Raw genomic sequence first — 57,671 nt, 5'->3', positions numbered from 1 at the left:
TCGCCGATCGCCTGCGCCCGGTCGCCGATTTCGATCGCGCCGGGTGCCGCCGCCATGATCTCAGCGCGGATCACTTCCGGCACCTCGGAACGCGGATTGTCGTCGGTGACGATGACGACATCGGCAAGCCGCGTCGCCACCTCGCCCATGATCGGCCGCTTGCCCTTGTCGCGATCGCCGCCGCAGCCGAAGACAACGATCACGCGCCCCGTCGTGAAGGGGCGGACGGAGGTCAGGACGTTTTCCAGCGCATCCGGCTTGTGGGCATAGTCGACATAGGCAGGCGCGCCGTCCTTCGTCTGGCCGACGAGTTCGAGGCGGCCGGAGGCGCCTGTGAGCCTTTCGAGCGCGGCCATCGCGACCGAAGCCGGCACGCCGGTCGACATGGCAAGGCCGGCCGCGACGAGAGCGTTGGCCACCTGGAAATCGCCGGCGAGCGGAATGTCGACCTCGAATATCTCGTCGCCGAAATGCACCTCGGCCATCTGCCGGTGGCGGAAATGCTCGACGCGCTTGAGAGAAAGATAATCGCCGCGCCGCCCGACGGTGCGCACATCGAGAGCCGCCGCGGTCGCCGCACGGATCGCCTCGTCGGACCAGGCATCGTCGGCGAAGATCACGGCCGGCGCGCTCTTCGGCAGCAGCGTATCGAAAAGCCGCATCTTGGCGGCCATGTAGCTCTCGACCGTCGGATGGTAGTCCATATGGTCGCGGCCGAGATTGGTGAAACCGGCGGCCGACAGCCGCACGCCGTCGAGCCGGCTCTGGTCGAGACCGTGGCTTGAGGCTTCCATCGCCGCATGGGTGACGCCTTCCGCGGCCAGTTCCGCAAGAAGTTTCTGAAGCTCCACCGGATCGGGCGTCGTCAGCGAGCCGTAATCGTTGCGGGTCGGCGAAACGACGCCGGTGGTGCCGATCTGCGCCGCGGCATGACCGGCATGCGCCCATATCTGGCGGGTGAAGGAGGCGACGGAGGTCTTGCCCGCCGTTCCCGTCACCGCAACCATGGTTTCCGGCTGGGCGCCGTAGAACCGGGCGGCGGCGAGCGCGAGAAGCCGGCGCGGATTGGAAACCGCGAGAACCGGAATGCCGGTTTCGGCAGAATGGGCGGCGATAGCCGCGACCGCACCGCGCGCGGCGGCATCGCCGATATAGGCCGAGCCGTCGGCCTTCGAGCCTGCAAGCGCGGCAAACAGCATGCCGGGCTTCACCTTGCGGCTGTCGGAGGAGAGGCCTGTCACATCGAGATCGCCCGCCGGCCCCGCCATCAGCTCGGCTATTTCCGGAAAGTCCTGACCGGCAAGGTCTCGCAATTTCATCGACTGATTGTCCATTCTGAGCGTCGTCCCGTCGTCCCCACGAATCGTCCGCTCAAGTTGTTATCGCTCAATAAGACACGAGCAGGGCAGAGCCGTCATTGCCGAATTTCGGCTTTACACCGAGAATAGGCGCTGCGCGGCTGATGATTTCCTTCACCATCGGCGCGGCGGAGGTGGCCGCGAGCGCCGCGCCGTTGCCCTTGTCGGTCTTCGGCTCATCCGAGAACGTCAGGACGACATATTGCGGATTGTCCATCGGAAAGGCCGCCAGGAACGCGTTGAAGTTCTTGTCGTGCGCGTAGCGCCCGTTGACCACCTTGTCGGCCGTGCCCGTCTTGCCGCCGACATCGAAACCGGCAACGCGCGCATTCCTGCCGGACCCGTTGATGCCGTTCCAGTCGAACAGGAAGCGCATGTCCTTGCTGGTCGAAGGCTTGAGCACCTGGGCCGCCACCTTGTCGGCCTCTTCACGCGTGCGCGGCAGGAAAGTCGGCTCGATCAGCTTGCCGCCGTTGACGAGGGCCGCACCCGCGACCGCGGTCTGCAGCGGCGTCGTCGAGACGCCATGGCCGAAGGAGATGGTGATCGAGTTGATCTTCTTCCACTCGCGGGGCTGGCTCGGCTGCGCCACTTCCGGAAGCTCGGTCTGCATCTTCGTCAGGAGACCGAGCTTGGTGAGGAAATCCTTGTGGCCTTCGATACCGACGGTATCGGCGATCTTCGCGGTGCCGATATTGGAGGAATACTGGAAGATTTCGGGAACGCTGAGCACGCGTCCCTTGCCGTGGAAATCCTTGATGGTGAAGCCGCCGATGCGGATCGGGTAACGCGCGTCGAACGTGCTCTGCAGGTTCATCTTGCCGGAATCGAGCCCCATGGCGATGGTGAAGGACTTGAAGGTCGAGCCCATTTCGAACGTGCCGTTCGACATGCGGTTGAACCACCCCTCCTCGCCGCCGGCGACCGGATTGTTGGGATCGAAATCCGGTGCGGACGCCATGCCCAGTATCTCGCCGGTGTGGACGTCGAGCACGACGGCGCCGGCTCCGATGGAGCGATACTTGATCATCGATTCGGCCACCACGTCGCGGACAATCGACTGGACGCGCAGATCGATCGACAGCTTGACCGGCTCCAGCGGCTGGCTCGACGTCATGCCGACGGCCGCGAGGTCCGCAAGACCCTGGCTGTCGACGTAACGCTCCATGCCGGCGACGCCGCGATTGTCGATATTGACGTAGCCGACGACATGCGCCGCGGTCGGACCGCCCGGATAGAAACGGCGCTTTTCAGGCCGGAAACCGATGCCCGGAATGCCGAGCGCGAGAATCTGGCTCTGCTGCTTCGGCGTGAGCTGGCGGCGCAGCCACTGGAAACGGGAGTTGGACTTGAGCTTCGAATAGGTCGATCTCACGTCGAGATCGTGAAGCACGGTCGAGAGCTTCTCGATGACTTCGTCCGCGTCGACGATCTTGTGCGGCTCCGCGAAGAGCGAAACCGTGCTGATATCGGTCGCCAGCAATTCCCCGTTGCGGTCGACGAGATCGGGCCGCGAAGCCATCAGCCGGTCGGCCGGCAGGATGCTCGACGTCGTCAGCGGCTGCGCCACGCCGTATTGCACGAGGCGGCCGCCGATGACGCAGTAGAAGATGGCGAAACCGGCGATCAGCAGACCGACGCGGTTCCTGGCCTGCGCCGACTTGCGCTTGCGGGTGCCTTCGAAAGACGCCGCTTCCGAGACGCGGCCGCGGCTGCCGGAGGAGAAATGCGCCCGGCTCTTCAAGACCATGATGCGGGACAGAAAAGACATCAGCGGTTCACCGATCCTGTGGAGATAGCTTCAATGGAACCGCGCGGCAGCGGGACCGGGATTTTGGGGGCGGGCTTCGCCTTGGCGGCGGCAACGCCCTTCAGAGCCGCCGCAACCTCGCTGTCCTTGCCGGCGATGATATCCTCGATCGTCGTCTCCGGCTGCGGCAGCGCCGACCTCATCATCGGCAGTTCCTTCGGCATGGCGAGCTGGGTGGGCTCGGTCGGCGCGAGAGACAGTTCGGAATTGTAGACATTGACGAGCCGGTGCAGGCGGTTCGGCTGGGTCAACAGGGCCCAGTCCGCCCTCAGGAGCTCGATCGTGTCCTTTTCCAGCTTGATTTCCGACTCCAGCCGCCGGACTTCCGCGAGCTTCTCGTCGGCGCGATGCTTGATCGTGTAGGTGACGACGGCGGCTGCCGTCATGATGCCGATCAGGACGAGATCGAAGCTTCTGAGCATTCCTTACGCTCCCATCTTTGCGAGGCTGGCGAGGTCGGGCAGATCGAAAATGGACATGTCGGCGGCCCGCGGCGGTGCGGCGGTGCGGATGCCTGCCCGCAGCTTCGCGGAACGGGCGCGCGGATTGGCTTCCGCCTCCTCGTCGCTCGCCGCGATCATCGGCTTGCCGAGCGCCTCGAAGATCACGGGCTTGGCCTCGACCATCGGCAGGTGGCGAGAACCGGAAACCTTGCCGGAGCGATCGGCGAAGAACTGCTTGACGATCCGGTCTTCGAGCGAATGGAAGGTGACGACGACCAGCCGTCCGCCGGGCTTCAGAACCCGTTCGGCCGCAAACAGCGCCTCGGCGAGTTCGCCGAGCTCGTCGTTGACGAAGATGCGCAACGCCTGGAAGACGCGCGTCGCCGGATGGATCTTGTCCTTGGCCTTGCGGGGATTGACCGTCTCGATGAGGTTCGCGAGGTCCCGCGTGGTGGCGAAAGGCTGGGAGGCGCGGCGCTTCTCGATGGCGCGGGCGATGCGGCCCGCCTGCTTTTCCTCTCCGAGGAACCCGAAGATACGGGTGAGATCGCTCGCCTTGGCGCGATTGACGACATCGGCGGCCGAAACGCCGTCCTTCGACATGCGCATGTCGAGCGGTCCGTTCTTCTGGAAGGAGAAGCCCCGCTCCGCCTCGTCGATTTGCATGGAGGAAACGCCGATATCGAATACGACGCCGTCGAGCCCGCCCTCAGGCGCATGGTCGGCAAGCCGCGAGAACTGCGAATGGATGAGTTTGAGCCGCCCCGAGGAAGCATCGGCCAGAGCCCGGCCAGCCGCGATCGCCGTCGGATCGCGATCGAGCGCGATCACGTCGGCGCCGGCAGCAAGAAGAGCGGACGTATAGCCGCCCGCACCGAACGTGCCGTCGAGGATGAGCCTGCCGGGCCGGGGTTCCAGCGCCCGGACGACCTCTTCGAGGAGAACCGGGATGTGGCGAACCGGTCCGCCTTCGGGCTCGGTTGTTCCGTCGCCTGGATTCGCCACCATCCCTCTCCTCTGTTTCATGAAGGGCGCAAACCCGAACGCCCCTCTCTCGCCGCCGCCTGCGCCTCGTGAAACGCCTGCGGCTGCCACAACTGAAAATGATCCGAGCGCCCGACGAAGGTCACTTCCGAGCCGATTCCCGTGAAGTCGCGAATGAAATCCGTGACCATCAGCCGGCCCTCCGCATCGAGCCTCATGAAGACGCCGCCGCCATGCACGAGCAGCGACATCCGGTTCGCCTCCGGCGAAAAAGGATCCACGGAAGCGATCTGCCGCTCGTAGCGATCGAGCAGATCCGGCCCTCCGACGCTGATCGCCGGATAGATGAAATCCTGGAGACAGTATAGCTCCTGGATTCCCCGCTCCGAAAGAACCGAACGGAAGCTCGCCGGCACGGAAACCCGTCCCTTCGCATCGATCCTGTTCGTCGCATTCGACAGGAAGCGGCTCATCACGCCAAACATCCGCCCCGTTGCAGTTCAAGACGAGACCCAGCCCGCCTACGCACGCCGCACCGAATACGGCTTCGCCTTCCGGATGGACGAAAACCCACCCGGCCCTGCGACCGATACTCGGGGATTGGAGGGCGCTTATTCGCCCTTGTGCAGTGCAGTTTTGGGATACCATGGGACCATATGGGCGTCAATGGGAGAAGCCCCGCCTGCCGCTCCCAAACCGGATTTATTTATAAGCCGTTAAGTTTAACAAAGGGTTATTGGCGCAAGCGGAGAAACCGGCTCCGCAGACCGCCGCAAGTGAATCGCGCGGGCCTCTCAAGACGCTGCAATAAAAGGAATTTCAGGACTAAGGCAAGGAAGGAGCGACCGGAAACGGCGCCCCGAAATGCGCCATTCGCGCAGCCGGAGAGATTTAGGCCTAGCCCCTCCCTGGGGCCGATATAGAGAAACGCCAGTTGGCCTGTAAGCCGGGTTCTGTATGGCTCCGGTGCAGGCACCGGAACGTGGCAGCCATTCATCTGGGACGATGCTTGCGCATCGCCTCACGCAACCCACCCGGATGACTGGCCCGGAAACCGGCTGTAGCCCGCGCTTTCGCTTGGGCCCGCGTCATCCCTATTCGGTCTTGCTCCCGGTGGGGTTTACCCTGCCGCCCCTGTTGCCAGCGGCGCGGTGGGCTCTTACCCCACCCTTTCACCCTTACCCCGCCATTTCAGCCGCTTGAGGTTTCCAAGCGGTAGAAAAAGCGGGGCGGTTTCCTTTCTGTGGCACTTTCCCTGGGGTCGCCCCCGCCGGATGTTATCCGGCACCGTGTTTCCGTGGAGCCCGGACTTTCCTCACCTCACCGCCTTTCGGCACTGGTGAAGCGCGGCTGCCCGGCCAACTGGCATGCGGTCCATAACCGACATGGGCGTTGAAGGCCAGAGTCTACAGGTAATTTGCCGAAAAATCCGCAGAATAGGCGTCGTCCACGATCCGGCCGTGGAAAATCAGTTCCGCACCCAGCCTGCCGATCTCGTCGGAACTCTTGGCCGCCGCGCCGCAGCCGCCGCTCAAGACGCCGATACGGTCCGCCTCGGTCATGGCGATCGCCGGGTAGCCTGTCGGCGTGAACGAGGTGACGCAGGCCGCCATGGACGAACGGGAAAGATCGAGCGTCGGCATCAACCGGGTCATAATCTCGGTGAGCCGCCGTTTCGTGCTTTCGCGCCCGCCGGAACGGAACGACGCACGCACCTCCGGCTCCGTCGGCAGCAGCAGATCGTCCGGATCCCCGCCGATCTTGAGATAGACCCTGCCGTCGGGGTAGCGCACGGGCGGCAGAAGGTAGATGCCGTCCTCGCCTTCACGCCACTTCCAGATCAGCGACGGCACCCTGCCCCAGACATCCATCGCAGCCTCGTCCACCTCGAAGAAGGCCACGGTGCGGGCATAAACCTTGAGATCAAGACGCCGCGGCAAGAGATTCTCGTTGATGGAAAAACCGCCGGCGGCGACCAGGACCTTCTCGCCCGAATAGATGTTGCCTTCGGCGGTCGTGACCGTGACGGCATCGCCTTCCTGGCGCACGGAAGAAACGGTCTCCGGAATGATCGCCGCGCCTTGCCGCCGGGCAAGCTGCGCCTGCGCCTTCACCAGCCGGCGCGGGTTGATATGGCCGGCATCCTTCGGCTCCCACACCCCCTCGCTGCCGTCAGGGAAGGAGAAGAAGGGAAACCGGTCTGTCAGGTCGGCGTCCGCCAGCGTCTCGGTCGCGACCCCGAGCCTGCCCGCCGCATCGAGAACGTTGCCGACATAGGACGGAGCGCCGCCCGTCCGTCTCGGCCCCACCAGCAGGCAGCCGGATTCGGAGTAGAAATCGATGCCGCTTTCGGCGGCGATCTCGCCGTATCGCGCAATGGACCGGTTGGCGAGGCGTGCCCAGACGGGATCGGGATCGATCGTCCTGGTGATGCGCGCCTCGTCGTAATGGCTGGCGAAGACGCCCTCATGCCGCGTGTAATCCGCCGGCTCGCCGGGACCGATCAGCGCCACGCCTTCGGTCCATTTGGAGAGGTGGCGGGCCGCGGCCGCACCCATCATGCCCCTGCCGATAACGATATATCTGAACCGTGCCGTCATGCCTGCCCTCTTGATTCCGTCGGCTCGAAAATGCCCGTTTCCACGAAGCACTTCCAGCCGTTTTCCGGAATCAGGATGCCGCAGGCGAAAGCGACGCGGTCTGCTCCGCGGGCTGTTCGGCGGGACGTTGCGTATCCTTCAGGATCGCCTCCACCCGATTGCAATAGCGCCTGGAGATCGGGTTCATCCGCGTCGCGCCGTGGCCGGCATTGTATCGCAATATGGTGCCGCAGGTCTTGCCGCCGCCCCGTTCGTGGGCGCCTGCCAGATATTTCATCCCGTAGCGGATATTCGTTTCCGGATCGTAGAGACCGTAATCCGGCCCTTCATATCCCATCAGGCGGGCCGTTGCGGGCTTGATCTGCATGAGGCCGATCTCACCGGCCTTGCCTTTCACCGTCGGGCGGAAATTGCTCTCGATCTGGACCACCGCATTGGCGAGCTCGACCGGCACGCCGTATTGATCGGCATATTTCTCGATCAGATCCGCATAATGAACCTGGCGAAGCAGGCGCTTGGCGGCATCCGTGGGTGCGGCAAAACTGGTCTCGCGCGTTTCCCATGGCGTGATCAGTGGTTTGGTATAAGTTCTGACGGTATCGTCCTGAGCGCGCACGCGTTCGGTATTCGCGGCGAGCAAGGCAAGACCCGCCGTGACAGCAACAGCCAATTTTTTCATTGAATAGGAATGTCTCCGGACTAGCAGGTCCGCGGACATTCACACGCAAACATCCTCTCACCGCACCGCCGGATGGACGGCGCGGTGTTCACCGAACCTGATCGTTTATCTCTGCAACCCCCGTCCACACTGGCGGCTGCGTTAACCAAGTTCTTTAGAACGAGATAATAAGGACAGGATGTGGCACGGAAAAATTTTCTGATTTTATGGCGAAATCCAGGGGCGAAGAGGTACGTTCGACCTAGCTGTATTTCGGCATCGCCTTCAGCAGCCGGTGCAATGTGTCGATGGTCGAGAAGTCGGCGATCCCGTCGACCAGTTGCGGCCGGAAATGGCGCTGGAACGCCTCCACCACGCCTTTCGTTCGCTCGCAGAAAATCCCTGTTATCTCAATGTTATAACCATAGAGAGACAGCATCGACTGCAGCGCTTCGATGGGCTGGCCGCTCTCACCGAGCTGGAAGAAGCGGCCGCCGCTGATCGGGGTCGGATCGATCCAATGACCGACCCCGCCGGCATGCAGTTTTTCCCAGGGGAAATTCTCCCCCGGATCGACCTTGCGGATCGGCGCCACATCGGAGTGCCCGAGCACTCTCTCCGGCGGGATATTCCACCTTGCGCCGCAATCGCGACACAATTCGGCGACCGCCTCGATCTGCTTGTCGGGAAAGTCCGGCAGGCCTCCGGGATGGCCGGGATTGGCGATCTCGATGCCGATGGAACAGGAATTGATGTCCGTCTCGCCTGCCCAGGAGCTCTTGCCCGCATGCCAGGCGCGGCGCCCCTCCGGCACGAGCTGCACCACGCGCCCATCCTCATGGACGAAATAATGGCTGGAAACCTGGCTTTCCTCGCGACAGAGCCAGGAGAGCGCGCCGTCCGCGGTTCCCATGCCCGTATAATGCAGGATGATCATGTCCGGCTTTAGCCCGCCGGCACGTTCGCCATGATTGGGGGAAGGTCTTACCGATGCGCCGGCATAGTCGGCGGCAAAGACTGTCATGCGGCGCGGCGCTCTTTCGCAATCGCCGCATAAGCGGCGTTGAGGGCCGCCATGCGTTCATTGGCGGCGGCATGCAGCGCGACCGGCACGCCGCGGGCGATCAGCCTGTCGGGATGATGCTCGGAGACCAGCAGCCGGTATTGCTTGCGGATCTTTGCAAAATCGTCTTCGGGCGACACGCCGAGCACAAGATAGGGATCCGCTCCGTCGAGATGCACGTGACGCGCCATGATGCGGCGGAAATGCGCCTCGTCGATCCGGAAGATCTCTGCGATGCGGGCGAGGAAGCCGAGCTCCTTCTCGTGCACCAGCCCGTCCGCCTTGGCGATGTGGAACAGGCCGTCGACCACGTTTTCCAGCATCGGGCAGTTTTGGGAAGCGCCGGAACCGCAGAGGCCCGCGAGCTTCATCGCATAGGCCTCGTAACCCGCGACGTCCTGGCGCGCGAGGTTGTAAAGCCGCGCCACGTTGCGCGCCTCCTCGTCCGGAAAATCGAAGATCTGCTGGAAAGCCCGGACTTCGGCTTCCGTCACGATGCCGTCGGCCTTCGCCATCTTGGCGGAAAGGGCGATGATCGCCACCGAAAAGGATACTTTCCGGCGCGTTTCCGGATCGCCTTCGAACAGCGTGCGGATCGCCTCCACCACGCGGCCGAGCGTGTTTCCAGCCGCGTCGCCGATCGCGCCGAGCAGTCGTTCCCAGAGGGAGGAAAATTGGAGACAGGCGAAGTCGAAAATCATCACCGCAATGGACCAGATTATCCGGGGGATTGCAAGGTGGCGGACGGTCCATCTCGGATTAAACTATGTTCATGTTTTCCGAACAATCACCGCCGTTCACCAACGAGTTACCTCCCTATCCGGCACAATCCGCCCTGCCCGCCATCCTCGTCTTTCCACAGGCCGGGCACGGCCGTCGCCCGGTTGAATCGATTATATTCCCCCGTCTGGAGGCTCCGAGGCGAAGTTCCGGTTTTTCTTGAGAAATTCACTTTACAGGCGGTCATCTCTGTCGCATCCATTCCCTCGGTTTTGAACTGCACGCGTATGCGTCAAGGAGGATCGATGGCCAAACAGAAAGTAGCAATGCTCACCGCCGGAGGCCTTGCGCCCTGCCTGTCGTCCGCCGTCGGCGGCCTGATCGAGCGCTATAACGACATCGCGCCGGAGATCGAGATGGTCGCCTACCGTTCCGGCTACCAGGGCGTTTTGCTCGGCGACCGCATCGAGATCACGCAAGACATGCGTGAGAAGGCCTATCTCCTGCATCGTTACGGCGGCTCGCCGATCGGCAACAGCCGCGTCAAGCTCACCAATGCCGCCGACTGCGTGAAACGCGGCCTCGTCAAGGAAGGCGAAAACCCGCTCCGGATTGCGGCCGAACGCCTTGCGGCCGACGGAATCACCATTCTCCACACGATCGGCGGCGACGACACCAACACGACCGCCGCCGACCTTGCCGCCTATCTCGGTGCCAATGGCTACGACCTGACGGTCGTCGGCCTGCCGAAGACGGTCGACAACGACGTCGTGCCGATCCGCCAGTCGCTCGGCGCGTGGACCGCGGCGGAAGTCGGGGCCTATTTCTTCGACAACGTCTCGAACGAGCAGAGTGCCGCACCTCGCACACTTGTGATTCACGAAGTGATGGGACGTCACTGCGGCTGGCTTACCGCCGCGACCGCGCGTGCCTATATCCAGAAGACCAGGAACAACGAATATGTCGAAGGCTTCATGATGAACACGGCGATGAAGAACATCGACGGCCTTTATCTGCCGGAGATGGCCTTCGATCTCGACAGGGAGGCCGCCCGCCTCAAGGATGTGATGGACAAGCGCGGCTTCGTGACGCTCTTCGTCTCGGAAGGGGCCTGCCTCGACGCGATCGTCGCCGAGCGGGAAGCCGCGGGCGAGACGATCAAGCGCGACGCTTTCGGGCACGTGAAGATCGACACGATCAATGTCGGCAACTGGTTTCAGAAGCAGTTCGCCGCCCTTCTCGGCGCCGAACGCTCCATGGTCCAGAAATCCGGCTACTTCGCCCGTTCCGCCCCGGCCAACGTCGACGACCTGCGCCTGATCCACAGCATGGTCGACCTTGCCGTCGAGAGCGCCCTGAACAAGGTTTCGGGCGTGACAGGTCATGACGAAGACCAGAACGGAAAACTGCGCACGATCGAATTTCCGAGAATCAAGGGTGGAAAACATTTCGATCTGACGGCAAGATGGTTCGGCGAGGTGATGGACCATATCGGCCAGACCTTCGAAACAGCGTAAGACGGGAAAATGACGGACGCGCCGGCGGCGTTCGGGAGGAAATGGGATGACGGCTGAAATCTGGCTCGCTTTTGCCGCGACCGCGTTCGTTCTCGTCCTTCTACCCAGTCCGCTTGCCTGCCTGACCGCCAGCTTCTCGCTTCAGCGCGGCCGCCGCACGGCGGTCGCCACGGTTCCGGGGCTTGCCGCCGGATTGTCCGTCGCCTTGATCGCGGCACTCATCCCGCTTGCGCTGGCGGCCCTCTATCTGCCCGGACTGCTGGAAACCATATCCTGGGCGGGTATCGCCTATCTGATGCTCTACGTGCTGTGGTCCTATCAGGATCCGCGCATTTCCGGCCCGATCGCCGACAACGACAATCTCCCCGAATGTCGGACGGCACGGATTTTCGGATGTCTCTTCGGCAAATCCGCCTTCGGTACGCGCTATCCGGTCGTGCTTGCCGCCGTAGCGGCTCAATTCATCGACCCCGGGCTTCCGCTTCTGCCGCAGCTTCTTGAAATGCAGGCCACATTCCTGGTCTGCACGGTGCTCGCCGCGGGTGTTCACGTCTTCTTCCCCCGCCGCGTGCTCGGCCGCAAACGCCGCGCCGCCGCCCTCAACCCAGCCTCGCGCAAGCCTCAAACGCGATTCATCTCGCGGCGCGCGGTCACGGCCGGTTATCGCCGGATCGCCGCCTGACCTTTCGGCAGGCCCGCACCGTCTTGCCGGACGTTGCCCAATGGGTTAATGAAAATTCTCTTTCGGTGGCGTTTGGGCGGACTGGGGTAACCATTTTTCATGAAAGCGACCCAATGGCGATAATCCGACTCCTCGGCCGCGGGACCGCGGTAGCCTGTGCCGTTTCCTCCGCTCTCGTCGGATGTTCGAGTGTCGATCCCGAGCAGAAGCTTGCGGCGACGCAGACCGCGGCTCCGGCGGGGCAAGCGGCGCCCACCCAGACAGCATCCGCCGATGGGCAGCTGATCATCCAGTACAATTCCAATCTTCCGGGCAACCAGGCTCAGCCGGCACCTGCCGCGGGCCAGATCGCGGGAACTCAGCCGGCTTCCGGCACGCAGCCGACGGTCGCGCTTGCAAAAACCGCACGGCTTCCGGTCCCCGTTCCGCCGGCCGCGGAAGCCGCTTCGATCCAGACGGCCGCGATGGCATCTCCGACCATGGCGCCGCTCGTCGCCTTCGCGCCCGCACCGGCTTCGGCGGCCTTCCCCGCTCCGCCGGCGGCACCCGCGACATCCACCAACGTGGCACCGCCCTCGCCTGCCCCTGCGACATCCACGATTCTTGCCGCCTCCAAGGACGGCCGTCTCACCTCTCCGGTGGTCGCGCCTGCCGTGACGGCAGGCAGGATCCAGCCGGATGCAGCCCAGGCGATCGCGCTCGACGAACCGGAGCTGACGCCCGACATGGTGGCGCTGCAGTCGGTCGTCCCGACGCCACGGCCGGACACTTCGACGCTTGCCTATGCCGCCCAGCCGAAGGCGGTCGCCGCCGTCTCGGCGATCGACAGCCGCATGGATTTCCCGCCGGCACCCGGCGATCCGCTGCCGGCCACAGCAGCCGATGCGCCGCCGGAATTGAAGAAGCTGATCCATCGCTACGCGGGCTTGTACGGCGTGCCGGAATCCCTCGTCCATCGCGTCGTGCACCGCGAGAGCCGCTACGATCCCAAGGCCTATCACAAGGACGGCTATTGGGGCCTCATGCAGATCAAGTATGCGACCGCCAAGTCGATGGGCTACGAAGGCCCGCCGAAGGGTCTGCTCGACGCCGAAACCAATCTCAAATACGCGATCAAATATCTGCGCGGCGCCTGGCTCGTCGCGGACAACAAGAACGACAACGCCATCAAGCTCTACGCGCGCGGCTATTATTACGACGCCAAGCGCAAGGACATGCTGCACGTCCTTGAAAAATAAGGAAGCTCGACAACGGTACCTCAGGGTGCCGCTGTTGCTTTGGCGATTTCCGCAACAAGCTGCAGGGGGCTGTAGCGCTCCCAGCCAGGCGTCAGCCCGAGTCGCACCACGACGAGATCGAGCGACGGCACGACGATGACGTTCTGGCCGTCATGCCCGTCGAGGAAAAACGCGTCGGCGGGAATCTCGCCGCTGCGGACCGGCAGCCAAGTCTGCATCTTCGAATAACGCCCGCTCGACGTTCGGTTCGGCTCGTGCATCTCGGCGACGAAGCCTCCCGGAAGGATGCGGTTGCCGTTCCACACGCCGTCATGCGCCAAAAACAGGCCGAGCCGCGCCCAGTCGCGCGCCGTGGCATACATGTAGGAGCTGCCGACGAACGTGCCGACGGCATCCGTCTCCATCACCGCGCTCGTCATGCCGAGGGGCCCGAACAGCGCGTTGCCCGGGTAGGCGAGCGCGGCCGCCTTGCCGCCGATCCTGTCCATCCAGATCTTCGACAGCATCACGCCGACACCGGAGGAATAGTTGAAGCGCGTACCGGGATCGGCTTCGAGGGGCTGGTCCGCGGCGAAATTCGCCATGTCCGGCTCGAGATAGAGCATGCGGGTGACATCCGCGACCGTGCCGTAATTTTCGTTGAAGGCAAGCCCGCTTTCCATCGCAAGCAGGTCGGCAAGCCGGATATCGTTGCGCTGGTCGTTCCGCCATTGCGGGAACAGCCCCTTGTCTTCGAGAGACACCTTTCCGTCACGAACCAGCGTGCCGATGATCATCGCAGTCACCGTCTTGGTCATCGACCAGCCGAGAAGCGGCGTATCCTTCGAAAAGCCCCCTCCATAGGTCTCGCCGACGATCCGCCCGCCCTTGACGGCGACGACCGCCCGCATGCCGGGACCGGTAAGGGCAGCGCCTGAAAGAAGAGCCGCAACCTTCGGATCGGACTCGATTTTTCCGCCTTCGGGCCAGAGGACGGCTTCATCGATCGCGACCGGGGCGGAACGCGCCACATTCAACGGAGCCGGCGCGTTGCCGTCCGGCGTCACGGAGCAGCCCAGACCCTCATGGTAGACCGCGTCATTGCCGGCGATGAAACCAAGCAGCGCCGCATGTACCCGCTTTTCCGGCTCGTTCACGGAGACATCCATCAGACGCAGAAGCGGATGACCCGGCGCCTGGACGTCGACCGCCAGCACCTCCTCGCTATCGCGCCCCGCGATGAAGACGTTGGAGCAGACGATCTTGGCGGCATAGCCGCTGCCGACCCGGAGCAATTCCGGGGGGGATGTGTAGAGCCAGATGAAAAGCCCGATCAGGCCAATGGCAATGACGCCGAAAACGATCCTCACAATCCGCATCAACAGCCGCATGCCCGTCTCCCGTTTCGCGGCCGCATGCAATCAGGATTCTCTGCCCGGCGGAAGGGGGCTTCGGTGATCTGCGGCGCAATCTACGGACCGGCCACAGGCTGCGTCATCAATCTGTAGCACGAGGGGTTTACACGCCCTGAAACTCTGGACAGGCGGGATTCGACCATGGCGGATATTGCACAGGAAGCCGGTTTTCGGAAAAACCAGAAGCTGAAGGATGCGCTTCTGCAGCATAAAGCACTATCGCGGCAAGGTTTTTCGGAAAGGCTTTTCGGCCTCCTGTTCTCCGGCCTCGTCTATCCGCAGATCTGGGAGGACCCGGATGTCGATATGGCGGCGATGGAGCTCACAGGCGGTCACTCGATCGTGACGATCGGCTCCGGCGGCTGCAATATGCTCGCCTATCTCTCCCGCTCGCCGAAGAGGATCGACGTCGTCGATCTCAATCCGCATCACGTGGCGCTGAACCGCCTCAAGCTGGCCGCCTTCCGCCATTTGCCGGGCCATGGCGATGTCGTGCGCCACTTCGGAATGGACGGGATAGGCTCCAACAGCAGGAGCTACGACACGTTCATCGCGCCGAACCTCGATGCCGCGACGCGCGCTTACTGGGAAAGGCGCTCGCTCTCCGGCCGCCGCCGGATCGAGGTCTTCGACCGCAACATCTACAAGACCGGCCTGCTCGGCCGCTTCATCGGCGCCGGGCATCTGATCGCCCGGCTGCACGGCCTCGACCTCACCGAAATGGCGAATGCCCGTTCGCTGCGCGAACAGCGCCAGTTCTTCGACGACCGCGTCGCACCGCTCTTCGACAAGCCGCTGATCCGCTGGGTCACCAGCCGCAAGAGCTCGCTCTTCGGTCTCGGCATCCCGCCGCAGCAATATGACGAGCTGGCAAGCCTCGCTTCCGACGGCTCGATCGCGCCGGTCCTGCGGCAGCGACTTGAAAAACTCGCCTGCCACTTCCCGCTGCGCGACAACTATTTCGCCTGGCAGGCTTTCGTACGCCGCTATCCGAAGCCGGAGGAAGGCACGCTGCCGACCTATCTGAAGGCGGAGAACTACCGCGCCATCCGCGACAATGCCGAACGCGTCACGGTCCATCATGCAAGCTTCACCGAGCTTCTGGCGCAGAAACCGGCCGCGGCCGTGGACCGCTATGTGCTGCTCGACGCGCAGGACTGGATGACGGACCAGCAGCTCAACGACCTCTGGTCGGAAATCACACGGACGGCCGCTCCGGGTGCGCGCGTGATCTTCCGCACCGCTGCCGAAAAGAGCGTGCTCGACGGCCGCCTTTCGCCGGCCCTGCTCGATCAGTGGACCTATCTCGAAGAGCGTTCCAGCGAGCTCAATCTTCAGGACCGCTCGGCGATCTACGGCGGCTTCCACATCTATGTGAGAAAAGCCTGATGGCGGCGGATATGGCCAGCGCTTCCCTCCCCGGCGATCACGCCGAACGCATGGACCGGATGTACCGGTACCAGCGCCATATCTACGACATCACCCGCAAATATTACCTCTTCGGCCGCGACCGGACGATTTCAGGGCTGCATGTGCCGCCCGGCGGGACGCTGCTCGAAGTCGGCTGCGGCACGGGCCGCAATCTGCTCCTTGCCCACCGGCACTATCCGACGGCAAAGCTCTTCGGCCTCGATATCTCCGCCGAGATGCTGGAAAGCGCCCGCGCGAATTTCCGTGCCAAGCCGGTCACGCCGGATTTCCAGGTGGCCGATGCCACCGACTTCAAGGCTGAGGATTTCGGCGTCGCGGGCTTCGACCGCATCCTGATCTCCTATGCGCTGTCGATGATTCCCAATTGGGAAAAGGCGGTGGATGCCGCGCTTGCGGCACTCGCACCGAACGGTTCGCTGCACATCGTCGATTTCGGTCAGCAGGAACGGTTGCCCCGCTGGTTCGGACGGTTGCTGAAGGCATGGCTCACGCGCTTCCATGTCACACCCCGACCCGACCTGCATGAAGTGCTGGAGGGCAAACTTGCGGCGGCGGACGCCGACATGATCTTCGAGGAGATCGGTCGGGGTTATGCCTGGCATGCGGTCATCCGCCGGCGCGGCTGAACCGGCCGGCCTTCGCATTCCGAGCATGAACCCTCTTGCCCTAACCGATTTTTTACGACGTTATGGTGAACATGGAGTTCGTGCCTCCGTCGTTCAGCGTCCGCGGGCAAGAGGCTTCCTGTATCGGCATCAACACGGGACATCCATGCCTCGGCTCCTTCTAGCCCTCCTTGCGACCGCCATGCTCGCCACGGGCTGCACGTCCACCGATTACGACCTGATGGAGACGGCCTCGGTCAAGGGGATGCGTTTCAAGGATACCGATCCGCAGGATTTCGGCAGGAACCATCCGGGCCGCCATGAGGTCCACGGCATCGACGTTTCCAAATGGAACGGCGACGGTATCGACTGGGCGACCGTGAAGAAGTCCGGCATCGCCTTCGTCTTCATCAAGGGGACCGAAGGCAAGGACCGCATCGACCCGGCCTTCGAAAAGCACTGGCGCAATGCCGCAGCCGCCGGCATCCCTCACTCCGCCTACCATTTCTACTATTTCTGCTCGACGCCGGAAGACCAGGCGGACTGGTTCATCGCCAACGTGCCCAAGGAAGCGAACATGCTGCCGCCGGTGCTGGACATGGAATGGAACCATGCCTCCCCGACCTGCAAGCTGCGGCCTGATCCTGCAACGGTGCGTGCCCTCATGCAGCGCTTCATGGATCGCATCGAAGCCCATTACGGCAGGCGGCCGATCATCTATACGTCTGTCGACTTCCACCGGGACAATCTGGTCGGCGCCTTCGACGGCTATCATTTCTGGCTGCGCTCGGTTGCCGCCCATCCGGGCGAAATCTATGCCGGCCGCCGCTGGGCCTTCTGGCAATATACGTCGACCGGCGTGGTGCCGGGCATCAGGGGCGAGACCGACATCAATGTCTTCGCGGGCACCGCCAAGGCCTGGAAGAGCTGGCTCGCGGCCGCCAGCGACAATAAGACCGTCGCCTCTGCCGAGTAGCTATCTGGCGCCGCGTTGCGGGTTGCGATAAAAACTGCGCCAGCCGCATCATCGCCCACGTTTCGGTCACAAATCTTTCGGACATGGGCGACGCTTTTATTCACACTGGAACCGTCGAATGTCCGCTGCTCTTGCCCGTCGCCTTGCCCTTGCCTCCGTCATCACCGGCTGCCTCGCCTCCACCGCACTCGCCCAGACGCCCGCGCCAAGCTGCGGCGGCGATCTGGGTGCCTTTCTCGAAGGCGTGAAGGCCGAAGCCGTTGCCAAGGGCATTCCCGCAAGCGCCGCCGACGAAGCGCTGGCCGGCGCTGAGATCGACCAGAAGGTCCTTTCCCGCGACCGCGCCCAGGGCGTCTTCCGCCAGACCTTCCTAGAGTTCTCGCAGCGTACCGTCAGCCAGGCGCGCCTCGATATCGGCCGCCAGAAGCTGAAGCAATTTGCCGAAGTCTTCGACCGCGCCGAGCGCGAATTCGGCGTGGCACCCGGCGTGATTACCGCCTTCTGGGCGATGGAGACGGATTTTGGCGCCATCCAGGGCGATTTCAACACGCGCAACGCCCTGGTGACGCTCTCCCACGATTGCCGCCGTCCGGAACTCTTCCGCCCGCAGCTCATCGCGCTGATCGAGATGGTCCAGCACGGGGACCTGAACCCCTCGACGAATACGGGGGCCTGGGCCGGCGAGATCGGTCAGGTACAGATGCTACCGGAAGACATCATCGCCTATGGGGTGGACGGTGACGGCGATGGTCACATCAACGTCAAGAGCAGCGCGCCGGACGCCATTCTGACGGCGGCGAAATTCATCCAGAGCCTGGGCTTCAAGGCCGGCCAGCCCTGGATTCAGGAAGTGACGCTGCCGGATAACCTGCCGTGGGAGAGGTCCGGCCTCGGCAACGAGATGCCCGCCGGCGAATGGTTCAAGCTGGGCGTCACCCCGCGCGACGGCAACACGAATTTCGGCGACCTGCCGGCCGCCCTCATCATGCCTCAGGGCCGCAAGGGGCCCACCTTCCTCACCTACCCGAATTTCGGCATCTATCTCGAGTGGAACCAGTCCTTCATCTACACGACGTCGGCAGCCTATTTCGCCACCCGGCTTTCCGGCGCTCCGCCCTATCTGAAGGGCACGCCGGAGGCAGGCCTCGACGACGGCGGCATGAAGGCGCTGCAGGCCAAGCTCGAGGCCCTCGGCCACAATGTCGGAAAGATCGACGGCATTCTCGGCTCCGGCACGCGCCAGGCTGTCCAGAAGGAACAGGCACGCCTTGGCCTGCCGGCGGACGGCTGGCCGACCCAGGCGCTTCTCTCCGCCCTCTGAGCAGGTCCACCGCCTCCACAAGTTTCGGGTGGCGACTCGCCTCCTTTGCGGATACCCGTTTCCGATGTGAGGGAGAATCCGCATGACGGCCGCCATCAATCCGAAACCCAGCGCCACGGCCTGGGCGCTCATTCTGCTGCTTGGGCTGATCTGGGGCGGATCGTTCTTCTTCGCACGCATAGCCGTGCTGGAAGTGCCGCCCTTCACGCTGGTTTTCCTGCGCCTCTTCCTCGCAGCACTTGCCCTGCACATCTATCTTCACGGGCGCCAGGGACTTTATGATTCGCTTGCCGCACATTGGCGGCCCTTCATGGTCATGGGCTTCGTCAACAACGCCCTGCCCCACACGCTGATCTTCTTCGGCCAGACGGAAATCGGCGCCGGCCTGGCCTCGATCCTCAATGCAACGACGCCGGTCTGGACCGTGCTCATCGCCAATCGCTGGACGGCGGACGAAAAGCTGTCGGCCGCCAAGCTCGCCGGCTGCTTGTTCGGACTGGCAGGCACGGCTGTGCTGATCGGGCCAAGCGTTACGTCGGCCGCATCCGCACCGCTCTGGGCGCTCGTCCTGCCAGTGCTTGCGGCCGTCTCCTACGGCATTGCCGGAACCTATGGAAAACGCTTCCGCCACCTGCCGGCGCCGGTGTCGGCAACCGGACAGCTGACCGCCTCGACCCTGATGATGCTGCCCGTCTCGCTGATCGCCGATCAGCCCTGGACGCTGCCTGTGCCGTCCACCCATGCGGTGCTGGCGATCCTGGCACTGGCGCTGCTATCGACCGCCTTCGCCTATCTGCTCTTCTTCCGCATCCTGGGCATGGCGGGCGCCACCAATGCCTCTCTCGTGACGCTCGTCGTTCCTCCGAGCGCCATTCTTCTGGGCGCGCTCTTCCTCGGCGAGCGGCTGGAATCGACCGATCTGGCAGGCATGCTGCTCATCGGTCTCGGGCTCGTCCTGCTCGACGGAAGGCTCCTTCGCACCCGCAGCAATCGGCCCGAAAAAGTCTCATAGATGAACAGCACCCTCACGAAATATGACTGAAATTAACAATCATACATCACTTTTTAACGCTTCGAGCCTTATCATTAACGATAGAATTATTTCGTATAATCAATATCTTATAAAAAGATGAAGCGAAGTTGACGTCGTGTTGGACGGCGCTGCAGCATAAAATCCGCTTTCCAATCGACACAAAAGCGACATACACTTTAACGGTCAACGCAAGGAGGCAGACATGGGACGTACATACTCTCTCAATGTCCTGATAGTCGGTGCGGCGTTCGTGTTCGTGGTGTCAATGCTCTTCATCTGAGCACCGCGCTTTCCCTTACTACAGGTCGTGATCTGGCATCCGTGACCGTTTGATAATCAGCACTTCCAATAAGACGCATGCTCACTTTTGAGCATGCGTTTTTTAATGCCTCGAGGCATCTCAGGCAGCGGCCGTCCGCGCGCCGCGGAACTCGCCGCGTCCAAGACGCTGCAGCACGGCCGAGACGAGCGTTGCGCGGTTCATCGTATAGATATGGAAATCGTGGATGCCGCGCCGGATCAGGTCCTCGATCTGTTCGGCAGCGATATCCGCAGCCACTTCGGCACGCTCCTCGGGCTTTTCGTCCAGTCCATCGAGGCGCGCATCCAGGAATGCCGGGACGGATGCCCCGCAGCGCCGCGCGAAACGCTTCAGCTGGGCGAGGTTCTGGATCGGCATGATGCCCGGCACGATCGGGATGGTGATTCCGGCTGCCCGCACCTTTTCCAGGTACCGTTCGAAGACGTCGTTGTCGAAGAAGAACTGCGTGAGCGCCCGGTGCGCCCCGGCATCGGCCTTGCTCTTCAAGGTTTCGATATCGGCTGCGATGTCCGGGCTTTCCGGGTGCTTTTCGGGATAGGCCGAGACCGAGATATCGAAATCACCGTATTCGACGAGGCCGCGCACCAGATCGGCGGTGCGGGAATATCCCTGCGGATGCGGCGCATAGGCCGTGCCGACGCCGGTCGTCGGGTCGCCGCGCAGCGCGACGATGCGGCGGACGCCGGCGGCACGGAAATCCTCGATGACCGCGCGGACCTCCTCACGGGAGGCGTCGACGCAGGTGAGGTGCGCCGCGGTCGGCAGATCCATCTCGCCGATCATCCGCTTGACGGCGGCAAGTGTCGGCTCCTTGGTGGAACCGCCCGCGCCGTAGGTCATGGTGATGAAGTCCGGTTCCCAGACCGAAAGCTGTTCGACGGTCTCCCAGAGCTGCCGTTCCATCTCGTCCGACTTCGGCGGAAAATATTCGAAGGAAACGCTGAAAGGTTCGCGGAGGGCGGTCATTGGTCCAGCTCCCTTAGAGGACGGTTTGGAATTCTGCGGAGGTCGGATTGGCGATGAGCAGCCGGCGGTCGCGGGCAAGCCAGACGGTGGCCGTCAGTGCGCCCTCCTTGCCGGAGCCGAGATCGATCGCCTGCTCGACTTCGAGACCGACCTTCTCAAGCCATTCCGCCATCACCTGGTGGGAAAAGCCAAGGCGCACATGGGCGTGTTCGTCGCGCAGGTATTCGAGCGTATGCGGCGCCAGATCGACGATCAGCAGGCGGCCGCCCGGACGCAGCACGCGCGCGGCCTCCGCGATCGCCAGTTCCGGCTGATCCAGGAAGTGCAGCACCTGGTGAATGGTGACGAGGTCGAAATCCTGACCTTCGAGCGGCAGGTTGAGGATATCGCCATGGCGGACCGAGGCCTTGACGATGCCCGATTTGTCGAGATTGGCGCGTGCGACCGCCAACATATCGCGGCTCGCATCGATGCCGATGGCGTGCCGGTAATGGTTGGAGAGAAGCTGAAGAATCCAGCCCGTGCCCGTACCGAGGTCGAGAAGCGTGTCGATCGGCGTCGTGCCGACCAGCTTGAGCAACGCAGCCTCGACGGCCGCGTCGCTGACATGCAGGCGCAGCGCATCCCATTCGGCGGCATTGCGGCTGAAATAGGCCTGGGCACGCTCCGCGCGCAGGCGCTTGACCGTCGAGAGCCGTTCGCTGTCGCGCAGGAGCACCGGATCATCCTCGGACGCAGCCGCAAGCAGCGTCCGGACGAGGGTCGCCGCCTTTCCTTCATGCTTCAGGCGGAAATAGGCCCAGGCACCCTCCTGGTATCGGTCGATCAGGGCCTCCTCCCCCAGAAGCTTCAGATGCCGCGAAATGCGGGGCTGCGATTGCCCCAGGATTTCCGTAAGATCGGTGACGGTGAGGTCGCTGGCCCCGAGCAGGGCAAGCAGACGGAAACGCGTCGGCTCGCCCGCAGTCTTCAGAACATCCACCAGGGTATCGAGCGCCAAACCCATGAAGCCATATCCTTATCCAATCAAGATATAAAGATATGTTTATATGATTTCGCGAAGCCGTGCAAGCAATAACTGTTTGAGCGGCATGGGATAAACAAAGAGGGCGGCCAAAGCCGCCCTCACCGTCATCCTTGCCAATCGAACCGTCCGGATCAGAATTCTTCCCACTCGTCCGCGGACTGGGCAACAGCGGTATTGCCATGTGCGACCGGCGGGCGCGACGGAGCCGGACGGCTCGCCGGAGCCGCGGCCGGTCGAGACACCGGCGCCGGCGCTGCCGGAGCGCGCATGCGCGCGGCGGTTTCGCGGAGCTGGCCCGACGGGCTGTTGCCGAGCTGGAAGTGCGACAGCAGATCGCTGAGCTTGGCGCTTTCCTGGGCGAGCCCCGCACCGGCGGCGTTCATCTCCTCCACCATCGCAGCATTCTGCTGGGTCGACTGGTCCATATGGTTGACGGCGGTATTGACCTGCGCGAGACCGACCGATTGTTCCTGCGCCGCCGTCGCGATCGCATCCATATGACCGTTGACGGTCTGCACGAGCTGTTCGATGACGCCCAGGCCTTCGCCCGTGTCGCTGACGAGCTTGACGCCTTCCGAGACGGCGACTGCCGAGTTGGAGATCAGGCCCTTGATCTCCTTGGCGGCGTTTGCCGAACGCTGGGCGAGTTCCCGGACTTCCTGCGCGACGACGGCGAAGCCCTTGCCTGCCTCCCCGGCGCGGGCCGCCTCGACGCCCGCATTGAGGGCAAGGAGGTTGGTCTGGAAGGCGATCTCGTCGATCACGCCGATGATCTGGCCGATCTGCTGGGAAGACTTCTCGATGCGCTCCATGGCAACGACCGCATTGCGGACCACCTCACCCGACTGATCGGCGCGTGTGCGGGCGTCGCGGACGATATCGCGGGCTTCCGAGGTGCGCTTGGAGGTCGCGACCACGTTGGCGGTGATCTCTTCGAGCGCTGCAGCCGTCTCCTCCAGGGAGGCCGCCTGCTGTTCGGTACGCTTGGAAAGATCGTCCGAAGCATCAGAGATCTCCCGCGAGCCGCTGTTGACGGTCGCGACGGAGCTGCCGACGCTCAGAAGCGCGTCACGAAGCTGGCGAACCGAAGTGTTGAAGTCGTGGCGGAGGCCCTCGAACTGCGGCGCGAAGGCTTCGTGAACCTCGCAGAGCATGTCGCCGTCGGCGAGACGGCGCAGGCTTGCGGCGAGCGCCCCGGTCGCCTGGTTGAGACGCGCCTCGGCTTCCGCCTCCGCCTGGCGCTGCAGTTCGAGCCGCTCGATCTCCGAGCGGCGGCGATTGGCTTCCGCCTCCGCTTCGAGCTCGCTGTTGCGGATGGCAGCCTCGCGGAAGACCTCGACGGAGCGGGCCATGTCGCCGATACCGTCCGTCCGGTCGGCATAGGGAATGGCCTCTTCGGTATTGCCGCCGGCGAGGCTCGCCATGCGATCGCCGATGCCGCGGATCGATTTGGAGAGGCCGCGGACGACAAGGAAGCCGAAGCAGGCGACGATGGCAATCAAGCCCAGGAGCAGACCGCTGATCGTCCAGAGGTCGTTGGAAGCGGCCGTGGCCTGGCTGTTGGCGAGACGCACCAGTTCGCCGGAAGCCTCATCGACGCGGTCGGCAGCAAACAGCCGGCGCTTTTCCATCGCGTCGATCCAGCGATCATGGTCCGTGCCGGCAGGAGTATAGGATTGCAGCGCATCGAAGGTCTTCAGGAGGTTGGTTGCGAAAGCGCCCTCGGGAGTGCTCCAGAAGCTATCGAGCTTCGCCAGCACCGTCGGCGTCAGCGAAGAACGCATGTGCTTCTCGTAGATACGCACCTGCTGGCGGCCCTGGACGTAGCGGGCGATTTCCTCGGGCGTCAAAGTGCCGTTCCTGGCGAACTGCTGCCCCATGCGCGTCACGATCGCATAGCCGTTGTTGATCTGCACCAGCGCATGAATGCCGTCGATGGCGCGCGCCAGGCCGCGGTCCGCCGTCATGTTGGCGACGCGGGCCACGGTATCGAGCGTCTGCTGCGACAGAGGCGTAAGATATTGCGCGGTCAAAAGCGGGTTCTTGTCGCCGGCATCGATCTTCGCACGGAATTCCGCCATGCGGCTGAACCGGTCTTCCAGTCCGGCGATCGCCTCGTCGAGGCCGCGATCGGCCAGGCCCTGGGCCTTGATGTTCGCGTGATTGTCGACCAGCATCTTCTCGACCGCATCCACGCGGGCACGCGCCGCGCCACGCTCGGCAGGCCCGGCGTAGCTTTCGGCGGAAATCGCATTCATCATGCTGCCGGCCGGCGCCACCAAATCCGCAAGAATCCGCGCCTTGTCGAATTGCTTGTATTTCTCATAGGCATTCAACCCGAGACCCACACCCAGCACGATCGTCGCGGCGGTGGGTATGACGGCAAGAAGCGTCAGCGATGTACGGAAAGGCAAGCGTTCAATCAAACGCAGCATGAAATCGATCCTCAAAATAAGTCCGTCTTCATGACGCGTCGAAGGCCCGACAAGACATGGACCTCCCCGAGGCAGAACTACGCAAGAACCTTTGCGAATGTATTGCCCCCTGACAAGAAAGAATCCCCCGCAATTCCTGGGGGTCGAAGATTTACCCTTTGCTTACCGCTTCAAAATGCAAAACCCCGGCGCCGAGCCGGGGTTTTGTTCAGGCGAGACTGAAGAAATCAGCGGGTAAGGCGCTTGTAGGTGACCCGCTTCGGATTGACCGAATCCGCGCCGAGGCGGCGGATCTTGTCGGCCTCGTAATCCTCGAAATTGCCTTCGAACCATTCGACATGGCTGTCGCCCTCGAAGGCGAGGATATGCGTGGCAAGGCGGTCGAGGAACATGCGATCGTGGCTGATGATGACCGCGCAGCCCGCAAAGTTCTCCAGCGCATCCTCGAGCGCCGACAGCGTTTCCGTATCGAGGTCGTTGGTCGGTTCGTCGAGCAGGATGACGTTGCCGCCGGCTTTCAGCATCTTGGCGAGATGCACGCGGTTCCGCTGGCCGCCGGACAGCGTGCCGACCTTTTGCTGCTGGTCGCCGCCCTTGAAGTTGAAGGCGCCGCAATAGGCGCGCGAATTCATCTCGTGCTTGCCAAGCTTGATGATGTCGTTGCCGCCGGAGATCTCCTCCCACACGGTCTTGTTGCCCTCGAGCGAATCGCGGCTCTGGTCGACATAGCCGAGATGAACGGTGTCGCCGATGCGGATATCGCCGCTATCCGGCTTTTCCTGGCCGGTGATCAGGCGGAAAAGCGTCGTCTTGCCGGCGCCGTTCGGGCCGATGACGCCGACGATGCCGCCGGGCGGCAGCTTGAAGGTGAGGTTTTCGAAGAGCACCCGGTCGCCGTAGCTCTTCGAGATGTTCTCGGCTTCGATCACCACCTGGCCGAGACGCTCGCCGACGGGGATGATGATCTGGGCTTCGCCGGGACGCCGGTCCTCGGCGGCCTTGACCAGCTCGTCATAGGCGCGGATACGGGCCTTCGACTTCGCCTGGCGGGCCTTCGGGCTCGATGCGATCCATTCCTGCTCGCGGGAAAGCGCCTTCTGGCGGGCGGCCTCCTCACGGCCTTCCTGGGCCATGCGCTTGGCCTTCGCCTGTAGATAGGCCGAGTAATTGCCTTCGTAAGGGATGCCGCGGCCCCGGTCGAGTTCGAGGATCCAGCCCGTGACGTTGTCGAGGAAGTAGCGGTCGTGGGTGATCATCAGCACGGCGCCGGGATATTCGCGCAGATGCTTTTCGAGCCAGGCAATGGTTTCGGCGTCGAGGTGGTTGGTCGGTTCGTCGAGCAGCAGCAGGTCCGGCTGCGACAGAAGCAGCTTGCAGAGGGCCACGCGGCGTTTCTCGCCGCCCGAAAGATTGTCCACCGAAGCGTCGCCCGGCGGGCAGCGCAACGCGTCCATCGCCATCTCGACCTGGCTTTCGAGGTCCCAGAGGTTCTGGCTGTCGATGACGTCCTGCAGCTTGGCGCCCTCTTCCGCCGTCTCGTCGGAATAGTTCATCATCAGCTCGTTGTAGCGGTCGAGGATCGCCTTCTTGTCGGCGACGCCTTCCATGACGTTGCCCATGACGTCCTTCGACGCATCGAGCTGCGGTTCCTGCGGCAGGTAGCCGAGGGTGGCGCCTTCGGCGAGCCAGGCTTCGCCGGTGAATTCCTTGTCGAGCCCGGCCATGATGCGCAGCACGGTCGACTTACCTGCGCCGTTCGGACCGAGGATGCCGATCTTCGCATCGGGATAGAAGGAAAGATGGATGTTTTCCAAAACCTTCTTGTTGCCGTAGGCCTTGTTGAGGCCGGCCATGTGATAAATGAATTGACGTGCCATTGGATAAACTGCTCCGCGGGGGATCTTCCGTTTGCCGCTATGTAGTGCATCGAACCGAAAAGTGTGAAGCGCTTTTCGGAAAAATCCGATGGGAAGCCAAGAAAATTGCGCATAAGTGGATGCGAGAGGGTCGGGAGGACAGAATGTTTGGCGAAACGAGGCGGCTGGAAAACCCGACGGGCGCCAGCCTCGCCTATCACTATCAGCGGGCGCAGGAGCCGCAGCGCGGCATCCTCGTGATCTCTCACGGGCTTGCGGAACATTCCCGACGCTATGAGGCCTTTGCGGAGAAGATGGCCGGGCACGGCTTCCATGTCTATGCGTTCGACCATCGCGGCCACGGGGAAACGACGGCGCCGGACGCGCCGATCGGCCGTTTCGCCAGGCGCGGCGGCATACAGCTGGTTCTGGAGGACGTGAAGGCGATCCGCGACATGGCGGCGGAGGCTTCTCCCGGCCTGCCGGTCCTGCTCTTCGGCCACTCCATGGGCGGATTGATCGCTCTTAACGCTGCCATCGACTTTCCCGACAGTTTCGATGCGATCGCGGTCTGGAACTCGAACTTCCATCCAGGCCTGGCCGGTCGCGCGGCCCAGGCCCTCCTGCTGGCAGAGAAGGCACTGAAGGGTTCCGACGTGCCGAGCGGCCTCCTGCCGAAGCTCACCTTCGGCGCCTGGGGCAAATCCATCCCCGGCCACCGCACGGAATTCGACTGGCTGAGCCACGACCGCGATGTCGTCGACGCCTATATCGCCGACCCGCTCTGCGGTTTTAACGCCAGCGTCTCGCTCTGGCTCGACCTTTTCGAACTGACCTTCCGTGCCCCAAAGCTGATCGGCCGGCTGCGGAAGAACCTGCCGATCCATCTGATCGGCGGCGCCGAAGACCCGGCGACCAACGGCGGCCGCGAAATCCTCCGGCTTTCCGAACATTTCAGAAAGAACGGCTTCTCAGATGTGACGGCCAAGGTCTGGCCCGCCACGCGACACGAGACGCTGAACGACACGGTGCGCGCCCGCGCCACCGCCGAATTCGCCGCCTGGGCGCAAACCGCCCTCTCCCCGCCGCCGGCCGCTGCACTGGAAACCGCTCAATCAGAAAGGAGCCAATCGGAAAGGGCCCAATCGGAAAGGGAATGAGTTCATGACATTTATTCAAGTGCTTCCGGCCCGCCGCGCCGCTATAGGAAATCCATGAGTTCGCCGCCTGCAAGCCTTGCCGCCCAGCCTGCCGAGACCCGAATCGTCCACGGTCTCGGCCTGATGGTCCTCGCCATGCTGGTGGCGCCTTTCATCGACATCTTTTCCAAGCTCGCGACGGACACTGCCTCCCCCACATTCATCACGGCCGGCCGCTTTGTCTTCCAGGCACTGTTCATGCTGCCGATCGTACTGTGGAACGGATTGTGGCGCGTCTTTTCGTGGCGGCTGAGCTTCTATCACATGATCCGCGCAGCGGTGATCACGCTCTCCATGATCTGCTTCGTCGCGACGCTCGCCGTGATGGAAGTTGCCGATGCGGTCGCGATTTTCTTCGTCGAACCGATCATCCTGACGGTGCTTTCCAGCATCTTTCTCAAGGAAACCATCGGCTGGCGTCGCTACACGGCCTGTGCCGTCGGCTTTCTAGGCGCATTGGTCGTCATCCGCCCGAGCTTCGAAGAAATCGGCTACGTGGCGATACTGCCGATCGTCACCGCCTTCGGTGTCGCAATCTTCGCGCTGCTGACCCGGGCGCTGGCGCTTCGGGAGGACCCGTGGTCGATGCAATTCCAGATGGCGCTCTGGGGCATTCCGATCTCCGGCCTGCTGCTTCTGATCGGCGACCGGACCGGCATCGCTTTCCTGGCGCCTTCCATACCGGACGGGCTGACGCTCACCTGGCTCGTCTGCGTCGGCGCATTCGCCGCCCTCTCCGGCATCCTTGCCGTCTATGCCTACCGTGCTGCCCCGGCCTCCGTCATTGCGCCCATGCAGTATTTCGAAATCGTCTCGGCAACGCTGTTCAGCTGGCTGGTCTTCGGCGATTTTCCCGACCCGATGAAATGGCTCGGCATTTCGATCATCATCGGCTCCGGCCTTTACATCATCTGGCGGGAACGCCGCGCGGCTTCGTCGAAGCCCGTGACCGGCACCGCCAAGTCAACCGTGGCTCCATGACATGAACCAAACGAGCAAGAAACCGCCGCTTTCCGGCATCCGCGTCATCGAGCTTGCCCGCGTGCTCGCCGGCCCATGGGCAGGGCAGATGCTGGCGGACATGGGGGCAGACGTGATCAAGGTGGAGAATCCGGACGGCGGCGACGACACCCGCGCCTGGGGACCGCCCTTTGTCGAGGGAAAGAACGGCGAGAACCTCTCGGCCGCCTATTACCATTCCACAAACCGCGGCAAGCGATCGATCGCCGTCGACCTGAAGACCGAAGAGGGCAAGGAGATCGTCCGCCGCCTCGCGGCCACTGCCGATGTGCTGATCGAGAACTTCAAGCTCGGAGGACTGGCGAAATACGGCCTCGACTACGAGAGCCTTCGAAAGATCAATCCGAAGCTGATCTATTGCTCGATCACCGGCTTCGGCCAGGACGGCCCCTATGCCAATCTGGCCGGCTATGATTACATCGTCCAAGGCATGTCCGGCTTCATGTCGATCACCGGAGAACCTGAAGGCGAGCCGATGAAGGCAGGCGTCGCCATCGCCGACATCTTTACCGGCATCTATGCCGTGACGGCGATCCAGGCCGCGTTGATCCATGCCATGAAGTCCGGCAAAGGGCAGCACATCGACATGGCACTGCTCGACGTCCAGGCCGGCATCCTCGCCAATCAGAACATGAACTACCTGATCTCGGGTATCGCACCGGAAAAGCTCGGCAACGCGCATCCGAACATCTCGCCCTACGAGGTCATACCGACGCAGGACGGTCACCTGATCCTCGCGGTCGGCAATGACGGGCAGTTCCGGCGGCTCTGCCGCATCCTCGGCATGGAGGCAATCGCCGACGACGAGCGTTTCGCGACCAACAAGGCACGCGTCGCCAATCGCGGCGAGGTTCGCCGGCTGATCCTTGCGCAGACAGCGAAATGGAAAAAGGCCGAACTGCTCGCGGCCTGCGGCGAGAATGCCGTACCGGCCGGGCCGATCAACTCGATCGCGGAAATGTTCGACGACCACCAGGTCAAGGCCCGCGGGCTCAGGATCGACCTGGAAGCGGCGGACGGCACGGTCATCCCCGGCGTCCGCAGCCCGATCGTCTTGTCCGAGACGCCGCTCACCTATCGTCGGCCGAGCCCGGCGCTCGGTGAGCATACGGCGGACGTGCTGGCCGAACTGGAAAATATCGAAACGAGGGGGAAGCAGACATGAAGAGCGCCACGAAAACCGGAGGGCAACTCATCGTCGAGGCGCTGAAGGCGAACGGCGTCAAACGCATTTCCTGCGTTCCCGGCGAAAGCTATCTCGCCGTGCTCGACGCGCTTTACGAGAGCGGCATCGGCGTGCTCGTCTGCCGCCAGGAAGGCGGCGCGGCGATGATGGCCGACAGCTGGGGCCGGCTGACCGGCGAACCCGGCATCTGCATGGTGACCCGCGGCCCCGGCGCGACCAATGCCTCGGCTGGCCTGCACGTCGCCCGACAGGATTCGATCCCGATGATCCTCTTCGTCGGTCAGGTCGCCCGCGACATGCGCGAGAGGGAAGCCTTCCAGGAAGTCGAATATCGCCGCGCCTTCACTGAATTCGCCAAATGGGTGGGCGAGATCGACGACGCCCGCCGCATTCCGGAATTCGTCACCCGCGCGTTTGCGGTCGCCACTTCCGGCCGGCCCGGCCCGGTCGTGCTGACCCTGCCGGAAGACATGCTGGTCGAGGAGGTGGAAGCGCCGGAAGCCCAGCCGTATACACGGATCGAAAGCCATCCCGGCAAAAGCCAGATCGACGCCTTCGAAAAGGCGCTGAAGGAAGCCAGGCGGCCGATGTTCATCGTCGGCGGCACACGCTGGAGCGAAGAGGCACATAGGGACTTTGCCGACTTCGCCGCCCGCTTCCGGGTGCCGGTCGGCTGTTCCTTCCGCCGTCAGATGCTGTTCGACCACCTTCATCCTTCCTATGCCGGCGATGTCGGGATCGGCATCAATCCGGCGCTCGCCAGGGAGATCAAGGAGGCGGATCTTCTCGTACTGCTCGGCAGCCGCATGTCTGAAATGCCGTCGTCGAGCTACACGCTGATCGACATCCCCTATCCGAAGCAGAAGCTGGTCCATATCTTCCCCGATCCGGAGGAACTCGGCCGCCTCTACCGCCCGGATCTCGCGATCTGCGCGGCGCCGGCGGAATTCGTCGCCGCCCTGAAGGAGCTGGAAGCACCCGCCTCGCCGGCCTGGAGCGAGCGCACGGGCGCTATGCACGAGTCCTACCTCAAATGGTCGAAGCCGCCGGAAGACGGTCCGGGGCCCGTGAAGATGGGGCCGATCATGACGTGGATCGAGGAGAACGTGCCGGACGACGCGATCTTCACCAACGGCGCCGGCAACTACGCCACCTGGCTGCACCGCTTCCATCGTTTCCGGAAATACAATACCCAGTCCGCCCCGACCTCCGGCTCGATGGGCTACGGCTTGCCGGCGGCGGTTGCCGCCAAGCAGCTTTTCCCCGAGCGCGAGGTCGTATGCTTCGCGGGCGACGGCTGCTTCATGATGCACGGGCAGGAATTCATAACCACCGTGCGCTACGGACTGCCGATCATCACCGTTCTCGTGAACAACGGCATCTACGGCACGATCCGCATGCATCAGGAGCGCGAATATCCGGGACGCGTCAGCGCGACCGATCTCGTCAATCCGGATTTCGTGGCCTATGCGCAAGCTTTCGGCGGATATGGCGAACTGGTGGAGAGGACGGAGGATTTCGGCCCTGCCTATCTGCGCGCCCGCGCCAGCGGCAAGCCCTCGATCATCGAGGTCAGGCTCGATCCGGAAGCGATCACCCCGACACGGACACTGACGCAGATCCGGAATAAGGCCTAAGAAGACAAAAAGCCGGCCTATCAAAACGATGGCCGGCTTTCTTGATTCGGCTGACGTCACGTCAGAGTGCTGCCGTGACGATGAACTCGACCTTATATTTCGGCGCGGCAAGCTTGGCTTCGCTGGTGGCGCGGGCCGGCGGGTTGGCGGGGTCGATCCAGGCTTCCCAGACGGCGTTCATCTCGCCGAAATAGGCGATGTCCGAGAGATAGATGATTGTCTGCAGGATCTTCGTCTTGTCGGTGCCGGCGGCGGCGAGCAGGCGGTCGACTTCGGCCAGCGCGTCCTTCGCCTGCTCGGTGACGGTCTCCCCCTCGCCGACCTGACCGGCGAGATAGACCGTGTTGCCGTGGATGACGGCGCCGCTCATGCGGGCGCCCGGCTCGATGCGCTTGATGCTCATGGAAATGCTCCTGAAATGAAATGAGCTGCGGAAGAGGCCCCATGCTCGAACGCACGAGGCGGCGAAAAATCTCAGCCGCGGATGTGCTGGCTCTTTTCGTAGATCGCCGTCGAGCGGGCGCCGGAGCGGCAGAAGCCCAGCATCGGGCGCGGGAACTCGTCGAGCGCGTCGACCATGGCCTGCACGCCCTCGGCATCGACGCCCATTCGGCCGACCGGAATATGGCGGATGTCTAGGCCGAGTTCCTCGGCCCGCGCAGCGATTTCGGCGTAATGCGGCTGGCCCGGCTCTTCGTCGTCGGGGCGATGGCAGACGATGGACTTGAAGCCCATGGCCTTGATCTGGTCGAGGTCCTCGACGGTGATCTGACCGGTGACGGAATATTCGTCGTTGATCTGTCGGATATCCATGGTGCAACCTCCGTTCATTGAGGGGCAAGCATTACGATGGCGCCGCAAGGGCGTCAATCACGGGGACGGCGGGAGATCAGCCGAAGCTGAAGCGCAGGCCGTATTCGATGCTTTCGCCGGGTTTCAGCAAACCGAGCTCGCCCTTTTCCGCAAGCTCGTATCGGCTGGCGCCGCGATGCGAGACCGGCTCGATGCCGAGCACATGCGCCGGCGCTTTCTGGTTGCGCCAGATCTGGAGGTGCGGCAGCGTATCCGCCCTGAATTTCACCTTCAGCGTCAGCCCGCCGATGGCGGCGATCGGGCCGAGCGCGATTTCCGCCCACGGCTCGCCGGCCCCTGCCGCCGGGACGCAGAAGACGCCGCCGGGATCCTTGCCGAAGGTCCACGGAAAGCCCCCGCCCTCCAGCATCTTTCCGGTGAGCCGGACATGATCGTCGAACAGCCAGGCGCCGATATTCATATGGTACATATGCACGGGCGCGAACGGCTTCCTGCCCGTATTGATCACCTTGTCGGAGAGGCTCACCTCGCCAGTCTCGCCGTCGATGCGCCAATGGCGCTCGAGCAGCGCAGGCTCGCCGGTCGCCATGGTGACCCGCACGCGGGCGCGGCATTCGGCATCATCCCCCTGCGCATCCCAGAAAAGGATTTCGGCGGGATGCGACGAGAAGGAGCCGTGCAGCGGATATTTCCTGCCGTCTTGCCTCGCCTCGATCGGTTCGGGATGGCGGATATGATCCGGACCGCAGGTGAAAAGAAACCCTTCGAGCGAGTGATCGATTCGCGGATCGCCGTCGTCGGGGATAGCCCGGCCCGGAGAGAGGTCCGTGTCGCCGACGAAACAGCCGCCGATATCGAGTACGGAAGTCTCGTCGAGGAAAAGCTTCGGACCGTTGGCAGCGGAAAACGCCTTCATAATCATTCCCTTCACGGTTTCGTCAGCGCTTTTACCCGATCGTGATGCGAATTTAACGATAGGTTCATTACGAATTCACTTTTTCCACACTACCGTCAAATTTACTTTGTCTGTGGCGATAGGCACACGGGGCGGGAACGAAGAGCCGATTTCCCGATTACGTGTGAGAGAAACAAGGAAGTCGGTGAGATCGTGAAGCGCCTAATTTTCGCAAGCGTCAGCCTCGTCGTTGCAACCGCGGCCCAGGGCATCACTCCTGCGGAAGCGCAAAGCCGGTACGACCGTTATCCCTCCGAAACGATCCTCGTCGCGCCCGACGGGGCCATTCTCGATTACATCCCCGACCGCAACGTGGTCATCAGCCGCGACGGCATGGGCAGACGAGTATTCATCGATCGCTATGGCAATGTCGTGGCGACGGAGATCCGGCAGGAAACCTACCGGCCGGCCCGAGCCGACGAATATCCTCCGGCTCCCGGCGGATACCGCAATTTCCGCGATGCGGGCGGCTACCGGGACGGCTACGGCTATCGGGACTACCGCGAATACCGGCCGGGCGAACCGGGCGCCGTCACCGGCGCGATCCCCGGAGAGGGTTCGGTGACCCGCATGCCGCTCGACGATCAGCCGATGCCCGGCATGGATTCCGGCTATCCGCAGGAAGCATCGATCGAGCCCGATCAGCGGTTGCAGGAGCCGCTGCAGCCGGAGAAGCCGATCATCGCAGTGACCAAGAAGCCGCGGGCCGAGATCGCGGCGCTCCAGGTCTTTCTGGATCGCGAAGGCATCTCGCCGGGGGTGATCGACGGGCATCTCGGCGACAACGTCAACAAGGCGATCGCCGCCTGGCAGGAAATGACCGGCGAGACGCTCGATCCCAACAATTCCGAAGACATCATGCAGCGCCTGACCTATTCCGGCGGCCTGCCGATCATAGATTACACGATCACGGCAGCCGATGCCGCCGGCCCCTATGTCGCGGCCATCCCGGAAGACTATGCCCACAAGGCGCAACTGCCTGCCATGTCCTACACATCGGTGACCGAAAAGCTCGCCGAGCAGTTCCACATGGACGAGAACTATCTGAAGGCGCTCAATCCGAATGCGGATTTCACGATCCCCGGCACGATCATCAAGGTCATCAACCCGGGCCAGCCGAAGAAGGGAGAGGTAACCCGTATCGTCGCCGACAAGAGCAAGAAGCAGGTCTTCGCTTACGGCGCCGACGGTCACCTCATCGCCGCCTATCCGGCGACGATCGGCTCGACCGACACGCCTTCGCCGACCGGAACACATGCCGTCGAACGCATCGCGCTCGATCCGGGCTATACCTACAATCCCAAGATCAACTTCAAGCAGGGCAACAATGACCAGATCCTGCAGATTCCGCCGGGCCCGAACGGTCCGGTGGGCAACGTCTGGATCGCGCTTTCCAAGCCGACCTACGGCATCCACGGCACGCCGGAGCCGTCCAAGATCGGCAAGACGAACAGCCACGGCTGCGTGCGCCTGACCAACTGGGATGCGACGGAACTTGCCAAGATGGTGAAACCGGGCACGACCGTCGAATTCGTCGAATAGGCGCGGCGTTTCGCGAACCTCGCCGACTGCACCCAGCGCGCTTGTTTCCCCAAAGCAAACGCGGCCGGTACTTTCGAGCCGGCCGCGCGGGAAAATCCTGGGCTGAACAGGATTTGGATGATCCGCCTCAAGCGGCGTTGCGCCCCAATCCGAAGAGGCGGGATGCGGCGGACCGGGTGATCTTGACCGGCATCAGGCCTAAAACCTCTTTCGCGAAGGCACCGGCATTCTCTCTCGCCTTGTCGAGATTGCTGACCTTCGCCGGATCGAGCGTATGAAGCGTGCCGCCGGTCTCGAAAAGCTCCTTGAAGGCGATGCGTTCGCCGATCGGCGTGTCCAGCACATTGACGCCACGCGCGGCAAGCAGGCCCTTGATGGTCAGCAGGGCCTTGGTGGTGACCATGGAAGTCACCCGCGTCAGAACGACGGAATGGGCGATATCGAGATTGGCCTTGTCCTTGAGGAAGGAAAGGAGATCGAGGATCTGCGCCGCCCCCTTGGCATCCATGGCGGAACCCTGAACCGGGATCATCACATGATCGGAAAGGCCGATCGCGGTCGTGACGATCGCGTCGCGGGCTCCGGCAAGATCGATGATGAAATAATCGGTGCGCGGCGCCAGCTCGCGCAGATGACACTGGAGCGATGCGACCGTGACCTCGGAAACGACGTCGATATTGCGGACGGGACCGGAGATTTCGCACCATTGGCTGATCCAGCGCTGCGGATCGGCATCGATGACGGTGACGCGAAAGCCCTGATGGGCAAGTTCGGTGGCGAGCATGAGTGCCGCCGTGGTCTTTCCGGCGCCACCCTTGGCATTGGCAAAGGAGATTACAGGCATTTTCGGTCCTCGAAGGGTCGCGAGCCGCATCGCTCGAAGGACACCGAAGGCATGGTGTCAGGAAGGCCATCCTTCGCCAAGCATGGTTAACGAATTGTTAATTTGAACATCGTGAAAATCAGCAAGGAGATTTAGCGTCCACCTTCAAGATACGGAAAGACCAGGAGTTTTTCCTCCTGGTCTTCGTCGATGCAAACTCACCCGAATTCAGAAGCAGTCGAGGAAAAGCGCTTTCGTGTTCTCCAATGTCATCGGGACGGGATTGCCGCCGCAGCTCGGATCTTCGATCGCCATGGCCGTCAGTTCGTCGATTCGATCCGGTTTGATCCCCATGGCCGTGAGGTTCTCCGGCACGCCGAGTTCCGATCGCAGCGAAAGCACGTAGTCATAGAAACCGTCGAAGCCGCCCGGAATGCCGAGATAGGCGGCCGCACGCGCGATCTTCTCCTCGATCGCCGGCCGGTTGAAGCGGAGCACCGGCGGCATGACGACCGCGTTGGTCATGCCGTGATGGGTGTTGTAGACCGCGCCGATCGGATGCGAGAGCGAGTGGATAGCGCCGAGCCCCTTCTGGAAGGCGACCGCCCCCATGGCGGCTGCCGACATCATGTTGGTGCGCGCTTCGAGATCCGCGCCGTCCCTGTAGGCCCTAGGCAGGAATTCCTTGACCAGCCGCATGCCTTCGAGCGCGATGCCGCCCGACATCGGATGATAGAAGGGCGAAGAATAGGCTTCCAGGCAATGGGCGAACGCGTCCATGCCGGTGCCGGCTGTGATCGCCTTCGGCATGCCCATGGTGAGTTCCGGATCGCAGATGACGACGCCCGGCAGCATCTTCGGATGGAAGATGATCTTCTTCACATGCGTTTCGGAATTGGTGAGCACCCCTGCCCGGCCGACCTCCGAGCCCGTGCCGGCGGTAGTCGGCACCGCAATGATCGGCGCAATCTTCGAAGCGTCCGCCCGTGTCCACCAGTCGCCGATATCCTCGAAATCCCAGACCGGCCGCGTCTGGCCTGCCATGAAGGCGATCAGCTTGCCGAGGTCGAGGCCGGAGCCCCCGCCGAAAGCCACGACGCCGTCGTGACCGCCCTCTTTGTAAGCCTTGACGCCGGCTTCGAGATTCTTCTCGTTCGGATTCGGATCGACCTCGGAGAAGATGGCTCGGCCGAGACCGGCATCGGCGAGGACGTCGAGCGCATGGGCGGTAATCGCCATCGAGGCCAGTCCCCGGTCGGTGACGAGCAGCGGCTTCTTCAGGCCCAGCGTCTTGCAGGCATCCGCCAATTCCTTGATGCGCCCCCTGCCCAGCTTGACGGCGGTCGGATAGCTCCAGTTCGCGACGATATTCATTTCGTGACCTTCTTCAGGTGATAGGATTTCGGGCGGGTCAGGTTGTGGAAGCCGAGGACGGAGAGCGAGCCACCTCGCCCGGTCTCCTTGACGCCGGTCCAGACGAGCGCGGGATCGAGATAATCGGCGCGGTTCATGAAGACCGTGCCGGTTTCGAGCTCACGCCCGATCTTCGCCGCCCGATCCGCATCCTTCGTCCAGAGCGAGACGGTAAGACCATACCGGCTGTCGTTCATCAGGCCGATCGCCTCTCCGTCGTCCTTCACTTTCATGATGCCGACCGCAGGCCCGAAGGTCTCCTCGCGCATGAACGGCATGGAATGATCGACATCGACGAGGATCTGCGGCGCGAGATAGGCACCGCCGTCGTCGGCCGGGAAAAGCTTCGGATCGATGAGCGCCCTGGCGCCCTTCGCGACGGCATCGGCGATCTGCTCGCGCACCACCTTGGCAAACCGCTTGTTGGCCATCGGCCCGAGCGTCGTGTCCTTGTCGAGCGGATTGCCGAGCTTGTAGTTCGAGACCCAGGCGACCGACTTCTCGACGAAATCGTCATAAAGAGACTCGTGCACATAGATGCGCTCGATGCCGCAGCAGCACTGCCCGGAATTGTAGGTCGCACCGTCCATCAGCACGTCGACGGCCGCGTCGAGATCGGCATCCTCCGTCACGTAGCCGGGATCCTTGCCGCCGAGTTCGAGGCCGATGCCGGTGAAGGTGCCGGCGGCGGCCCGCTCGATCGACCGGCCGCCCTCGACCGAACCCGTGAAGTTGATGAAGTTGAAAAGCCCCTGCGAAATGAGCTTCGCCGTCGTCTCGTGGTCGAGGAAGAGGTTCTGGAAGACATCTTCGGGAACGCCGGCCTCGACAAAGGCCCGGACAAGGCGCTCGCCTACGAGCAGCGTCTGGGACGCGTGCTTGATGACGACCGCATTGCCGGCCATCAGTGCCGGCGCGACCGTGTTGATGGCCGTCATGTACGGGTAGTTCCAGGGCGCGATGACGAAGACGACCCCATGCGACTCGCGCTCGATGCGACGCTCGAACGTGGCGCTGTCTTCGATCCGGATCGGCGCGAGCGCCTCCGCGGCGATCGACGCGACATAGTTGGAGCGCTCGTTGAACCCCTTGAACTCGCCGCCGTAACGCACCGGCCGGCCCATCATCCAGGCAAGCTCCGGCACGACCTCGTCCGCCATCTCGTTGAGACGGGCGACGCCCTTCAGCACGAGCTGGGCGCGCTCTTCGAGCGGCCGCCTGGCCCAGGCTTTCTGCGCCCTGCGGGCGCGGCCCACGGCCTCTACCGCATCTTCCAGCGGCATTGCCGGACGTTCGGCATAGACCGAGCCGTCGACCGGCGAGATACATTGGATCATCGTCATGTAAACCTACTCCAGCAGATCAACAGGCCAGCGTGCGGACATGCCCCGCCGCGCCATAAGCAAGGATCGCGCGATCGCGCGTAATGATAGTCAGGTCATGCTCCCGCGCAGTTGCGATCAGGATACGGTCGATAGGGTCTTTGTGGGCCAGTTGGGGCAGAACGGAGGAGGCAATGAATATCTCAGCCGAAACATCCTGTTCCCCAACGTGAGCGCCGGATAGAAAGTCCCGATACCATTTCAACGCGGACTTCGTTTCCGAAATGCGCCCCCGTGCGACGAGCATCCCCATCTCCCATGCGGTAACCGCCGAAACGAACACGGGTATATTCTCATGCCAGGCACGGCGAAGTGCAAATCTGGCTTCTTGCGCTAACGGCTGTTTTTGAGTGAGCCAGATTACTCCGCATGTGTCGATCAGGTAGCCGCTATTCATTATAGAGCTTCTCGCCCCATTCGAAATCCATCGGCTCGGTAAGATCGACGCCGGGCATGACGGTAATCGTGCCTGCCATGCAGCCAAAGATGGGATGGTCGGGAAGATCCTCCACCGGGACATCCTTGGCCGGGGAGCCGAACCCGGTCGAGTACGCTTTCTGCTTTCGCTCCTCAAAACCGGCAGTCGGGTGGCCACGATGCGCTGCTACCTCTTCAACGCTTACACCGAAGATGCGCGCGATCTCGTCCTGCTCCGCGGCAGTCATGCGACGGTTACCTCTCAACAGATGGGTAACTGCGCTTCGGTGACGATTGAGGTGACGCGCCAAATCACTCTGGTTCATATTTCGCTTTTCAAGCTGTCCAAGAAACCAGTCCGTATCGATCGGGTATTTTTGCGCCATGAGTCGAGACTCCGTCCAACACGTTAGGAAATCCCACAGTGTTGCGAATTTCTATATCAAAAACGCAACAAAATCGCAACATCACGCCCTTTCGAAACCCCTCGCCACTTCCCAGTCCGTCACGCGGCGGTCGTATTCCTCCTGCTCCCAGAGGCCGGCCCGGACATAGTGGTCGATGACGTCGTTGCCGAAGGCCGAGCGCAACATTTCGGAGCCGTTCAGGATGCCGATCGCGTCTCGCAGCGTCCGCGGGATCTCCCGCACACCCTTGCCGCCATAGGCGTCACCGACGAAGGCGGGCTCCAGCTCCATCTTCTTTTCGATGCCGTCGATACCGGCTGCGATCAGCGCCGCCATGGCGAGATAGGGATTGAGGTCGGAGCCGCCGACGCGGCATTCGACGCGGATGCCTCGGGTAGCTTCGCCGCAGAGGCGGTAACCAGCTGTGCGGTTGTCCTTCGACCAGATGGCCTTGGTCGGGGCGAAGGTGCCGGCCATGAAGCGCTTGTAGGAATTGATGTAGGGCGCCAGGAAATAGGTGATTTCGCTCGCATGGGTGAGCAGCCCGGCCATGTAATGCTTCATGGTCTCGGACATGCCGTGCTCGCCGGCTTCGTCGAAGAAAAGCGGCGTCGCGCCGTCTGCGCTCCAGAGAGACTGATGGATGTGGGAGGAACTGCCGGCGGCACCGTAATTCCACTTGGCGAGAAAGGTTACGGCCTTGCCCTTTTGCCAGGCGATCTCCTTGCAGGCATTCTTGATGATGGCGTGGCGGTCGGCCATGGCGAGCGCGTCTGCGTAGCGGACGTTGATCTCCTCCTGGCCGGCAGATGCCTCGCCCTTGGAGTTCTCGACCGGGATGCCCGCGCCCTGCAGGCCGGTGCGGATCGCCCGCATCACGTCCTCTTCCTTGGTCGTCTGGAAGATGTGATAGTCCTCGTTATAGGCGCTGGCGAGCTTGAGATCGCGATACCCGCCTTCGCGGGCGCTGTCATAGGTCTGATCGAACAGGAAGAACTCCAGCTCGGTCGCCATGAAGGCCGTCATGCCCATGGCCTCAAGCCGCTTCACCTGCTTCTTCAGGATGGCGCGGGGGGAATGCGGAACTTCCTCATGGGTATGATGGTCGAGCACGTCGCAGATGACGAGTGCCGTGCCTTCGAGCCAGGGCAGCTTCCTGAGCGTCGAGAGGTCCGGTTTCATCGTGTAGTCGCCATAGCCCTTTTCCCAGCTCGTCGCCTTGTATCCGGAGACCGTCTCCATCTCCATGTCCGTGGCGAGCAGGTAGTTGCAGCTATGGGTCTCCTTGTAGGCGCTCTCGACGAAATATTCCGCCTGGAAGCGTTTGCCCATCAGCCGCCCCTGCATGTCCACCTGGGCGGCAATGACAGTGTCGATACGCCCCGCGGCGACATCGAGCTTCAGATCGTCGAAAGAATAACTGGCAGCCATGCCCTGCATCCGTTCCTTTGAAAATTAAGGGAGGCGCGGCCTTACGGCCGCGCCGGAAAATCTCAGACGAGCGATGCCGCCTGCTTGTGCTCCATCGCGAATTCCTCTTCCGGCGAGAGGATCAGGCGGTGGCGGCCGACGATCGCGAAATAGGCGATCGCGACGGCGAACCAGACGATGACCCACAGCACGCCCCTGGTGAAGTTCGGATCCTGGATCTGGTAGAGCAGCGTGACCACCGCGATGACGATCGTCAAGACGGCGCCGGGAATGCCGAGCGGCGAACGGAAGGGCCGCTCGATGTTCGGCAGCTTCTTGCGCAGGATGATGAAGGAGATCGCCTGCATGATGTAGGAGAACATCGCGCCGAAGACCGCCATATTGAGGAGCACGCTGCCGATGACGCTGCCGCCCTGCTCCGCGCCGAGCGAGAACCAGATCACCAGCATGACCGCCAGGCCGACCAGTGAACCGGTGATCATCGCGATGTAGGGCGTCCTGTAGGTCGAATGCGTCACCGAAAGCGCAGTCGGAAAATAGCCGGCACGCGACAGCGAATAGACCTGCCGGCCCTGCGCATAGAGGATCGTGTGGAAGCTGGCGATGAGGCCGGTCAATGCCACAAGGCCGAGAACCACGACGCCGCCGTCGCCATAGACCGCCTTGAAGCCGTCGAGCAGCGGCTCCAGCGACGAGCCGAGATGGAAGGAACCGACGCCCGGCACGGACGGGTTGAGCAGAACGATCATGAAGGCCGAGACCATCAGCGTCACCATTCCGAGGATGATCCCCTTCGGCATGTCGCGCTTCGGATCGACGGATTCCTCCGCCGCCAGCGGAAGCTGTTCGATCGCCAGGAACAGCCAGACGGCGAACGGCAGCGTCGCGAGCACGCCCGAGAAGCCGAAGGGGAACCACGAGCCGTTGCCTTCCGGCAGTTCGACCGCCGCGCCATCCGGCCCGGCCCCGATATTCAGCGCCCAGCGGGAGAAGTCCATGCTGGGGATCGCGCTGATCCAGAAGAACACCAGAACCGCCAGCGAGAGGATGGTGATGACCAGCGTCACCTTGAACGAGAGCTCAAGGCCGAAGACGTTCAATGCCAGGAAGATCGCATAGAAGACGATCCAGATGAGCGGCGAATAGGCCGCGTCGAGTCCGAAGATCGAATTGACGTAGGCCGTGATGAAGGTGACGATCACCGCCGGCGTCAGCACGTATTCGACGTTCTCGCAAAGCCCGGTGATGAAGCCGCCCCACGGCCCCATGGCGGTGCGGGCGAAGGAATAGGCCGCGCCCGTATGCGGCAATGCCGGGCTCATCTCGGCGATCGAGAACGTGAGACCGAGATACATGATGGCGATGATGATGCCGGCGACCAGCATGCCGCCCCAGCCGCCCGTCGAGAAACCGAAATTCCAGCCGGAAAAATGGCCGGAAATGACCGCCCCGACGCCAAGCGCCCAGAGCGACCACACCCCTGCATAGCGGGAGAGCCCGCGCTTTTCGAAATAGGATGCGTCCGCCTTCTTGTAGCTGACGCCCGCAGATGAACTTTCCATGCCCTTCTCTCCTGATCAAGAAAACGGGCGGCCGGCCGTTCTGGCCAGCCCCACCCCAGTCGACATGTCCTGGCACCGCCCGCTTTTTTGTCGGTGTCGGCGCCTCGCAGCTTTTACTGCTCCCTCTGTCCCCTTTTCGGGGTCTTATCCTTGAACGTCTGCGAGGCTTTCCCGCAGCAGTCCTGTCAGAAAATCGGCCGCGACCCCCTGGCCGGTTTCGTCCGCTATCAGGTCGTTCCTGATCTCGATCATCACGTTCAGAAGCCCGGCCGGCAGGGCATGGGCTTCCAGCGTATGGGTGACGCCGTCCGCCGGACCATAAGGTTCGTTGCGCTCGACGCGATAGAGATGCGTATCGGCCGCGGCTTCCAGCATGCGGTCCGCAAGGCGGCTGTCGGTATCGTGCAGGATGCCGATCTCGACCGGCCGCTCTCTGCCGAAATAGACCGGCGTGAAACTGTGGACGGTGACGAACACCGTCCTCTGTCCCCGCCTCCGCCGCGCTTCGATCTCCTCGCGGATACGGTCGCGGAAGGGCATGTAAAGCGCGGTGGTGCGCCGCGAACGCTCGGCCTCGGACAGGTTCTCGTTGCCGGGAATACGAAAGACTTCGGAGACATCCCGTATCGCGGCCGGCGATTCCGGCGGCCGGTTGCAATCGTATATGAGGCGGGAGAACCGCTGGTAGATCAGCGTCGCATCGAGGCTCTTCGACATCAGCCTGGCGACCGCCAGGGCCCCGGGGTCCCAGGCGATATGCGAGGCGAGCGCCTCCTCCGAAAGCCCGAGATCGCCGTAGCGCTCCGGCAGCCGCCGCGATGCATGCTCGCAGACGAGAAGCACCTCGCCCCTGCTCCTGGCGTTTTCCACGGCGACGGGTTCACCGTCCGCCTCCGTGAAAAACTCCGACTGAACCAGCATGACCGCGTTCCAAGGATGACTAATTTTGAATTAAGAAGAGAATTCTTCACTTTTCGATCGCCGTCAACGTGAATCTGAAAAATTCTCTTCAAGTCCACCGTTGACTTCTCCGGAGAAACGAATGTTAATCTTCCGCGGTAAACCGGCGCAGACCGGAGGGAACAGCTTTCGTGCCAACAACAGCACGCACCGTATCGGATGTCATTCGTGTTCGTTACGACAGCCTGACGCGCGCGGAAAAACAGTTGGCGGACAGCCTATTGGAGAACTATCCGGTGTCGGGGCTCGGCAGCATCACTGTCATCGCGGAGAATGCCGGCGTCTCCACGCCGACCGTCGCGCGCATGGTCCAGAAGCTGGGCTACAAGGGCTATCCGGAATTCCAGTCGCACCTGCATCAGGAACTCGAAGCGACGATCTCCAATCCCATCGCCAAGCACGACCGCTGGGCTTCCAACGCACCGGGAACGCACATTCTGAACCGTTTCGCCGATGCCATTACAGCCAATCTGCGCGACACGCTTTCGGATCTCGACACGACGACATTCGAGGGCGCGGCCGCACTTTTGCGTGACCGCAGCCGCAACATCTATTTCGTCGGAGGCCGCATCACCGGGGCGCTCGCGGAATATTTCTTCACCCACATGCAGGTCATCCGTCCGAAGACGACACTGATCTCCAACAATTCCAGCTCCTGGCCGCAGCACGTGCTCAACATGAGTGCGGGCGACGTGCTGGTGATCTTCGACATCCGCCGTTACGAGCAGGAGATGGCGACGCTGGCAGAGACCGCAAAGGCCAACGGCGTCGTCATCGTCTTGTTCACCGACGTCTGGGCTTCGCCTGTCGCACAACACGCCCGGCACACGTTCAAAATGCGCATCGAAGCGCCCTCCGCCTGGGACTCCTCGGTGATCACCCTCTTTGTCGTCGAAGCGCTGATCGAGGCGGTACAGAGCGCCACATGGGAGGAAACCCGCGAACGCATGAACTCTCTCGAAGGCCTGTTCGAGCGGAGCCGCCTCTTCCGCCGCCCGGGCCGTCAGACGCGCCCCGACTAACCATCGAAGACGCAGGAATACCCCGGAAAATCGGGAGCTTATGAGCAAATGCTCACGATCCGGGCTGTCATATACGATACATGAACTGGCTCTACGAGTCGCGCCCGAACGATCCGAACCACACGACCTGAACCCTAGGAGGATATCGTGCTCAACAGGACCCAACGTCTTCTTTCGATGACGACCGCCATCGTCATCGCTTCCGCGAGCCTCGCGGCCGCCGAGCCGAGCGCCGAACTGATCGCAGCCGCCAAGAAGGAAGGCACGCTGACCACGATCGCCCTGCCCCACAACTGGTGCGGCTACGGCGACCTGATCGCCGCCTTCAAGGCCAAATACGGCATCGAAGTCAACGAACTGAACCCGGATGCCGGCTCGGGCGACGAAATCGAAGCGATCAAGGCCAACAAGGGCAATACCGGCCCGCAGGCCCCCGATGTCATCGACGTCGGCCTCTCCTTCGGTCCATCCGCCAAGGCCGAAGGCCTTCTGATGCCCTACAAGGTTTCCACCTGGGATACGATCCCGGACACAGCCAAGGATCCCGAGGGCCATTGGTACGGCGACTATTACGGGGTGCTCTCCTTCGTGGTGAACACCGATATCGTGAAGGAACTGCCGAAGGACTGGGCCGACCTGAAGAAGCCGGAATTCGCCAATGCCGTAGCGCTCGCCGGCGACCCGCGTGCTTCCAACCAGGCCGTCCAGGCCGTCTATGCCGCCGGTCTCGCCGCCGGCGAGAAGGATGCTGCGAAGGCCGGCGAAGCGGGCCTCTCCTTCTTCGCTGACGTCAACAAGGCCGGCAATTTCGTTCCGGTCATCGGCAAGTCCGCCTCGCTCGCCCAAGGCTCGACCCCGATCGTGATCGCCTGGGACTATAATGGTCTTTCCTGGCGCGACAGCCTGAAAGGCAATCCGCCCCTCGAAGTCGTAGTCCCCGCCTCCGGCGTCGTCGCCGGCGTCTATGTCCAGGCGATCTCCGCTTTCGCTCCGCACCCGAACGCCGCCAAGCTTTGGATGGAGTTCCTCTATTCGGACGAAGGCCAGCTCGGCTGGCTGAAGGGCTATTGCCACCCGATCCGCTTCAACGATCTTGCCAAGAACAACAAGATCCCGAAGGAACTGCTCGACGCTCTGCCGCCGGCAGCCGCTTACGAAAAGGCCGTCTTCCCGACGCTCGCCGAGCAGGAAGCAGGCAAGACCGCGATCACGACCAAATGGGACAGCGTCGTCGGCGCCAACGTCCAGTAATATCCCGAAAAAGTCTCCCCGCCGTTCCGCGGGGAGGCTTCTTCCTCCTCCGGCAGAAGCCAGCGCCCATGAGCACCGCCACCATGTCCCTCATCGACCGCCGCACCGTCGTCGATTGGCTCGGCATCGCGCCGTTCATGATCTTCGCGCTGATGTTCCTGATCGTCCCGACCCTCTATCTGGTGACGGGCGCCTTCTTCACGCCGGACGGTTCGTTCACCTTCAAGAACATCGCAGATCTCTTCACGCCATCGATCATGAGCGCCTACTGGATCAGCATCAAGGTCTCGGTGGCGTCCGCGCTCGGCGGCGCGCTGATCGGCTTCTTTCTCGCCTGGGCGATCGTGCTCGGCGGCGTTCCCGCCTGGGTGCGCTCCGGCCTGCTCACCTTTTCCGGCGTCGCCTCCAACTTCGCGGGCGTGCCGCTCGCCTTCGCGTTCCTGGCAACCCTCGGCCGCACCGGCCTGGTGACGGTGCTGCTGCGCGACTGGATCGGCTTCAATCTCTATTCGACCGGCTTCAACATCCTCTCCTTCTTCGGGCTGACCATCACATACATGTTCTTCCAGATCCCGCTGATGGTGCTGATCCTGACGCCGGCGCTCGACGGCATGAAGAAGGAATGGCGCGAGGCTTCCGAAATCCTCGGCGCCTCGACCTGGCAATACTGGCGCATGGTCGCGCTGCCGATCCTGTGGCCGAGCTTGATGGGCACGACGCTGCTGCTCTTCGCCAATGCCTTCGGCGCGATCGCCACGGCCTATGCGCTGACCGGCTCCTCGCTCAACATCGTGCCGATCCTGCTCTACGCCCAGATCCGTGGCGACGTGCTGCACAACCCCAATCTCGGCTATGCGCTGGCGCTCGGCATGATCGTCATCACCGGCATCTCCAACATCCTCTACATCCTCTTGCGCATGCGCGCCGAACGCTGGCAGAAGTGAGGGGGCAGAAATGAAGACGAGCAGGGTCCTTGCCTGGATTGCCATCGCCATCGGCGCGATCTACTTCTTCGTGCCCCTGATCGGCACGTTCGAATTCTCGCTGCGCATGCGGCGCGGCGAATATTCCTTCGACGCCTATCAGTCGGTCTTCTCGGATATCCAGTTCCAGCAGACCTTCGGCTTCTCGATGCTGATGGCACTCTTCACCATCATCTTCGGCATGCTGCTCGTCGTGCCGACCGCCTATTGGGTGCGGCTGCGCCTGCCGCAGGTGCGTCCGGTGATCGAATTCATCACGCTGCTGCCGCTGGTGATCCCGGCGATCGTCATCGTCTTCGGCTATCTGCGGCTCTACAATTCGTCATCCTGGCTGCCGTTCACCGGCTCGGTCGGCGGCACCAACACTCTGCTCGTGCTCTCCTACATGACGCTGTCGCTGCCCTACATGTACCGCGCGGTGGATACCGCCATGCGCGCGATCGACGTGCGGACGCTGACGGAGGCCGCCGAAATCCTCGGCGCCAAATGGCCGACCATCATGTTCCGCTGCATCTTCCCGAACGTCATGTCGGGCGTATTGTCGGGAGCCTTCATCACCTTCGCGATCGTCATGGGCGAATTCACCATGGCGGCGCTTCTCAACCGGCCGGCATTCGGTCCCTATCTGCAGCTCGTCGGTGCCAACAAGGCCTATGAGCCTTCGGCGCTCGCCATCATAGCGTTTGCGATCACCTGGCTTTCGATGGGCCTGCTCCAGCTCGTGACCCGTTTCAGCAAATTGACGCCCTCCCGGCCCTAAGGAATTTTCTCGATGTCGTTCCTCGTCCTTGAAAATATCAAGAAGAGTTTTGGGCAGACGCAGGTCGTCAAGGATTTCGACATGTCGATCGAAAAGGGCGAATTCGTCTCCTTTCTAGGCCCGTCCGGCTGCGGCAAGACGACGGTGCTGCGCATGATCGCGGGCTTCGAGACCCCAAGCGGCGGCAGGATCAGCATCAACGGAAAGGACCAGAACCGGCTGAAGACCAGCCAGCGCAATATCGGCATGGTCTTCCAGGCCTATGCGCTGTTTCCGAACATGAACGTCTTCGACAACGTCGCCTTCGGTCTCAAGGTCGCCGGAAAGCCGAAGGCGGAGATCGAAGCACGCGTGAAGGAGATGCTGTCGCTGATCCGCCTCGATCATCTTGCCGATCGCTATCCCTATCAGTTGTCGGGCGGACAACAGCAGCGCGTGGCGCTCGCCCGCGCGCTCGCCCCGAAACCGCAGGTGCTGTTGCTCGACGAGCCGCTTTCGGCGCTCGATGCGAAGATCCGCGTCTCGCTGCGCGAGGAAATCCGCCAGATCCAGAGCCAGCTCGGCATTACCACCGTCTTCGTCACCCATGACCAGGAAGAGGCTCTGTCGATCTCCGACCGCATCGTCGTCATGAACGCCGGGCGCGCCGACCAGATCGGCACGCCGTCGGAGATCTACAATCACCCGGCTACCCGGTTCGTCGCCTCATTCGTCGGCACGCTCAACATGATCGAGGCGACCGTGGCCGATCCGGCAGCCAATACGGTAAACGTCGGCGACAATGTCGTCAGGCTGCGCGAATCGGTCGGCGCGCTGAGGGCCGGCGACAAGCTGTCGATCGCGCTGCGCCCGGAGGCCGGCTCGCTTTCCGAAAACGCCAAGGGCGATACCTCGCTCACCGGCAAGGTGGTCTCCTCGCATTTCCTCGGTTCGGTCATCCGCACCAAGATCGATGTCGGCGGCAACCGGATTTCCTTCGACATGTTCAATGCGCCGGATGCGGTCATGCCGCAGGCGGGCGAGACCGTGACGCTACGCTTCAACGCCAGCGACTTCCTGATCGTCCGGGATTGATTCTGACGGAGCCTGGAACGCTCGCCCGTCATCCTCGCTACGAGCCCGAGGACGACGGCGCCAAGGGTCAAGCCGCGTCGTCCACCGCATCCCGCTCGGATGCCGGCGTATAGTTGAGCACCGGCCCGAGCCACCGCTCGACTTCCTCCACCGCCATGCCCTTGCGCTTGGCATAGTCCTCGACCTGATCGCGCTCGACCTTCGCCACGCCGAAATAATAGGACGCCGGGTGGCCGATATAGAGACCGGAAACGGAAGAGCCGGGCCACATGGCGTAGCTTTCGGTCAGCTCCACGCCCGTCGCGGCCGTCGCGTCGAGCAGGCGGAAGAGCGTCGCCTTTTCCGTATGGTCGGGCTGCGCCGGATAGCCGGGCGCCGGGCGAATGCCGCCATAGGCTTCCGTGATCAGTTCTTCGGACGAAAGGTCCTCGTCCGGCGCATAACCCCAGAACTCCTTGCGGACCCGCTCATGCATGCATTCCGCGAAGGCTTCCGCGAAACGGTCGGCCAGCGCCTTGACGAGGATCGACGAATAGTCGTCGTTCGCGCGCTCGAAGCGTTCCGCTATCGCGACTTCTTCGATACCCGCCGTCACCACGAAGCCGCCGACATAGTCTTCAAGCCCGGTCGCCCGCGGCGCGACGAAATCCGCAAGCGCCACGTTCGGCCGGCCGTCCCGCTTCGAAAGCTGCTGACGCAACGTGAAGAAGGTCGCAAGTTCCTTGTTTCGGCTGTCGTCCTCAAAGAGACGGATATCGTCGCCGACCGCATTGGCCGGCCAGAAGCCGATCACCGCCCGCGGCCGGAACCATTTTTCGGCGATGATCTTTTCGAGCATGGCCTGGGCATCCGCATAGAGCTGACGCGCCGCCTCGCCCTGCTTCTCGTCCTCCAGGATCGCCGGGAAACGGCCCTTCAGTTCCCAGGTCTGGAAGAAGGGCGTCCAGTCGATATATTTCGCGAGTTCGGCAAGATCGTAGGTCTCGAAGACCTTGGTGCCGAGGAACTGCGGCTTGGTCGGTTTGTAGTCCGACCAGTCGAGCTTTTCGGCGTTGTCGCGGGCGCGGGTGATCGAAAGGCGGGTCTTCTCGGCCTCGGAACGGGCATGCGCCGCCGCCACCTTGGCATATTCCGCCTGGATCGTGCTGACATAGTTCGCCTTCGCATCCGGCGAAAGGAGCGAGGAAACGACACCGACGGCGCGGCTGGCATCGTTGACATAAACCGCCTGCCCGCGATCATAGCGCGGATGGATCTTGACCGCCGTATGCACGCGGCTGGTGGTGGCGCCGCCGATCAGCAGCGGAATGTCGAAACCCTGCCGTTCCATCTCGGAAGCCACGTGCACCATCTCGTCGAGCGACGGCGTGATGAGGCCGGAAAGCCCGATGATGTCGACTTTCTCGGCAATCGCCGTTTCGAGGATCTTCGTCGAGGGCACCATGACGCCGAGGTCGATGATCTCGTAGTTGTTGCAGGCGAGCACGACACCGACGATGTTCTTGCCGATGTCATGCACGTCGCCCTTCACGGTCGCCATCAGCACCTTGCCGGCGGACCTCTTCTGGTCGCCGCCGTTGAGGCGTTTTTCCTCCTCCATGTAGGGCAGCAGCACCGCAACCGCCTGCTTCATGACGCGGGCGGACTTCACCACCTGCGGCAGGAACATCTTGCCGGAGCCGAAGAGGTCGCCGACGACGTTCATGCCGGCCATCAGCGGGCCTTCGATGACGCTCAGCGGCCGGTCCGCGTTTTGGCGGGCCTCTTCCGTATCCTCATCGATGAAATCGGTGATGCCGTTGACCAGCGCGTGCGACAGACGCTTCTCGACCGGCCATTCACGCCACGCAAGGTCCTGCGCCTTGGCTTCCTTGGCCCCGGCGCCGCGATAGCGCTCGGCAATCTCGAGCATACGCTCCGTCGCATCGTCGCGGCGGTTCAGCACCACGTCCTCGCAGGCCTCGCGCAGCTCCGGCTCGATGTTCTCGTAGATGGCAAGCTGGCCGGCATTGACGATACCCATGTCCATGCCCGCCTGAATGGCGTGGTAGAGGAACACGGCGTGCATCGCCTCGCGCACCGGCTCGTTGCCGCGGAAGGAGAAGGAAAGGTTCGAAACGCCGCCCGAGACATGCACGAGCGGCATGCGCTCGCGGATCGCCTTGGTCGCCTGGATGAAGGCGAGGCCATAATTGTTGTGCTCCTCGATGCCCGTCGCCACCGCAAAGATGTTCGGGTCGAAGATGATGTCTTCCGGCGGGAAATCCGCCTCCTCGGTCAGGAGCTTGTAGGCGCGTTCGGCAATCGAAACCTTGCGCTCGAACGTATCGGCCTGCCCCTGCTCGTCGAAGGCCATGACGACGATCGCGGCGCCATAATTGCGCAAGAGCTTCGCCTGGGCGATGAACTTCTCCTCGCCTTCCTTCATGGAGATCGAGTTGACGACCGGCTTGCCCTGCACGCATTTCAGGCCGGCCTCCATAATCTCGAACTTGGAGCTGTCGAGCATCAGCGGCACGCGGGCGATATCCGGCTCGGCGGCGATGAGGTTCACGAACTCGACCATTGCCTTTTCGGAATCGATCAGGCCTTCGTCCATATTGATGTCGATGACCGCGGCCCCGTTCTCCACCTGGTCGCGGGCGACCGCGAGCGCGGACGTGAAATCGCCGGCGGTGATGAGCTTGCGGAATTTCGCCGAGCCGGTGACGTTGGTGCGCTCACCGACGTTCACGAAGGGCACGTCCTTGGTGAAGACGAAGGGTTCGAGACCAGAGAGCGCCATGAACGGCTTGTGCTCGGGCACCTCGCGCGGCTTGAAGGACGCGACGGCATCCGCGATAGCGCGGATGTGTTCCGGCGTCGAGCCGCAGCAGCCGCCGACGACGTTGACAAGACCTTCCTCGGCAAAGCCGCGAATCTGGCGGGCCATGTCGTCGGGCGTCTCGTCGTAGCGGCCGAATTCGTTCGGCAGGCCGGCATTCGGATAGGCCGAGATGAACGTGTCGGCGACGGCCGAGAGTTCCTGCAGATGCGGGCGCATCGCATCGGCGCCGAGCGCGCAGTTCAGGCCTATGGTGAAGGGCTTCGCATGGCGCACCGAATACCAGAAGGCCGACGGCGTCTGGCCGGAGAGCGTGCGGCCGGAAAGGTCGGTGATCGTGCCGGAGATCATCACCGGCAAGTGGATGCCTTTTTCGGCGAAACGTTCGGCGCAGGCGAAGATCGCGGCCTTGGCGTTCAGCGTATCGAAGATCGTTTCGATCAGGATGATGTCGGCGCCGCCGTCGATGAGGCCGTCGAGCTGCTCCCCATAGGCGAGCCTGAGGTCATCGAATGTCACAGCCCGGTAACCGGGATTGTTGACGTCGGGAGAAATGGAGGCGGTGCGGTTGGTCGGGCCGATCGCGCCGGCCACGAAGCGGCGGCGGCCATCCTCCTTCTCCGCCCGGAGTGCCGCGCGCCGCGCCAGCCGCGCGCCGTCGCGGTTGAGATCGTAGACCGCATTCTCCATCTGATAGTCGGCCTGGGCGATGCGGGTCGAGGAGAAGGTGTTGGTCTCGATAATGTCCGCGCCCGCCTTGGCATAGCGGTAATGGATTTCCTCGATCGCCTGCGGCTGCGAGAGGATCAGAAGGTCGTTGTTGCCCTGCTGATGGCAGGCGCAGCCGGCGAACCGATCGCCGCGGAAGTGATCCTCGTTGAAACCAAGTCCCTGGATCTCGGTGCCCATAGCGCCGTCGATGATCAGGATGCGCTCCCGCGCCGCGGCCTTGAGCGCCGCCAGGATTTCCGCGCCATTGCGGCGGGAGGCTTCGGGGCCGAAGAGTTCATCGAACATCGCACATCCTCATGCTTCGAGATAACTCAATAACCGCATAAACATATCTTTATGTCAATATATAACTGAAGCGACTTCTGGCATAAGAGATCGCGCATCGAATAGCCGATGACAGGAAACCGGTCGGGCGCTATAGGCGTTGGAGAACGTACCCATTCAGCGATTTTAGAGGTCTCCATGAGTGACAACGGTCAGACAGCCGCCAGCTGGGCGAGCCTTCCCTATCATCGGCGCTGGCTTCTGGATCAGGCCGACGGCCTCTTCGATTTCTTCCAATACCGGGCCATGAATCCGAAGGGCGGCTTTTTCGATCTCGACGATCAGGGCTCGCCGATCGGCGGCGTCAATCCGACCCGCGGCATTCACGCCTCGGCCCGCATGGTGCACTGCTTCTCGGTCGGTTACCTGCTCGGCCGTCCCGGCGCCGGCGACATCATCGATCACGGCATGCGCTATCTCTGGGAGCGGCATCGCGATACGCAGCATGGCGGTTATTTCTGGCAGGTAAACGATGACGGCGCCGTCGATTCCGCCAAACAGGGTTATGGCCATGCTTTCGTGCTGCTTGCCGCCTCCTCTGCCAAGGTGGCCGGCCACCCTCTCGCCGACCGCCTGCTGGCCGACATCACCGAAATCCTGGACACGAAATTCTGGGAAGCCCGCCACGGCGCCATCGCCGAGGAATTCAACCGCGACTGGTCGCCGATCGAAAGGGGAAACTATCGCGGACAGAACTCCAACATGCATCTCACCGAAGCGCTGATGGCGGCTTTCGAGGCGACCGGCGAGATGGCTTATCTTCAGAAGGCCGAGAGCATCGCAGACCTGGTCATCCGCCGGGCGGCGGGCAGCGTAGGTTTCCGCGTCGCCGAGCATTTCGACACGGAATGGACGATCGACAAGGACTATTACCATCCGGACGAGATGTTCCGCCCGGCCGGCACGACGCCCGGCCACTGGCTGGAATGGGCGCGCCTCGTGCTCCAGCTCTGGGCGCTTGGCGGCAGGAAGCATGCCTGGATGCCCGATGCGGCGAAATCCCTCTTCGTGCAGTCCATGTCACTGGGTTGGGACAAGGAGAAAGGCGGCTTCTTCTATACGCTCGACTGGCAGGACAGGCCGGCCAAGACCAACAAGCTCTGGTGGCCAATGTGCGAAGGGGCCGCGGCCGCGCATTTCCTGAACGAGCATCTGCCCGCGGACCGTTTCTACGAGGACAGCTATCGCCTCATCTGGGGCACGATCGCCAACCGCTTCATCGACCACAAGAACGGCGGCTGGCACGAGGAGCTGACCGAAGACCTCGTTCCGGCGCATACGCTCTTTCCCGGCAAGGGCGATATCTACCACGCGCTGCAGGCCTGCCTCATCCCGCTTTTTCCCGCAACCGGCAGCCTGACCAAGGTCATCGTCGACGCCGACGGCCGCATCTGAGCGCATTGCGGCAAGTCCTGCCTGCGGCTTGAAAGCGAAGGCCGGTCACGTCCCCGTGCGGGACGTGACCATGGCGCGGATATGGGTGGCGAGCAGATCGTAGTCGTAAGGCTTGGTGATCAGTGCGGTCTGCCCGAGCGCTTCGGCTCCCGGCACGCTCCGGTCGCCGGTCGCGAAGATCACCGGCAGATGCGGCAGCGCTTCCCGCACTTTCAATGCGAGATCAAGCCCGCTCATTTCCGGCAGATGCACGTCGGTGACGAGAATGTCGACCGGATGGCTGCCCACCGCATCAAGCGCTTCCCTGGCCGATCCGGCCTCCACGACGTTCATGCCGAAATCCTGCAGGAAGTCCGCCGTCGAAATACGGATCAGCGCCTCGTCCTCGACCAGCAGCACGGTGATCGGCAGATCCCGAACGGCAGGTTCCTCTATGACGGGAGCCGCGGCAGGCGTCGGAGAACGCTCCGGCGGGCGCGGCGGCGCTCCTTCCCGGCCCTGTTCGATCACCTGCCTGATCTTTCGCGCCAGCGCCTCGCGCGTATAAGGCTTGCTGAGCAGGTTGACGCCGGGATCGAGCCGCCCGCCATGGACGATCGAGTTTTCCGTGTAGCCCGAGGTGAACAGGACGCCGAGATGCGGCAGCCGTTCCTTGGCCTTCTTGGCGAGATCGCGGCTCTTCAGGCGGCCGGGCATCACCACGTCGGTGAAGAGAACATCGATCGGCACGCCGCTCTCGATGATCGCCAGCCCGCTATCGGCATCCTTGGCTCTCAGGACCCGGTAGCCGAGCTCGGTGAGCAGGCTGACGGTGATCTCCCGCACCGCCTCGTCGTCCTCGACCACCAGAACGGTCTCGTTTCCGCCGGAAGCGGTGCCCGCCGAGCTCTCGGCGACCAGATCCTCCTCCTCCATCGATCGCGGAAGATAGATGCGTACGGTGGTTCCGTTTCCGGGTTCGCTGTAGATCTTGATGTGGCCGCCGGACTGCTTGACGAAACCGTAGACCATGGAAAGGCCGAGGCCTGTCCCTCTGCCTTCCGGCTTGGTGGTGAAGAAGGGATCGAAGACCTTTTCCAGGACGTCGGGCGTCATGCCCACACCGGTATCGGTCACGGCAAGCATCACATATTGTCCCGCCTTCACATCGAAGGCGTGGCGCGCATATTCATCGTCCAGGAAGGCGTTGCCGAGCTCGATGGTCAGCTTGCCCTGCCCGTTCATCGCATCGCGGGCGTTGATCGCAAGGTTGAGAAGCGCGTTCTCCACGTTGCTCGGGTCGACCAGCGTGTTCCAGAGCCCGCCGCCGACGATCGTGTCGATCTCGATCGCCTCGCCGAGACTGCGCCGCAGGAGATGATCCATCTCGCGGATCAGGCGGCTCAGGTTGATGACCTTGGGCGAAAGCGGCTGACGCCTGCCGAAGGAGAGAAGCTGCGAGGCCAGCCGTGCGCCGCGCGAAGCGCTGGCCAGCGCACTGTTCAGCCGCTTTTCGGCGATCTCGTTGCCGGCGACTTCACGGCCGAGAAGCTGAAGGTTGCCCGTGATGACCTGCAGCAGATTGTTGAAGTCATGGGCAATGCCTCCGGCCAGGTTGCCGATCGCTTCCATCTTCTGGCTCTGGCGAAGCACCTCCTGCGTCCGTTCGAGCTCGATCGTCCTTTCCTCCACGCGGTGGCCAAGCGTGGCCGCCAGGTCCGAAAGCTGTGTCTCCGTCTGTTTCTGCTCGTCGATATCGGTGTTGGTGGCGACCCAGAGCGTTATATCGCCGGCGTCGTTCCTGATCGGCACGGCGCGGGTGATGAACCAGCGGTAGACGCCGTCGTGGCGACGCACCCTGATCTCCGTCTCAAGCTTGTTTCCCGTGCGCAGCGCTTCGCCCCAGGCCGCGGCGATCCCCGCCGAATCGTCCGGGTGCAGTATGTCGGAGCGCTTGTCCCTGTCGAAATAGAAGGACTCCGATCCGCTATAGGCGAATATCTGATCGTTGCACCATTGCATCCGGCCGTCCGGCGTCGCGGTCCAGACATGCGTCGGCAAGGACTGCGCCAGCGTCCGGAAACGGTCCTCGTTCTCGCGCGCCGCCTCCTGCGCGCGACGAAGCTGGGTCACGTCGTGTCCCTGGACGAAAATGCCGCTCACGGCACCGTCCCGATCGCGGATCGGCTGATAGACGAAGTCGAGGAAACGCTCCTCCGGCGCGTCGCTGCCCGGCGGCTGCAGAACGACGCGGGCGGCATGGGCGCTATAGGGCGTACCGCTCCGGTAGACCTGATCGAGCAGCTCGTAAAAGCCCTGGCCGGCGATGTCCGGAAGGGCTTCGCGCACGGTCTTGCCGATCAGATCCTCGCGCCCGACCAGAGCCCGGTATGCCCCGTTGACGATGTTGAAGACATGTTCCGGCTCGCGCAGCACCGCCATGAAACCCGGCGCCTGCTCGAACAGCATGCGCAGATATTCGCGTTCCTCTCCAAGTGCGATATTCTCTCCCTGAACCGCATCGGCGCGGCGCATCAGGTCCGTGTGCACCTGCAGCGAGCCGTCGCCGGCCAGCCAGCTGCGCAGCAGATGCAGTTCCGTCACATCCACCGTATGCTGCAGGATGAAGGTGATCTCGCCGTTCTCGTCCTTGATCGCCGTATGCGTGGCGCTCCAGTAGCGATCCTCCAATTCCCCGTCGGAACCGGTGATCGGATAGGGAATGAGGGACAGGTGATCCACCTCCCCTGTCGAAAGCACCTTGGCGAAGGATTGGCGCAGCAGCCTGCCCGAAGCCGAATCGGGATCGCTCGGGAAAGCATCGAACATGTTGCGGCCGAGAAGCTCCTCACGGCTGCGCCCCGTGACGGCAAGATAGGCATCGTTCATCCCGACGAGCCGCAACTCCCGGTCAAGAATGACGTAGGGATTGGGCGAGAGATTGAACAACTGCTCCAGGTCTATGGTGGAAAGCTCCGTCACTCGGAACATGCGCCGCCCCCGATGCAATGCGGCATCAGGTTATAAGGCTTCGGCATTCATTGACAATTGAAATCAAGAGAAAACCTTCCGGACGGACATCCGGAAGGCGATGTCGCAGAGATGCCGCATCCCAGTCGATCGGGCCTCACTTCGGAAGATAGTAGCGGCCGCGTTCGTCGCGCTCCAGGCCATTTGGACGGAAGGTGTCGAGTTCGCGGACCACTTCGCGGCCGTCGCGGCTGCCGACCGCGGCCATCAGTTCCTCGAAATGCTTCGGGCCGTCCTTCAGCGCCGCCTCCAGCGACGGGAAGCGCTTGCCCGGATAGGAGGGCGCCTGGGGGGTGACGAGTTCCCAGCTCTGGGCATGCTGCACCGGCCAGGTGAGGTCGTAACCGGCCTTGGCGCCGGAACGCGCGCCGTGCAGCGACGGATCGAGCGGCGACAAGCGCACGCCCGTCGCGATGACGAGGTCGCGATCGGCCTGGAAACGGGTACCGAAGGCCCATTCCATCTGGCTGTCGTCGAAGATGTCGATATCCGGATCGACGACGAAGACGTTCTTGACGCCGACGGCGCCGAGCACCGCATAAAGCGCCGAACGGGCCTCGCCCGGATAGGTCTGGCGGATGGAGAAACGCATGCTCATCGAGCCGCCGGCTGCGACCGGGGCGTAGACGGCGACCGGCTGACGCACGACCTCGCCGAGGATCTTCCAGACGTTCATCTCCATGCGCAAGGCTTCGAGATTGGACGTATCGGTGAAGTCCATGCGGTTGCCAGAAATCGTCGCGGTCTGGAAGAGCGCATCCTTGCGGTGGGTGATGGCCGTGACGTGGAAGACCGGATTGGTCTTCACCACACCATAATATCCCAGATACTCGCCGTAGGGACCTTCCTTCTCGACATAGCCGCGCTCGTCGAAATAACCCTCGATGACCATTTCCGCATCGGCCGGAACCATGATGTCGTTCGTCACGCACTTGACGACCGGCAGCGGCGCGGCGCGAAGCGAGGAGATCAGCTCGAGCTCGTCGACCGGCTCCTTCATCGTCGCGGAAACCATGTCGATCGGGTGGCAGCCCACCACATAGGCGACATTGAGGCGCTCCCCGCGTCCCGAGGCCGCCATGTACATGACGCGCAGGTCGCTCGGGGCGAT

Annotated in this window: 47 protein-coding genes and 1 other RNA gene (2 of these 48 only partly in view); 19 read left to right on the top strand and 29 right to left on the bottom strand. The window is 62.9% G+C overall.

What is annotated here, in order from left to right:
* The 10 genes from QTA58_RS18935 to QTA58_RS18890 form a co-directional block, all read right to left on the bottom strand.
* A protein-coding gene (locus tag QTA58_RS18935; protein ID WP_289670185.1) for a UDP-N-acetylmuramoyl-L-alanyl-D-glutamate--2,6-diaminopimelate ligase crosses the window boundary here: on the bottom strand, positions 1-1,319 show its 5' portion. 142 nt of this gene lie to the left of the window's left edge; the window shows 1,319 of its 1,461 coding nt (coding positions 1-1,319); its start codon is at positions 1,317-1,319; its stop codon lies off the left edge, out of view.
* Positions 1,320-1,386: 67 nt separating this feature from the next.
* The gene (locus QTA58_RS18930; protein ID WP_289670183.1) at positions 1,387-3,129 is read right to left on the bottom strand and encodes a penicillin-binding protein 2; all 1,743 of its coding nucleotides are present in this window, start codon (positions 3,127-3,129) and stop codon (positions 1,387-1,389) included.
* Entirely contained in the window at positions 3,129-3,590 is a 462-nt protein-coding gene (locus QTA58_RS18925) for a hypothetical protein (protein WP_085424664.1), read from the bottom strand. Before QTA58_RS18925 ends, QTA58_RS18930 begins: the two co-directional genes overlap by 1 nt.
* Before the next feature lie 3 nt (positions 3,591-3,593).
* Positions 3,594-4,619, bottom strand: coding sequence for a 16S rRNA (cytosine(1402)-N(4))-methyltransferase RsmH (gene rsmH, locus QTA58_RS18920; protein ID WP_289670180.1), 1,026 nt, complete (start codon positions 4,617-4,619; stop codon positions 3,594-3,596).
* A 14-nt stretch (positions 4,620-4,633) separates the two neighbouring features.
* Complete coding sequence (gene mraZ, locus QTA58_RS18915; RefSeq protein ID WP_234811347.1) at positions 4,634-5,068, bottom strand: division/cell wall cluster transcriptional repressor MraZ; 435 nt, start codon at positions 5,066-5,068, stop codon at positions 4,634-4,636.
* Positions 5,069-5,521: 453 nt separating this feature from the next.
* Positions 5,522-5,961, bottom strand: an RNA gene (rnpB, locus tag QTA58_RS18910) — RNase P RNA component class A.
* A 40-nt stretch (positions 5,962-6,001) separates the two neighbouring features.
* Positions 6,002-7,195, bottom strand: a complete 1,194-nt coding sequence (locus QTA58_RS18905) for an FAD-dependent oxidoreductase (protein WP_289670178.1) — start codon at positions 7,193-7,195, stop codon at positions 6,002-6,004.
* A 70-nt stretch (positions 7,196-7,265) separates the two neighbouring features.
* Complete coding sequence (locus QTA58_RS18900; protein WP_289670176.1) at positions 7,266-7,874, bottom strand: lytic transglycosylase domain-containing protein; 609 nt, start codon at positions 7,872-7,874, stop codon at positions 7,266-7,268.
* 241 nt (positions 7,875-8,115) lie between these two features.
* Positions 8,116-8,877 carry an N-acetylmuramoyl-L-alanine amidase gene (locus QTA58_RS18895; protein ID WP_289670174.1) on the bottom strand — a complete coding sequence of 254 codons (762 nt, stop codon included), beginning with the start codon at positions 8,875-8,877 and terminating at the stop codon, positions 8,116-8,118.
* On the bottom strand, positions 8,874-9,617 hold the full coding sequence (locus QTA58_RS18890) for a DnaJ family molecular chaperone (protein WP_289673219.1): 744 nt from the start codon (positions 9,615-9,617) through the stop codon (positions 8,874-8,876). Before QTA58_RS18890 ends, QTA58_RS18895 begins: the two co-directional genes overlap by 4 nt.
* A 324-nt stretch (positions 9,618-9,941) precedes the next feature.
* On the opposite strand from QTA58_RS18890, the gene QTA58_RS18885 reads away from it, so the two are divergent.
* The 3 genes from QTA58_RS18885 to QTA58_RS18875 all read left to right on the top strand — a co-directional run bounded on the left by QTA58_RS18885 (position 9,942) and on the right by QTA58_RS18875 (position 13,073).
* Entirely contained in the window at positions 9,942-11,153 is a 1,212-nt protein-coding gene (locus QTA58_RS18885) for a pyrophosphate--fructose-6-phosphate 1-phosphotransferase (protein WP_289670172.1), read from the top strand.
* A 46-nt stretch (positions 11,154-11,199) separates the two neighbouring features.
* Positions 11,200-11,835 carry a hypothetical protein gene (locus tag QTA58_RS18880; RefSeq protein ID WP_289670169.1) on the top strand — a complete coding sequence of 212 codons (636 nt, stop codon included), beginning with the start codon at positions 11,200-11,202 and terminating at the stop codon, positions 11,833-11,835.
* Between the two features lie 113 nt (positions 11,836-11,948).
* Complete coding sequence (locus QTA58_RS18875) at positions 11,949-13,073, top strand: transglycosylase SLT domain-containing protein (RefSeq protein ID WP_289670167.1); 1,125 nt, start codon at positions 11,949-11,951, stop codon at positions 13,071-13,073.
* A gap of 20 nt (positions 13,074-13,093) precedes the next feature.
* On the opposite strand, the gene QTA58_RS18870 is transcribed toward QTA58_RS18875, so the two are convergent.
* A complete protein-coding gene (locus tag QTA58_RS18870; protein WP_289670165.1) occupies positions 13,094-14,443 on the bottom strand; it encodes a serine hydrolase in 1,350 nt (449 codons plus the stop codon).
* Positions 14,444-14,608: 165 nt separating this feature from the next.
* On the opposite strand from QTA58_RS18870, the gene QTA58_RS18865 reads away from it, so the two are divergent.
* The 5 genes from QTA58_RS18865 to QTA58_RS18845 all read left to right on the top strand — a co-directional run bounded on the left by QTA58_RS18865 (position 14,609) and on the right by QTA58_RS18845 (position 19,812).
* Entirely contained in the window at positions 14,609-15,856 is a 1,248-nt protein-coding gene (locus QTA58_RS18865; RefSeq protein WP_289670163.1) for a DUF3419 family protein, read from the top strand.
* On the top strand, positions 15,856-16,524 hold the full coding sequence (locus tag QTA58_RS18860; protein WP_289670161.1) for a class I SAM-dependent methyltransferase: 669 nt from the start codon (positions 15,856-15,858) through the stop codon (positions 16,522-16,524). Before QTA58_RS18865 ends, QTA58_RS18860 begins: the two co-directional genes overlap by 1 nt.
* A gap of 145 nt (positions 16,525-16,669) precedes the next feature.
* On the top strand, positions 16,670-17,479 hold the full coding sequence (locus QTA58_RS18855) for a GH25 family lysozyme (protein WP_289670158.1): 810 nt from the start codon (positions 16,670-16,672) through the stop codon (positions 17,477-17,479).
* 118 nt (positions 17,480-17,597) lie between these two features.
* Positions 17,598-18,800, top strand: a complete 1,203-nt coding sequence (locus QTA58_RS18850; protein ID WP_289670156.1) for a lytic murein transglycosylase — start codon at positions 17,598-17,600, stop codon at positions 18,798-18,800.
* Between the two features lie 94 nt (positions 18,801-18,894).
* Positions 18,895-19,812, top strand: coding sequence for a DMT family transporter (locus tag QTA58_RS18845; protein ID WP_289673217.1), 918 nt, complete (start codon positions 18,895-18,897; stop codon positions 19,810-19,812).
* 421 nt (positions 19,813-20,233) lie between these two features.
* Here QTA58_RS18845 and metF read toward each other — a convergent pair whose 3' ends face one another.
* The 4 genes from metF to ettA all read right to left on the bottom strand — a co-directional run bounded on the left by metF (position 20,234) and on the right by ettA (position 26,460).
* Positions 20,234-21,121 (bottom strand): methylenetetrahydrofolate reductase [NAD(P)H], encoded by an 888-nt coding sequence (gene metF, locus QTA58_RS18840; protein WP_289670155.1) that lies wholly within the window; start codon positions 21,119-21,121, stop codon positions 20,234-20,236.
* Between the two features lie 13 nt (positions 21,122-21,134).
* Positions 21,135-22,127 carry a metalloregulator ArsR/SmtB family transcription factor gene (locus tag QTA58_RS18835; protein WP_085424680.1) on the bottom strand — a complete coding sequence of 331 codons (993 nt, stop codon included), beginning with the start codon at positions 22,125-22,127 and terminating at the stop codon, positions 21,135-21,137.
* A gap of 152 nt (positions 22,128-22,279) precedes the next feature.
* Positions 22,280-24,583 (bottom strand): methyl-accepting chemotaxis protein, encoded by a 2,304-nt coding sequence (locus tag QTA58_RS18830; RefSeq protein ID WP_289670153.1) that lies wholly within the window; start codon positions 24,581-24,583, stop codon positions 22,280-22,282.
* Positions 24,584-24,810: 227 nt separating this feature from the next.
* The gene (ettA, locus tag QTA58_RS18825; protein ID WP_085424682.1) at positions 24,811-26,460 is read right to left on the bottom strand and encodes an energy-dependent translational throttle protein EttA; all 1,650 of its coding nucleotides are present in this window, start codon (positions 26,458-26,460) and stop codon (positions 24,811-24,813) included.
* A gap of 143 nt (positions 26,461-26,603) precedes the next feature.
* Here ettA and QTA58_RS18820 point away from each other — a divergent pair, with 143 nt between their 5' ends.
* Genes QTA58_RS18820 through QTA58_RS18805 form a run of 4 tightly spaced genes read left to right on the top strand, consistent with a single transcriptional unit; the run spans position 26,604 to position 31,481 of the window.
* Positions 26,604-27,599 (top strand): alpha/beta hydrolase, encoded by a 996-nt coding sequence (locus tag QTA58_RS18820; RefSeq protein WP_289670149.1) that lies wholly within the window; start codon positions 26,604-26,606, stop codon positions 27,597-27,599.
* 54 nt (positions 27,600-27,653) lie between these two features.
* Positions 27,654-28,619, top strand: a complete 966-nt coding sequence (locus QTA58_RS18815) for a DMT family transporter (RefSeq protein WP_289670147.1) — start codon at positions 27,654-27,656, stop codon at positions 28,617-28,619.
* Between the two features lies 1 nt (position 28,620).
* The gene (locus QTA58_RS18810) at positions 28,621-29,823 is read left to right on the top strand and encodes a CaiB/BaiF CoA-transferase family protein (RefSeq protein WP_289670145.1); all 1,203 of its coding nucleotides are present in this window, start codon (positions 28,621-28,623) and stop codon (positions 29,821-29,823) included.
* Positions 29,820-31,481 carry a thiamine pyrophosphate-binding protein gene (locus QTA58_RS18805; RefSeq protein WP_289670143.1) on the top strand — a complete coding sequence of 554 codons (1,662 nt, stop codon included), beginning with the start codon at positions 29,820-29,822 and terminating at the stop codon, positions 31,479-31,481. The genes QTA58_RS18810 and QTA58_RS18805 overlap by 4 nt, the downstream gene beginning before the upstream one ends.
* 61 nt (positions 31,482-31,542) lie before the next feature.
* Here QTA58_RS18805 and QTA58_RS18800 read toward each other — a convergent pair whose 3' ends face one another.
* The 3 genes from QTA58_RS18800 to QTA58_RS18790 form a co-directional block, all read right to left on the bottom strand.
* Positions 31,543-31,884 carry a RidA family protein gene (locus QTA58_RS18800; protein ID WP_289670141.1) on the bottom strand — a complete coding sequence of 114 codons (342 nt, stop codon included), beginning with the start codon at positions 31,882-31,884 and terminating at the stop codon, positions 31,543-31,545.
* A gap of 71 nt (positions 31,885-31,955) precedes the next feature.
* Positions 31,956-32,294 (bottom strand): TIGR01244 family sulfur transferase, encoded by a 339-nt coding sequence (locus tag QTA58_RS18795; protein WP_085424688.1) that lies wholly within the window; start codon positions 32,292-32,294, stop codon positions 31,956-31,958.
* A gap of 76 nt (positions 32,295-32,370) precedes the next feature.
* Positions 32,371-33,210 (bottom strand): DUF4432 family protein, encoded by an 840-nt coding sequence (locus QTA58_RS18790; RefSeq protein WP_289670138.1) that lies wholly within the window; start codon positions 33,208-33,210, stop codon positions 32,371-32,373.
* A gap of 192 nt (positions 33,211-33,402) precedes the next feature.
* Here QTA58_RS18790 and QTA58_RS18785 point away from each other — a divergent pair, with 192 nt between their 5' ends.
* Entirely contained in the window at positions 33,403-34,791 is a 1,389-nt protein-coding gene (locus QTA58_RS18785; protein WP_085424690.1) for a L,D-transpeptidase, read from the top strand.
* A 127-nt stretch (positions 34,792-34,918) separates the two neighbouring features.
* Here QTA58_RS18785 and QTA58_RS18780 read toward each other — a convergent pair whose 3' ends face one another.
* From QTA58_RS18780 to QTA58_RS18745, 8 genes are all read right to left on the bottom strand, one after another.
* The gene (locus QTA58_RS18780) at positions 34,919-35,635 is read right to left on the bottom strand and encodes a ParA family protein (RefSeq protein WP_289670135.1); all 717 of its coding nucleotides are present in this window, start codon (positions 35,633-35,635) and stop codon (positions 34,919-34,921) included.
* Between the two features lie 207 nt (positions 35,636-35,842).
* Positions 35,843-36,988 (bottom strand): iron-containing alcohol dehydrogenase, encoded by a 1,146-nt coding sequence (locus tag QTA58_RS18775; RefSeq protein ID WP_289670133.1) that lies wholly within the window; start codon positions 36,986-36,988, stop codon positions 35,843-35,845.
* Positions 36,985-38,370: an aldehyde dehydrogenase family protein gene (locus tag QTA58_RS18770; protein ID WP_289670131.1), complete on the bottom strand. Its 1,386-nt coding sequence runs from the start codon at positions 38,368-38,370 to the stop codon at positions 36,985-36,987. Before QTA58_RS18770 ends, QTA58_RS18775 begins: the two co-directional genes overlap by 4 nt.
* Positions 38,371-38,389: 19 nt before the next feature.
* A complete protein-coding gene (locus tag QTA58_RS18765; RefSeq protein ID WP_085424694.1) occupies positions 38,390-38,806 on the bottom strand; it encodes a type II toxin-antitoxin system VapC family toxin in 417 nt (138 codons plus the stop codon).
* Positions 38,799-39,212: a helix-turn-helix transcriptional regulator gene (locus QTA58_RS18760; RefSeq protein WP_085424695.1), complete on the bottom strand. Its 414-nt coding sequence runs from the start codon at positions 39,210-39,212 to the stop codon at positions 38,799-38,801. The genes QTA58_RS18765 and QTA58_RS18760 overlap by 8 nt, the downstream gene beginning before the upstream one ends.
* An 81-nt stretch (positions 39,213-39,293) precedes the next feature.
* Complete coding sequence (locus tag QTA58_RS18755; protein ID WP_289670127.1) at positions 39,294-40,664, bottom strand: glutamine synthetase family protein; 1,371 nt, start codon at positions 40,662-40,664, stop codon at positions 39,294-39,296.
* Positions 40,665-40,726: 62 nt separating this feature from the next.
* Positions 40,727-42,226, bottom strand: a complete 1,500-nt coding sequence (locus tag QTA58_RS18750; protein ID WP_085424696.1) for an amino acid permease — start codon at positions 42,224-42,226, stop codon at positions 40,727-40,729.
* Positions 42,227-42,370: 144 nt separating this feature from the next.
* Positions 42,371-43,147, bottom strand: coding sequence for an N-formylglutamate amidohydrolase (locus tag QTA58_RS18745; RefSeq protein ID WP_289670124.1), 777 nt, complete (start codon positions 43,145-43,147; stop codon positions 42,371-42,373).
* Positions 43,148-43,317: 170 nt separating this feature from the next.
* Here QTA58_RS18745 and QTA58_RS18740 point away from each other — a divergent pair, with 170 nt between their 5' ends.
* The 5 genes from QTA58_RS18740 to QTA58_RS18720 all read left to right on the top strand — a co-directional run bounded on the left by QTA58_RS18740 (position 43,318) and on the right by QTA58_RS18720 (position 48,276).
* A complete protein-coding gene (locus QTA58_RS18740) occupies positions 43,318-44,208 on the top strand; it encodes a MurR/RpiR family transcriptional regulator (protein ID WP_289670123.1) in 891 nt (296 codons plus the stop codon).
* Positions 44,209-44,355: 147 nt separating this feature from the next.
* Entirely contained in the window at positions 44,356-45,459 is a 1,104-nt protein-coding gene (locus QTA58_RS18735) for an ABC transporter substrate-binding protein (protein ID WP_289670122.1), read from the top strand.
* Between the two features lie 68 nt (positions 45,460-45,527).
* On the top strand, positions 45,528-46,403 hold the full coding sequence (locus QTA58_RS18730; RefSeq protein ID WP_289670120.1) for an ABC transporter permease subunit: 876 nt from the start codon (positions 45,528-45,530) through the stop codon (positions 46,401-46,403).
* Positions 46,404-46,413: 10 nt separating this feature from the next.
* On the top strand, positions 46,414-47,202 hold the full coding sequence (locus tag QTA58_RS18725) for an ABC transporter permease (protein WP_289670119.1): 789 nt from the start codon (positions 46,414-46,416) through the stop codon (positions 47,200-47,202).
* Between the two features lie 12 nt (positions 47,203-47,214).
* Positions 47,215-48,276: an ABC transporter ATP-binding protein gene (locus QTA58_RS18720; protein WP_289670117.1), complete on the top strand. Its 1,062-nt coding sequence runs from the start codon at positions 47,215-47,217 to the stop codon at positions 48,274-48,276.
* Positions 48,277-48,343: 67 nt separating this feature from the next.
* Here QTA58_RS18720 and metH read toward each other — a convergent pair whose 3' ends face one another.
* Complete coding sequence (gene metH, locus QTA58_RS18715; RefSeq protein WP_289670115.1) at positions 48,344-52,117, bottom strand: methionine synthase; 3,774 nt, start codon at positions 52,115-52,117, stop codon at positions 48,344-48,346.
* Between the two features lie 177 nt (positions 52,118-52,294).
* On the opposite strand from metH, the gene QTA58_RS18710 reads away from it, so the two are divergent.
* Positions 52,295-53,551: an AGE family epimerase/isomerase gene (locus QTA58_RS18710; RefSeq protein ID WP_289670113.1), complete on the top strand. Its 1,257-nt coding sequence runs from the start codon at positions 52,295-52,297 to the stop codon at positions 53,549-53,551.
* A gap of 45 nt (positions 53,552-53,596) precedes the next feature.
* On the opposite strand, the gene QTA58_RS18705 is transcribed toward QTA58_RS18710, so the two are convergent.
* Together QTA58_RS18705 and QTA58_RS18700 are read right to left on the bottom strand one after the other, a co-directional pair.
* A complete protein-coding gene (locus QTA58_RS18705; RefSeq protein WP_289670111.1) occupies positions 53,597-56,521 on the bottom strand; it encodes a PAS domain-containing protein in 2,925 nt (974 codons plus the stop codon).
* A gap of 136 nt (positions 56,522-56,657) precedes the next feature.
* Positions 56,658-57,671: the 3' portion of a UbiD family decarboxylase gene (locus tag QTA58_RS18700; protein WP_289670109.1), read on the bottom strand. The gene runs 528 nt beyond the window's last position; the window shows 1,014 of its 1,542 coding nt (coding positions 529-1,542); its start codon lies off the right edge, out of view; the stop codon is at positions 56,658-56,660.

It is taken from the genome of Neorhizobium sp. CSC1952 (assembly GCF_030378245.1).
GTDB lineage: Bacteria > Pseudomonadota > Alphaproteobacteria > Rhizobiales > Rhizobiaceae > Neorhizobium > Neorhizobium oryzae_A.
The sequence above is the reverse complement of the archived record's forward strand: the minus strand, read 5'-3'. Positions and strand labels throughout refer to the sequence as shown.

Coding starts and splice junctions, on each gene's coding strand:
- QTA58_RS18770 (WP_289670131.1), bottom strand. CDS start 38,370: ATGACGATGATCCAATGTATCTCGCCGGTCGACGGCTCGGTCTATGCC.
- QTA58_RS18810 (WP_289670145.1), top strand. CDS start 28,621: ATGAACCAAACGAGCAAGAAACCGCCGCTTTCCGGCATCCGCGTCATC.
- ettA (WP_085424682.1), bottom strand. CDS start 26,460: ATGGCACGTCAATTCATTTATCACATGGCCGGCCTCAACAAGGCCTAC.
- QTA58_RS18800 (WP_289670141.1), bottom strand. CDS start 31,884: ATGAGCATCAAGCGCATCGAGCCGGGCGCCCGCATGAGCGGCGCCGTC.
- QTA58_RS18750 (WP_085424696.1), bottom strand. CDS start 42,226: ATGGAAAGTTCATCTGCGGGCGTCAGCTACAAGAAGGCGGACGCATCC.
- QTA58_RS18870 (WP_289670165.1), bottom strand. CDS start 14,443: ATGCGGCTGTTGATGCGGATTGTGAGGATCGTTTTCGGCGTCATTGCC.
- QTA58_RS18745 (WP_289670124.1), bottom strand. CDS start 43,147: ATGCTGGTTCAGTCGGAGTTTTTCACGGAGGCGGACGGTGAACCCGTC.
- mraZ (WP_234811347.1), bottom strand. CDS start 5,068: ATGAGCCGCTTCCTGTCGAATGCGACGAACAGGATCGATGCGAAGGGA.
- QTA58_RS18720 (WP_289670117.1), top strand. CDS start 47,215: ATGTCGTTCCTCGTCCTTGAAAATATCAAGAAGAGTTTTGGGCAGACG.
- QTA58_RS18795 (WP_085424688.1), bottom strand. CDS start 32,294: ATGGATATCCGACAGATCAACGACGAATATTCCGTCACCGGTCAGATC.
- metH (WP_289670115.1), bottom strand. CDS start 52,117: ATGTTCGATGAACTCTTCGGCCCCGAAGCCTCCCGCCGCAATGGCGCG.
- QTA58_RS18865 (WP_289670163.1), top strand. CDS start 14,609: ATGGCGGATATTGCACAGGAAGCCGGTTTTCGGAAAAACCAGAAGCTG.
- QTA58_RS18755 (WP_289670127.1), bottom strand. CDS start 40,664: ATGGCTGCCAGTTATTCTTTCGACGATCTGAAGCTCGATGTCGCCGCG.
- QTA58_RS18900 (WP_289670176.1), bottom strand. CDS start 7,874: ATGAAAAAATTGGCTGTTGCTGTCACGGCGGGTCTTGCCTTGCTCGCC.
- QTA58_RS18780 (WP_289670135.1), bottom strand. CDS start 35,635: ATGCCTGTAATCTCCTTTGCCAATGCCAAGGGTGGCGCCGGAAAGACC.
- QTA58_RS18905 (WP_289670178.1), bottom strand. CDS start 7,195: ATGACGGCACGGTTCAGATATATCGTTATCGGCAGGGGCATGATGGGT.
- QTA58_RS18820 (WP_289670149.1), top strand. CDS start 26,604: ATGTTTGGCGAAACGAGGCGGCTGGAAAACCCGACGGGCGCCAGCCTC.
- QTA58_RS18930 (WP_289670183.1), bottom strand. CDS start 3,129: ATGTCTTTTCTGTCCCGCATCATGGTCTTGAAGAGCCGGGCGCATTTC.
- QTA58_RS18705 (WP_289670111.1), bottom strand. CDS start 56,521: ATGTTCCGAGTGACGGAGCTTTCCACCATAGACCTGGAGCAGTTGTTC.
- QTA58_RS18830 (WP_289670153.1), bottom strand. CDS start 24,583: ATGCTGCGTTTGATTGAACGCTTGCCTTTCCGTACATCGCTGACGCTT.
- QTA58_RS18885 (WP_289670172.1), top strand. CDS start 9,942: ATGGCCAAACAGAAAGTAGCAATGCTCACCGCCGGAGGCCTTGCGCCC.
- QTA58_RS18880 (WP_289670169.1), top strand. CDS start 11,200: ATGACGGCTGAAATCTGGCTCGCTTTTGCCGCGACCGCGTTCGTTCTC.
- QTA58_RS18725 (WP_289670119.1), top strand. CDS start 46,414: ATGAAGACGAGCAGGGTCCTTGCCTGGATTGCCATCGCCATCGGCGCG.
- QTA58_RS18855 (WP_289670158.1), top strand. CDS start 16,670: ATGCCTCGGCTCCTTCTAGCCCTCCTTGCGACCGCCATGCTCGCCACG.
- QTA58_RS18850 (WP_289670156.1), top strand. CDS start 17,598: ATGTCCGCTGCTCTTGCCCGTCGCCTTGCCCTTGCCTCCGTCATCACC.
- QTA58_RS18765 (WP_085424694.1), bottom strand. CDS start 38,806: ATGAATAGCGGCTACCTGATCGACACATGCGGAGTAATCTGGCTCACT.
- QTA58_RS18730 (WP_289670120.1), top strand. CDS start 45,528: ATGAGCACCGCCACCATGTCCCTCATCGACCGCCGCACCGTCGTCGAT.
- QTA58_RS18875 (WP_289670167.1), top strand. CDS start 11,949: ATGGCGATAATCCGACTCCTCGGCCGCGGGACCGCGGTAGCCTGTGCC.
- QTA58_RS18860 (WP_289670161.1), top strand. CDS start 15,856: ATGGCGGCGGATATGGCCAGCGCTTCCCTCCCCGGCGATCACGCCGAA.
- metF (WP_289670155.1), bottom strand. CDS start 21,121: ATGACCGCCCTCCGCGAACCTTTCAGCGTTTCCTTCGAATATTTTCCG.
- QTA58_RS18760 (WP_085424695.1), bottom strand. CDS start 39,212: ATGGCGCAAAAATACCCGATCGATACGGACTGGTTTCTTGGACAGCTT.
- QTA58_RS18895 (WP_289670174.1), bottom strand. CDS start 8,877: ATGACAGTCTTTGCCGCCGACTATGCCGGCGCATCGGTAAGACCTTCC.
- QTA58_RS18805 (WP_289670143.1), top strand. CDS start 29,820: ATGAAGAGCGCCACGAAAACCGGAGGGCAACTCATCGTCGAGGCGCTG.
- QTA58_RS18775 (WP_289670133.1), bottom strand. CDS start 36,988: ATGAATATCGTCGCGAACTGGAGCTATCCGACCGCCGTCAAGCTGGGC.
- QTA58_RS18835 (WP_085424680.1), bottom strand. CDS start 22,127: ATGGGTTTGGCGCTCGATACCCTGGTGGATGTTCTGAAGACTGCGGGC.
- QTA58_RS18890 (WP_289673219.1), bottom strand. CDS start 9,617: ATGATTTTCGACTTCGCCTGTCTCCAATTTTCCTCCCTCTGGGAACGA.
- rsmH (WP_289670180.1), bottom strand. CDS start 4,619: ATGGTGGCGAATCCAGGCGACGGAACAACCGAGCCCGAAGGCGGACCG.
- QTA58_RS18790 (WP_289670138.1), bottom strand. CDS start 33,210: ATGAAGGCGTTTTCCGCTGCCAACGGTCCGAAGCTTTTCCTCGACGAG.
- QTA58_RS18710 (WP_289670113.1), top strand. CDS start 52,295: ATGAGTGACAACGGTCAGACAGCCGCCAGCTGGGCGAGCCTTCCCTAT.
- QTA58_RS18925 (WP_085424664.1), bottom strand. CDS start 3,590: ATGCTCAGAAGCTTCGATCTCGTCCTGATCGGCATCATGACGGCAGCC.
- QTA58_RS18815 (WP_289670147.1), top strand. CDS start 27,654: ATGAGTTCGCCGCCTGCAAGCCTTGCCGCCCAGCCTGCCGAGACCCGA.